General features: G+C 45.8%; 53 protein-coding genes and 1 other RNA gene (2 of these 54 cut by a window edge). 46 read left to right on the top strand and 8 right to left on the bottom strand.

What is annotated here, in order from left to right; all coding sequences use genetic code 11:
• Positions 1–469, top strand: partial view of a protein translocase subunit SecD gene (gene secD, locus OH460_RS17550; protein ID WP_004740346.1) — the 3' end only. The gene continues 1,388 nt to the left of window position 1, outside the view; 469 of the gene's 1,857 nt are visible here — the last part of the coding sequence; its start codon lies off the left edge, out of view; its stop codon occupies positions 467–469.
• 14 nt (positions 470–483) lie between these two features.
• Positions 484–1,431, top strand: a complete 948-nt coding sequence (secF, locus tag OH460_RS17545) for a protein translocase subunit SecF (RefSeq protein WP_008222741.1) — start codon at positions 484–486, stop codon at positions 1,429–1,431.
• A gap of 296 nt (positions 1,432–1,727) precedes the next feature.
• Here the strand turns inward: secF and suhB are convergent, their stop codons facing one another.
• Complete coding sequence (suhB, locus tag OH460_RS17540) at positions 1,728–2,531, bottom strand: inositol-1-monophosphatase (protein WP_008222742.1); 804 nt, start codon at positions 2,529–2,531, stop codon at positions 1,728–1,730.
• A gap of 181 nt (positions 2,532–2,712) precedes the next feature.
• Between suhB and trmJ the strand changes: the two genes are divergently transcribed.
• From trmJ to ureG, 34 genes are all read left to right on the top strand, one after another.
• Positions 2,713–3,441, top strand: coding sequence for a tRNA (cytosine(32)/uridine(32)-2'-O)-methyltransferase TrmJ (trmJ, locus tag OH460_RS17535; protein ID WP_061033301.1), 729 nt, complete (start codon positions 2,713–2,715; stop codon positions 3,439–3,441).
• A 117-nt stretch (positions 3,442–3,558) separates the two neighbouring features.
• Positions 3,559–4,080: a Fe-S cluster assembly transcriptional regulator IscR gene (gene iscR, locus OH460_RS17530; protein ID WP_032498688.1), complete on the top strand. Its 522-nt coding sequence runs from the start codon at positions 3,559–3,561 to the stop codon at positions 4,078–4,080.
• A 27-nt stretch (positions 4,081–4,107) separates the two neighbouring features.
• Entirely contained in the window at positions 4,108–5,322 is a 1,215-nt protein-coding gene (locus tag OH460_RS17525) for an IscS subfamily cysteine desulfurase (protein WP_008222744.1), read from the top strand.
• Between the two features lie 33 nt (positions 5,323–5,355).
• Entirely contained in the window at positions 5,356–5,733 is a 378-nt protein-coding gene (gene iscU / locus OH460_RS17520; protein ID WP_004740340.1) for a Fe-S cluster assembly scaffold IscU, read from the top strand.
• A gap of 98 nt (positions 5,734–5,831) precedes the next feature.
• A complete protein-coding gene (iscA, locus tag OH460_RS17515; RefSeq protein ID WP_061033300.1) occupies positions 5,832–6,155 on the top strand; it encodes an iron-sulfur cluster assembly protein IscA in 324 nt (107 codons plus the stop codon).
• Positions 6,156–6,238: 83 nt separating this feature from the next.
• Entirely contained in the window at positions 6,239–6,754 is a 516-nt protein-coding gene (gene hscB / locus OH460_RS17510) for a co-chaperone HscB (RefSeq protein ID WP_008222752.1), read from the top strand.
• Between the two features lie 22 nt (positions 6,755–6,776).
• Positions 6,777–8,627 (top strand): Fe-S protein assembly chaperone HscA, encoded by a 1,851-nt coding sequence (gene hscA, locus OH460_RS17505; protein ID WP_269998996.1) that lies wholly within the window; start codon positions 6,777–6,779, stop codon positions 8,625–8,627.
• A 20-nt stretch (positions 8,628–8,647) separates the two neighbouring features.
• On the top strand, positions 8,648–8,986 hold the full coding sequence (fdx, locus tag OH460_RS17500; protein ID WP_004740336.1) for an ISC system 2Fe-2S type ferredoxin: 339 nt from the start codon (positions 8,648–8,650) through the stop codon (positions 8,984–8,986).
• Between the two features lie 118 nt (positions 8,987–9,104).
• Entirely contained in the window at positions 9,105–9,305 is a 201-nt protein-coding gene (gene iscX, locus OH460_RS17495; protein ID WP_004740335.1) for a Fe-S cluster assembly protein IscX, read from the top strand.
• A gap of 206 nt (positions 9,306–9,511) precedes the next feature.
• A complete protein-coding gene (gene pepB, locus OH460_RS17490; protein WP_269998995.1) occupies positions 9,512–10,807 on the top strand; it encodes an aminopeptidase PepB in 1,296 nt (431 codons plus the stop codon).
• 102 nt (positions 10,808–10,909) lie between these two features.
• The gene (gene ndk / locus OH460_RS17485) at positions 10,910–11,344 is read left to right on the top strand and encodes a nucleoside-diphosphate kinase (RefSeq protein ID WP_008222758.1); all 435 of its coding nucleotides are present in this window, start codon (positions 10,910–10,912) and stop codon (positions 11,342–11,344) included.
• A 441-nt stretch (positions 11,345–11,785) separates the two neighbouring features.
• Complete coding sequence (locus tag OH460_RS17480) at positions 11,786–12,928, top strand: bifunctional tRNA (adenosine(37)-C2)-methyltransferase TrmG/ribosomal RNA large subunit methyltransferase RlmN (protein ID WP_008222760.1); 1,143 nt, start codon at positions 11,786–11,788, stop codon at positions 12,926–12,928.
• A 439-nt stretch (positions 12,929–13,367) separates the two neighbouring features.
• Positions 13,368–14,321, top strand: coding sequence for a cytoskeleton protein RodZ (rodZ, locus tag OH460_RS17475; RefSeq protein WP_269998994.1), 954 nt, complete (start codon positions 13,368–13,370; stop codon positions 14,319–14,321).
• A 7-nt stretch (positions 14,322–14,328) separates the two neighbouring features.
• The gene (gene ispG, locus OH460_RS17470; RefSeq protein ID WP_004740329.1) at positions 14,329–15,450 is read left to right on the top strand and encodes a flavodoxin-dependent (E)-4-hydroxy-3-methylbut-2-enyl-diphosphate synthase; all 1,122 of its coding nucleotides are present in this window, start codon (positions 14,329–14,331) and stop codon (positions 15,448–15,450) included.
• 69 nt (positions 15,451–15,519) lie between these two features.
• Positions 15,520–16,788, top strand: coding sequence for a histidine--tRNA ligase (gene hisS, locus OH460_RS17465; protein ID WP_061033297.1), 1,269 nt, complete (start codon positions 15,520–15,522; stop codon positions 16,786–16,788).
• A gap of 79 nt (positions 16,789–16,867) precedes the next feature.
• Positions 16,868–17,482 carry a YfgM family protein gene (locus OH460_RS17460; protein WP_008222763.1) on the top strand — a complete coding sequence of 205 codons (615 nt, stop codon included), beginning with the start codon at positions 16,868–16,870 and terminating at the stop codon, positions 17,480–17,482.
• A gap of 10 nt (positions 17,483–17,492) precedes the next feature.
• The gene (bamB, locus tag OH460_RS17455; protein ID WP_061033296.1) at positions 17,493–18,653 is read left to right on the top strand and encodes an outer membrane protein assembly factor BamB; all 1,161 of its coding nucleotides are present in this window, start codon (positions 17,493–17,495) and stop codon (positions 18,651–18,653) included.
• 158 nt (positions 18,654–18,811) lie between these two features.
• Positions 18,812–20,293, top strand: a complete 1,482-nt coding sequence (gene der / locus OH460_RS17450) for a ribosome biogenesis GTPase Der (RefSeq protein WP_004740325.1) — start codon at positions 18,812–18,814, stop codon at positions 20,291–20,293.
• Positions 20,294–20,424: 131 nt separating this feature from the next.
• The gene (locus OH460_RS17445; RefSeq protein ID WP_269998993.1) at positions 20,425–21,324 is read left to right on the top strand and encodes an alanyl-tRNA editing protein; all 900 of its coding nucleotides are present in this window, start codon (positions 20,425–20,427) and stop codon (positions 21,322–21,324) included.
• 289 nt (positions 21,325–21,613) lie between these two features.
• Entirely contained in the window at positions 21,614–22,615 is a 1,002-nt protein-coding gene (locus OH460_RS17440; RefSeq protein WP_061033294.1) for a sensor domain-containing diguanylate cyclase, read from the top strand.
• 36 nt (positions 22,616–22,651) lie between these two features.
• Positions 22,652–22,879, top strand: a complete 228-nt coding sequence (locus OH460_RS17435; protein WP_116870062.1) for a zinc ribbon domain-containing protein — start codon at positions 22,652–22,654, stop codon at positions 22,877–22,879.
• Between the two features lie 295 nt (positions 22,880–23,174).
• A complete protein-coding gene (gene urtA / locus OH460_RS17430) occupies positions 23,175–24,461 on the top strand; it encodes an urea ABC transporter substrate-binding protein (RefSeq protein ID WP_105059082.1) in 1,287 nt (428 codons plus the stop codon).
• Between the two features lie 160 nt (positions 24,462–24,621).
• Positions 24,622–26,250 (top strand): urea ABC transporter permease subunit UrtB, encoded by a 1,629-nt coding sequence (gene urtB, locus OH460_RS17425; protein ID WP_269998992.1) that lies wholly within the window; start codon positions 24,622–24,624, stop codon positions 26,248–26,250.
• A 10-nt stretch (positions 26,251–26,260) separates the two neighbouring features.
• Positions 26,261–27,433 carry an urea ABC transporter permease subunit UrtC gene (urtC, locus tag OH460_RS17420; protein WP_269998991.1) on the top strand — a complete coding sequence of 391 codons (1,173 nt, stop codon included), beginning with the start codon at positions 26,261–26,263 and terminating at the stop codon, positions 27,431–27,433.
• Entirely contained in the window at positions 27,430–28,272 is an 843-nt protein-coding gene (urtD, locus tag OH460_RS17415; RefSeq protein ID WP_105059085.1) for an urea ABC transporter ATP-binding protein UrtD, read from the top strand. The genes urtC and urtD overlap by 4 nt, the downstream gene beginning before the upstream one ends.
• Before the next feature lies 1 nt (position 28,273).
• Positions 28,274–28,969, top strand: coding sequence for an urea ABC transporter ATP-binding subunit UrtE (gene urtE / locus OH460_RS17410; RefSeq protein ID WP_008222775.1), 696 nt, complete (start codon positions 28,274–28,276; stop codon positions 28,967–28,969).
• Positions 28,966–29,913 carry an urease accessory protein UreD gene (locus OH460_RS17405; RefSeq protein ID WP_269998990.1) on the top strand — a complete coding sequence of 316 codons (948 nt, stop codon included), beginning with the start codon at positions 28,966–28,968 and terminating at the stop codon, positions 29,911–29,913. Before urtE ends, OH460_RS17405 begins: the two co-directional genes overlap by 4 nt.
• A 133-nt stretch (positions 29,914–30,046) precedes the next feature.
• Entirely contained in the window at positions 30,047–30,349 is a 303-nt protein-coding gene (ureA, locus tag OH460_RS17400) for an urease subunit gamma (RefSeq protein ID WP_004735119.1), read from the top strand.
• An 11-nt stretch (positions 30,350–30,360) separates the two neighbouring features.
• The gene (locus OH460_RS17395; protein WP_116870064.1) at positions 30,361–30,696 is read left to right on the top strand and encodes an urease subunit beta; all 336 of its coding nucleotides are present in this window, start codon (positions 30,361–30,363) and stop codon (positions 30,694–30,696) included.
• A gap of 40 nt (positions 30,697–30,736) precedes the next feature.
• Positions 30,737–32,440, top strand: coding sequence for an urease subunit alpha (ureC, locus tag OH460_RS17390; RefSeq protein WP_269998989.1), 1,704 nt, complete (start codon positions 30,737–30,739; stop codon positions 32,438–32,440).
• A 77-nt stretch (positions 32,441–32,517) separates the two neighbouring features.
• The gene (gene ureE / locus OH460_RS17385; protein WP_061033284.1) at positions 32,518–32,970 is read left to right on the top strand and encodes an urease accessory protein UreE; all 453 of its coding nucleotides are present in this window, start codon (positions 32,518–32,520) and stop codon (positions 32,968–32,970) included.
• A 66-nt stretch (positions 32,971–33,036) separates the two neighbouring features.
• On the top strand, positions 33,037–33,621 hold the full coding sequence (locus OH460_RS17380; protein ID WP_269998988.1) for a HupE/UreJ family protein: 585 nt from the start codon (positions 33,037–33,039) through the stop codon (positions 33,619–33,621).
• 21 nt (positions 33,622–33,642) lie between these two features.
• A complete protein-coding gene (locus OH460_RS17375) occupies positions 33,643–34,323 on the top strand; it encodes an urease accessory protein UreF (protein ID WP_269998987.1) in 681 nt (226 codons plus the stop codon).
• 38 nt (positions 34,324–34,361) lie between these two features.
• Positions 34,362–35,000, top strand: coding sequence for an urease accessory protein UreG (gene ureG / locus OH460_RS17370; protein ID WP_008222792.1), 639 nt, complete (start codon positions 34,362–34,364; stop codon positions 34,998–35,000).
• A 102-nt stretch (positions 35,001–35,102) separates the two neighbouring features.
• Here the strand turns inward: ureG and xseA are convergent, their stop codons facing one another.
• Positions 35,103–36,443, bottom strand: coding sequence for an exodeoxyribonuclease VII large subunit (gene xseA, locus OH460_RS17365; RefSeq protein WP_105059091.1), 1,341 nt, complete (start codon positions 36,441–36,443; stop codon positions 35,103–35,105).
• Positions 36,444–36,685: 242 nt separating this feature from the next.
• Between xseA and guaB the strand changes: the two genes are divergently transcribed.
• From guaB to OH460_RS17340, 5 genes are all read left to right on the top strand, one after another.
• A complete protein-coding gene (gene guaB / locus OH460_RS17360) occupies positions 36,686–38,149 on the top strand; it encodes an IMP dehydrogenase (protein ID WP_061033280.1) in 1,464 nt (487 codons plus the stop codon).
• 202 nt (positions 38,150–38,351) lie between these two features.
• Positions 38,352–39,905 (top strand): glutamine-hydrolyzing GMP synthase, encoded by a 1,554-nt coding sequence (gene guaA, locus OH460_RS17355; protein WP_269998986.1) that lies wholly within the window; start codon positions 38,352–38,354, stop codon positions 39,903–39,905.
• A gap of 325 nt (positions 39,906–40,230) precedes the next feature.
• Positions 40,231–41,943: a chitinase gene (locus OH460_RS17350; protein ID WP_269998985.1), complete on the top strand. Its 1,713-nt coding sequence runs from the start codon at positions 40,231–40,233 to the stop codon at positions 41,941–41,943.
• Positions 41,944–42,165: 222 nt separating this feature from the next.
• The gene (locus tag OH460_RS17345) at positions 42,166–43,716 is read left to right on the top strand and encodes a Na+/H+ antiporter NhaC family protein (protein WP_269998984.1); all 1,551 of its coding nucleotides are present in this window, start codon (positions 42,166–42,168) and stop codon (positions 43,714–43,716) included.
• Positions 43,717–44,446: 730 nt separating this feature from the next.
• The gene (locus OH460_RS17340; RefSeq protein ID WP_004737553.1) at positions 44,447–45,040 is read left to right on the top strand and encodes an acetate uptake transporter; all 594 of its coding nucleotides are present in this window, start codon (positions 44,447–44,449) and stop codon (positions 45,038–45,040) included.
• Between the two features lie 118 nt (positions 45,041–45,158).
• Here OH460_RS17340 and OH460_RS17335 read toward each other — a convergent pair whose 3' ends face one another.
• From OH460_RS17335 to OH460_RS17320, 4 genes are all read right to left on the bottom strand, one after another.
• Positions 45,159–46,706 carry an alanine/glycine:cation symporter family protein gene (locus OH460_RS17335; RefSeq protein ID WP_008223346.1) on the bottom strand — a complete coding sequence of 516 codons (1,548 nt, stop codon included), beginning with the start codon at positions 46,704–46,706 and terminating at the stop codon, positions 45,159–45,161.
• Between the two features lie 455 nt (positions 46,707–47,161).
• A complete protein-coding gene (locus tag OH460_RS17330; protein ID WP_269998983.1) occupies positions 47,162–48,502 on the bottom strand; it encodes an MBL fold metallo-hydrolase in 1,341 nt (446 codons plus the stop codon).
• Positions 48,503–48,644: 142 nt separating this feature from the next.
• Complete coding sequence (locus tag OH460_RS17325) at positions 48,645–49,412, bottom strand: 1-acylglycerol-3-phosphate O-acyltransferase (protein WP_061033276.1); 768 nt, start codon at positions 49,410–49,412, stop codon at positions 48,645–48,647.
• Between the two features lie 191 nt (positions 49,413–49,603).
• Positions 49,604–50,548, bottom strand: a complete 945-nt coding sequence (locus tag OH460_RS17320) for a hypothetical protein (protein ID WP_269998982.1) — start codon at positions 50,546–50,548, stop codon at positions 49,604–49,606.
• Positions 50,549–50,817: 269 nt separating this feature from the next.
• On the opposite strand from OH460_RS17320, the gene OH460_RS17315 reads away from it, so the two are divergent.
• The 4 genes from OH460_RS17315 (at position 50,818) to OH460_RS17300 (ending at position 56,392) form a co-directional block, all read left to right on the top strand.
• Complete coding sequence (locus OH460_RS17315) at positions 50,818–52,530, top strand: class I SAM-dependent methyltransferase (protein ID WP_269998981.1); 1,713 nt, start codon at positions 50,818–50,820, stop codon at positions 52,528–52,530.
• Positions 52,531–52,580: 50 nt separating this feature from the next.
• Positions 52,581–53,318 (top strand): DUF429 domain-containing protein, encoded by a 738-nt coding sequence (locus OH460_RS17310; RefSeq protein WP_269998980.1) that lies wholly within the window; start codon positions 52,581–52,583, stop codon positions 53,316–53,318.
• Between the two features lie 79 nt (positions 53,319–53,397).
• Entirely contained in the window at positions 53,398–54,207 is an 810-nt protein-coding gene (locus tag OH460_RS17305) for a M15 family metallopeptidase (RefSeq protein WP_269998979.1), read from the top strand.
• 304 nt (positions 54,208–54,511) lie between these two features.
• Positions 54,512–56,392: an ATP-dependent zinc protease family protein gene (locus OH460_RS17300; protein ID WP_269998978.1), complete on the top strand. Its 1,881-nt coding sequence runs from the start codon at positions 54,512–54,514 to the stop codon at positions 56,390–56,392.
• Between the two features lie 195 nt (positions 56,393–56,587).
• Here OH460_RS17300 and ssrA read toward each other — a convergent pair.
• Positions 56,588–56,954, bottom strand: a transfer-messenger RNA (tmRNA) gene (ssrA, locus tag OH460_RS17295).
• Between the two features lie 65 nt (positions 56,955–57,019).
• Positions 57,020–57,505 carry an SsrA-binding protein SmpB gene (gene smpB, locus OH460_RS17290; RefSeq protein WP_061033262.1) on the bottom strand — a complete coding sequence of 162 codons (486 nt, stop codon included), beginning with the start codon at positions 57,503–57,505 and terminating at the stop codon, positions 57,020–57,022.
• A gap of 119 nt (positions 57,506–57,624) precedes the next feature.
• On the opposite strand from smpB, the gene OH460_RS17285 reads away from it, so the two are divergent.
• On the top strand, positions 57,625–57,671 hold the start of the coding sequence (locus OH460_RS17285) for an SRPBCC family protein (RefSeq protein WP_008223363.1). It continues 382 nt past the right edge of the window; only the first 47 of its 429 coding nucleotides appear in the window; the start codon lies at positions 57,625–57,627; the stop codon falls past the right edge of the window.

Genomic DNA, 57,671 nt, shown 5'->3' with positions numbered 1-57,671 from the left:
TATGGCTGCAGTAATGCTATTTACGCTGCTTTACTACCGTAGCTTTGGTCTTATCGCGAACGTTGCGCTAATGGCGAACTTGGTACTGATTATTGGTGTGATGTCGATGATCCCAGGTGCAACCATGACGCTACCAGGTATTGCCGGTATCGTATTAACGGTCGGTATGGCGGTCGATGCGAACGTACTGATCTTTGAGCGTATACGTGAAGAACTTCGAGAGGGACGCAGTCCACAGCAAGCAATTCACCAAGGTTACGCGAACGCATTCAGCACAATCGCCGATGCGAACATCACAACTCTATTAACTGCAATCATTCTATTTGCGGTTGGTACTGGTGCGATTAAAGGCTTCGCGGTAACGCTGTCTATCGGTATCCTGACTTCTATGTTTACAGCTATTGTCGGCACACGTTGTATCGTGAACCTGATGTATGGCGGCAAACGCGTTAAGAAACTGTCGATCTAAGGCTAGGAATTAATATGTTTCAGATTCTAAAAGCAGACAAAATGATCGACTTTATGCGTTGGTCAAAGGTTGCCTTTGTTCTTTCTATCTTGATGATTGGTACGGCTATCTTCACCCTAACAACGAAATCGTTGAACTGGGGTCTAGACTTTACAGGCGGTACTCTGATTGAAGTTGGCTTTGAACAACCAGCACACCTTCCTGATATCCGTAGTGCACTTGAAGCTGAAGGCTTTGGTGATGCAACGGTACAGAACTTCGGTTCAGCTCGTGATGTAATGGTTCGTCTACGTCCTCGTGACGGCGTTGCAGGCGAGACGCTTGGTAACCAAATCCTTTCAGCTATCGAGAAAGGCACAGGTGAACAAGTTGAAATGCGTCGTATCGAGTTCGTTGGTCCTAACGTAGGTGATGAGCTAACAGAAGCGGGTGGCCTTGCTATCTTGGTTTCTCTTATCTGTATTTTGATCTACGTATCAGTGCGATTCGAGTGGCGCTTGGCGGCAGGTGCGGTACTTGCACTGGCGCACGACGTTATCATCACGCTGGGTGTATTCTCTCTGATGCAAATTGAGGTTGACCTTACCATCGTAGCAGCCTTGCTAACGGTAGTCGGTTACTCCCTCAACGATACCATTGTTGTATTCGACCGTATTCGTGAGAACTTCCGTAAGATGCGTAAAGGCGAAGCACCTGAAGTGCTGAACAGCTCAATCACACAAACATTGAGCCGTACATTGATCACTTCTGGTACAACCTTGTTCGTAGTTATCGCACTGTTTGTTCAGGGCGGCGCAATGATTCACGGTTTCGCAACCGCACTTCTACTGGGTATTACGGTTGGTACTTACTCTTCTATCTACGTTGCATCTGCACTAGCGATGAAGTTGGGTATTACGCGTGAACACCTAATGCCACCACAAGTGGAAAAAGAAGGTGAAGAGTTTGACGAAATGCCTTAGGCCTTGGCCTAACAAGTTTCGCTAAACCAAAAAACCGCTAGGCAACTAGCGGTTTTTTTACGCCTGTATTCTATGGGGACGCTCAATACAATTTAACGTTGATGTATGTTGAACTTCATTTCATTAAGATACATTCTGATCTCCTATCTCCTATCTCCTATCTCCTATCTCCTATCTCCTATCTCCTATCTCCTATCTCGCATCCCTGAACCACAGATACAAAAAAGCCCCGCGTGTGCGAGGCTTTGAATTTTTTAGCGCTCTATTAAATAGAGACTATAAGCATAAGGCCTGAATTACTTCAGCATACCTTCGTTTGCGTTCTCACGAACGTGCTTAAGAATAGACTTAACACCACGTGCGCTTGAAGCTACAACGTTACCAGACTTCATGTAGTCAGTACCGCCAGCGAAGTCAGTAAGGATTGCACCAGCTTCACGTGCGATTAGATCGCCAGCTGCTAGGTCCCAAGGTTTTAGGTCTAGTTCTAGGTAACCGTCAACACGGCCAGCCGCTAGGTAACATAGGTCAAGTGCTGGAGAACCAGTACGACGGAAATCAGAACAGTCGATGAATAGACCAGAGATGATCTTCATGAAAGACTCAGAGTGTTGCTTAGCTTTGAATGGGAAACCAGTTGCTAGAACAGTACCTTGAAGGTCTTTAAGCTGAGTAACACGCATACGAGCGTTGTTTAGTTGAGCACCAGCGCCACGTTGAGCTGTGAATAGCTCGTTTAGCATTGGGTCGTAAACACAAGCAACTTCTGTACGACCGTTCATGCGAACAGCGATAGATACAGAGAAGTGAGGGAAACCTTTTACAAAGTTGTTGGTGCCATCTAGTGGGTCAACGATCCATTGTACGTCAGAGTCTTTACCTTCGATTAGGCCTTTCTCTTCAGAAATAATGCTGTGCTCTGGGTAAGATGCTTTGATTGTCTCAATGATCATGTACTCAGCTTCTTGAGCAATGTTAGTAACGTAATCGTTGTTACCTTTTAGAGACGTTTCGATCTTATCAGTTGTTTCTAGAGATTTAGCAATATGGTTGCCAGCTTTACGCGCAGCGCGTATCGCAATGTTTAGCATTGGATGCATATGGTTTTTCCCACAAGATGTTAAAGAACAATTTAAAGCGGCGGCGAGTATACCAAAGTTTTACCAAAAGGGAAGTGGTTATTTTTTGAACTCTTAGATTCACATTACGCGAAGGGTCTGACCATTTTACTTTGCTATGTGTTAATATCTCGCGATTATTTTTAAAGTGGTGTCATATAGCATGTTAGACAATGTAAAAGTCGTTCTGGTTGGTACGTCTCATTCGGGAAATATCGGATCAGCAGCTCGCGCAATGAAAGTGATGGGTTTAAGTCAGTTAGTTCTTGTAGACCCTCAGTGCGAAGTTGACGAGCAGACCTTAGCACTGGCTGCTGGTGCTGGTGACATCGCTGAAAATGCGGTTATTGTTTCTACATTAGATGAAGCCGTAAAAGACTGCGGTTTGGTTGTCGGTTCAAGTGCTCGTTCACGTACCCTTGAATGGCCAATGCTTGAGCCTCGTGAGTGTGGTGAAAAGTTTGCCGTTGAAGGTCAAAAGCACCCTGTAGCATTAGTCTTCGGTCGCGAGCGCACAGGCCTAACGAATGAAGAACTACAAAAGTGTCATTACCACGTATGTATTCCTGCAAACCCTGAATACAGCTCGCTAAACCTAGCGATGGCTGTACAGACGCTGAGCTACGAAGTTCGTGTTGCTCATCTAGATATGGTGGCTAGCCAATACAAGCCTCAGCCACAAGATGAGTACCCTCGTCACGAAGAACTAGAAATGTTCTACGAACACCTTGAAAAAGTCATCATCGATACCCAATTTATCTCTAAGGATAAGCCTGGTCAGGTGATGAATAAGTTACGTCGCCTGTTTAGTCGTGCGCGTCCAGAACTTCAAGAGATCAACACGCTTCGTGGTATTTTGACCTCTATCGAGAAGAGCAAAAATAGCCAGTAAAAGCCATACTCACTGTAGGGATGAATACCTGACTAAAATAGTCAGGTAAAATACTTGACCAATTTAGTCAGGTATGGGAAGATTCCAACCACATAAACAATGTGGATACGGTGTGATATGAAACTTACATCTAAAGGAAGATATGCGGTAACGGCTATGCTAGATGTAGCACTGCATTCGCAAAAAAGCCCAGTTCCTCTGGCTGACATCTCAGAGCGACAAGGCATCTCGTTATCTTACTTAGAGCAACTTTTTTCTAAGTTACGTAAAGCTGGCTTAGTTGCTAGTGTTCGTGGCCCAGGTGGTGGTTACCGTCTTGGCGCTGAAGCGGGCGACATCGCTGTCGGAACTGTGATTGCAGCAGTTGACGAATCAGTAGATGCAACTAAGTGTCACGGTCGAGCAGATTGCCAAGGTGGTAGTCGTTGTTTAACTCACACCCTTTGGCGTGATTTAAGCTCCCGAATCAGCAGCTTCTTAAACGACATTACGCTCGGTGAGCTGATGAAAGATAACGAAGTTTTAGAGATTTCTGATCGCCAAGATATTGATCTTGCGGTTAACAATAGTTTTGCACATAAAAATACGAGCACTACAACGATTAGTGCAGCACCTCACGGTGTTAATGCCCGCTCATAGCGGTCAGTTTTTACATTGGAGTAGAAAATGAAACTGCCTATTTACTTTGACTATTCAGCTACATGCCCAGTCGATCCACGAGTTGCTGAGAAAATGGTTCAGTGCATGACGATGGACGGTAACTTCGGTAACCCTGCATCTCGTTCACACCGTTACGGCTGGCAGGCAGAAGAAGCAGTAGATAATGCTCGTGAGCAAATTGCTGACCTACTAAATGCAGACCCACGTGAAATTGTTTTCACTTCTGGTGCTACAGAGTCAGATAACCTTGCTATTAAAGGTGCAGCGCACTTTTACGAGAAGAAAGGTAAGCACGTAATCACGTGCAAAACAGAACACAAAGCGGTTCTTGATCCATGTCGTCAACTAGAGCGTGAAGGCTTCGAGGTAACTTACCTAGAGCCAGAAGCAAACGGCATCATCGATCTAGACAAGCTACAAGCTGCAATGCGTGAAGACACAGTTCTTGTTTCTATCATGCACGTAAACAACGAAATCGGCGTTATCCAAGATATCAATGCAATCGGCGAACTATGTCGTTCTCGCAAGATCATCTTCCACGTTGATGCAGCTCAGTCTGCGGGTAAAATCCCACTAGACGTAAAAGAGACTAAAGTTGACCTAATCTCACTTTCAGCTCACAAGATGTATGGTCCTAAAGGTATCGGTGCACTTTACGTTCGTCGTAAGCCTCGTATTCGTCTTGAAGCGCAAATGCACGGTGGCGGTCATGAGCGTGGTTTCCGCTCTGGTACGCTTGCTACTCACCAAATCGTGGGTATGGGCGAAGCGTGTGCTGTTGCTAAGCAAGACATGCAGAAAGATTACGATCACGCACTAGCACTTCGTGAGCGTCTACTGAAAGGTGTTCAGGATCTAGAAGCGGTAACAGTAAACGGTGACTTAGACCAACGTGTACCACACAACCTAAACGTGAGCTTTGCTTTCGTTGAAGGTGAGTCTCTGCTTATGTCTCTAAAAGACCTAGCAGTATCATCGGGTTCTGCATGTACATCAGCAAGCTTAGAGCCATCGTACGTTCTACGTGCTCTTGGTCTAAACGATGAACTGGCACACAGCTCAGTACGTTTCTCGTTCGGCCGTTTCACAACGGAAGAAGAAATCGACTACGCGATTGCACAAATCCGTGTAGCGGTAAACAAATTACGCGACATGTCTCCTCTATGGGATATGTATAAAGAAGGGATTGATTTGAACACTGTTGAGTGGGCACATCACTAATCTCACGGAAATAGAGGATTCGAGGTAACTATCATGGCATATAGCGAAAAAGTAATTGATCACTACGAAAACCCACGTAACGTAGGTTCGTTTGATAAAGAAGACCCAAGTGTAGGTAGCGGCATGGTTGGCGCACCAGCTTGTGGTGACGTAATGAAACTGCAAATCAAGGTAACACCAGAAGGTATTATCGAAGACGCGAAATTCAAGACTTACGGTTGCGGTAGCGCAATCGCTTCTAGCTCACTAGTCACTGAGTGGGTTAAAGGTAAAAGCATTGATGAAGCGGCTGCTATCAAAAACTCTGAAATCGCAGAAGAGCTTGAGTTGCCACCAGTGAAAGTTCACTGTTCAATTCTTGCTGAAGATGCAATCAAAGCAGCAGTTGCGGATTACAAAAAGAAGCGTTAATCGTTTCTATAAGTAATCACCAATAATAAGCAATATTTGGGAGCATCCTTTGTGCTCCCCCTGAGTTCTCAATTTTATATAAAACACAAGGTTGTAGTATGGCCATCACCATGACAGAGACGGCGGCAAGCCGAGTTCAAGCTTTCCTAGATAACCGAGGTAAAGGTATCGGGTTGCGCTTAGCGGTTAAAACCACTGGCTGTTCGGGTATGGCGTATGTACTAGAATTCGTTGACGAGCTTAACGAAGAAGACCAAGTGTTCGAGCATTCAGGTGTGAAGGTCATCATTGATCCAAAGAGCTTAGTTTACCTAGACGGTACGGAGCTTGATTACGTAAAAGAAGGCCTAAACGAAGGTTTTGAATTCAACAACCCTAACGCGAAAGGCGAATGTGGTTGTGGTGAGAGCTTCAACGTATAAACGCTTCAATCGTAGAACGTTTATAGTGAGCGAAGAATAAAATTAGGCTCTGACTCAGAGCCTAAACTTAGGACCACCGTTACATGAATCATTTCGAATTATTTGGGCTACCACTTCAGTTCCAGCTGGATGGTAGCCTTCTTTCTTCTCAGTTTAGAGATCTGCAACGTCAATTCCACCCTGATAAATTTGCTACAGCTTCTGAGCGAGATCGCTTGCTAGCCGTGCAAAAAGCAGCGCAAATTAACGATGCGTATCAGGTGCTGAAGAATCCAATCAGCCGCGCTGAATACCTGTTAGTACAACATGGTGAGGATATTCGCGGCGAGCAGCAAACCATGCAAGACCCAATGTTCCTTATGGAGCAAATGGAACTGCGTGAAGAGCTTGAAGACATCGCCGACAGTTCTGACCCGGAAGATGCATTGTTTGCATTTGAAGGAAAGGTTAGCAAAATGTATAAACAACAATTAAGCGCTATCCAACAAGAACTCGACAGCCAGGCTTGGTTAGAAGCAGCAGACCGAGTAAGAAAGCTTAAGTTTATTGCAAAATTAAAGAATGAAATCGAGCTAGTTGAAGATCGTTTGATCGGCTAGTTGGTACAACAAGGACACATCCATGGCACTACTTCAGATTGCAGAACCAGGGCAAAGCGCCGCTCCTCACCAGCATAAGCTTGCTGTGGGTATTGATTTAGGTACAACAAATTCATTGGTTGCGTCAGTGCGCAGTGGTGAAGCGAGCACGCTCGTTGATCAAGATGGTCGTAGCATTCTGCCTTCCGTTGTTCACTATCAGTCAGACTCACATACGACTGGTGATGAAGCTCGTGCAAATGCACAGACTGATCCTAAAAATACCATTATCTCAGTTAAGCGATTGATTGGTCGCTCACTGGCTGATATTCAGCAACGATACCCATCTCTGCCATATCAGTTTGAAGAAAGTGATAATGGTCTGCCTGTGATCCGTACAGAGCAAGGCAACAAGAACCCGATTCAAGTATCTGCAGATATTCTGAAAGCGCTAGGTCAACGAGCTGAGTCTACATTAGGCGGTGAGCTATCTGGTGCGGTTATTACCGTTCCTGCGTATTTCGATGATGCACAACGTGCTGGTACTAAAGACGCGGCGCAGCTGGCTGGTCTTCATGTATTACGTCTTCTAAATGAACCAACGGCGGCAGCGATTGCTTACGGTCTGGATTCAGGCAAAGAAGGGGTGATCGCGGTTTACGACTTAGGCGGCGGTACGTTTGATATCTCTATTTTACGCTTGTCTAAAGGTGTCTTTGAAGTTCTAGCTACTGGCGGTGACTCTGCACTAGGCGGTGATGATTTTGACCACCTTGTTGCTGATCATTTCAAAGAGCAAATGGGATTATCAGAGCTAACTGCTGAACAAAACCGTGCGCTTCTCGATGCAGCAACGGAAGCTAAAATTGGTTTGTCTGAATCAGAAAGTGTAGATGTGGAAGTTCTAGGTTGGTCTGGTTCATTAACTCGTGAAGAGTTTGAAGAGATCATTAAGCCTCTAGTTAAGAAAACGCTACTTTCATGTCGTCGTGCTTTAAAAGATGCAGAAGTTGATGCGGACGAAGTTCTAGAAGTAGTGATGGTTGGTGGTTCAACTCGTACATTACTTGTACGTGAAATGGTTGGCGACTTCTTTGGTCGTACGCCATTAACCAGCATTAACCCTGATGAAGTGGTTGCGATTGGTGCGTCAATTCAAGCGGATATTCTAGTAGGTAACAAACCTGATTCAGAAATGTTGCTACTGGACGTAATCCCACTTTCACTAGGTATCGAAACCATGGGTAGCCTAGTAGAAAAGATCATTCCGCGTAACACCACGATCCCAGTAGCTCGCGCACAAGAATTTACTACGTTCAAAGACGGTCAAACTGCAATGACAGTACACACCGTTCAAGGCGAACGTGAAATGGTTGACGATTGTCGCTCACTGGCTCGTTTTGCTCTGAAGGGCATTCCACCTATGGCTGCTGGTGCAGCGCATATTCGTGTGACTTACCAAGTGGATGCTGATGGCCTGTTGTCTGTAACAGCTATGGAAAAGAGCACGGGTGTTCAAGCTGAAATCCAAGTGAAGCCTTCTTACGGCCTGAGCGATGATGAAGTTGCTAACATGCTGAAAGACTCTATGACGTTTGCGAAAGAAGACATGCAAGCGCGTGCTCTTGCGGAACAACGCGTAGAAGCGGATCGCGTTATTGAAGGCCTGATCGCTGCAATGCAAGCTGACGGTGACGAGCTGCTTAACGATCAAGAGAAACAACAGCTGCTACAAGCCATTGAAACGCTGATTGAAGTGCGCAACGGCGACAGTGCTGATGCCATTGAACAAGAAATTAAGAATACCGACAAAGCGAGCCAAGACTTTGCTTCACGTCGTATGGATAAATCAATTCGTGCTGCACTGTCAGGTCAGTCAGTCGATAATATTTAATAGTTAGAGAATAGATAAACATGCCAAAGATTATTGTTTTACCTCACGAAGATCTATGTCCAGAAGGCGCTGTTTTAGAAGCAAAAACTGGTGAAACGGTTCTTGATGTAGCGTTGAAGGCCGGTATTGGTATTGAGCACGCATGTGAAAAATCGTGTGCATGTACAACATGTCACGTTGTGATCCGTGAAGGTTTCGATTCTTTAGAAGAGAGTGATGACCTAGAAGACGATATGCTTGATAAAGCATGGGGCTTAGAAATGGAATCTCGCCTAGGTTGCCAAGCGAAAGTCGCTGATGAAGACCTTGTTGTTGAGATTCCAAAGTACACCTTGAACCTAGCATCTGAAGATCACTAAGAATTACTCTACAGTCATGGTGGTTTTCGCCATGACTGAGATAACGATTTAGCAAAACTGGCCTAGAATATAGATCATAAAAGTGACTAAGTGTCTCTGATAAATATAAGGAAGTGTTATGAGCTTGAAGTGGATTGATTCTCGCGATATCGCAATTGAGCTATGTGATTTGTACCCTGATACTGATCCTAAAACGGTACGTTTTACCGACCTACATCAGTGGGTATTAGACCTTGAAGAGTTTGACGACGAGCCTAACCACTCGAACGAAAAGATCTTAGAGGCTATTATTTTGTGCTGGATGGATGAGATGGATTAATCATCACATCGATGATTTGGCTATGGAGTGAAATCAACCCCATATAAAACGCAGCCAAGTTAACAATTCTTACTAAAAAAAGCGGACCTTATGGTCCGTTTTTTTATCAAAATGACATTTTACTTCTACATAATGCTAACATCAGTGCGCTAATAAAAAATAATCAGGATCACTCAAGCAAGGTGGTTCTCAGACAAGGAGAAATCATGTCTACACAGATGTCAGTATTTTTAAGTCAAGAAGCTGCCCAGCCTCAGTGGGGAGCAAAAGCTATCTTATCGTTCTCGGAAGCAGGAGCGACAATTCACATTGGTGAAGGCCACGATCTTGGTGCCGTTCAACGAGCAGGTCGCACACTTGACGGACAAGGTATTTCATTCGTTTCACTAAGTGGTGAAGGTTGGGATCTAGAAAGCGTATGGGCTTTCAATCAAGGTTACCGTGGACCAAAGAAAAAGAATACATTGGAGTGGGACGCACTGCCAGAAGCAGACCAAGCTGAACTAGAGGCGCGTATTCGTGCTACAGATTGGACGCGTGACATTATCAATAAGACGGCTGAAGAAGTCGCACCTCGTCAACTGGCAACAATGGCAGCTGAATACATCAAGTCAGTTGCGCCAGAAGGCACAGTTAAAGCAAAAATCGTTAAAGACAAAGACCTACTAACTGAAGGTTGGGAAGGCATCTACGCGGTAGGCCGCGGCTCTGAGCGTACTTCAGCAATGCTTCAGCTGGACTTCAACCCAACAGGCGACGAAAACGCACCTGTATTTGCTTGTCTAGTTGGTAAAGGCATCACTTTCGACTCAGGCGGTTACAGCATTAAACCAGGTCAGTTCATGACTGCAATGAAAGCGGACATGGGTGGCGCAGCGACTATCACTGGTGGTTTAGGTCTTGCGATTGAGCGTGGCCTGAACAAGCGCATCAAGCTTATCCTATGTTGTGCAGAGAACATGATCTCTGGCCGTGCATTGAAGCTTGGCGATATCATCACGTACAAGAACGGTAAGACGGTTGAGATCATGAACACCGACGCAGAAGGTCGTTTAGTTCTAGCTGATGGCCTGATGTACGCAAGTGAGCAAAATCCAGAGCTTATCATCGACTGTGCAACGCTAACGGGCGCTGCTAAAAACGCACTGGGTAACGACTACCACGCACTAATGAGCTTCGATGACGAGCTGGCTCACCAAGCACTAACGGCGGCTAACCAAGAGAAAGAAGGCCTGTGGCCACTGCCTCTTGCGGACTTCCACCGTGGTATGCTGCCTTCAAACTTTGCTGACCTTTCGAACATCAGCACGGGTGATTACACTCCTGGTGCAAGCACTGCTGCTGCGTTCCTGTCTTACTTCGTAGATGGCTACAAAAAAGGCTGGATGCACATGGATTGCGCGGGTACTTACCGTAAATCTCCAAGTGATAAGTGGGCGGCAGGTGCAACAGGCATGGGTGTTCGCACACTGGCTCGCATTCTTATCGACCAAGCAAAATAATAATAACGATGAGCGGTTCGATACCGCTCATTGATTAACTTAGATCGAATGATCTTAGTAATTTCAGTATTTAATAACAAAAAATGAAGTGAAGGAATCCCTATGGCTCTAGAAAGAACGTTCTCAATTGTTAAGCCGGATGCAGTTAAGCGTAACCTTGTTGGTGAAATCTACCACCGCATCGAAAAAGCAGGCCTAGAAATCATCGCTGCTAAGATGGTTCGTCTGACTGAAGAGCAAGCGAGCGGCTTCTACGCGGAACACGAAGGTAAAGAATTCTTTGGTCCACTAAAAGAGTTCATGACTTCTGGTCCTATCATGGTTCAAGTACTTGAAGGCGAAAACGCAATTGCTCGTTACCGTGAACTTATGGGCAAAACAAACCCAGAAGAAGCGGCATGCGGCACGATCCGCGCTGATTACGCAATCAGCATGCGTTACAACTCAGTACACGGCAGCGACAGCCCAGAGTCTGCAGCTCGTGAAATCGAGTTCTTCTTCCCTGAATCTGAGATTTGCCCACGTCCAGCTCAATAAGCGACACAGCAAATGATTCTAAAGGCTTCACTTTGGTGAGGCCTTTTTTGTATGTGGATTTTACGTTAGAGATAGTTTACCTAGTCGTCATTCCCGATAGTGACGCAGGAGTGCAGTCGGGAATCTCAGTTGTGGTTGGAGATTCCAGATACTTTGTTCCTCAGTTCTGGAATGACGAGGTTTGAGGAATTGGTGACCAGACGACTATGAATGGAAAGTTACTGAGCAAGTTTTTACGTCATTTCCGAAAGCGACGAAGGAGCGTAGTCGGGAATCTAGTTCTTATTTCCAGAATTGTAAGTAATGAAAGGTGGCTGTGTAAATTTTAATCACTTAAGTTTGAATGTCTTAGTAAACACAGGGTTTTACAGCCCTTGTTGAACATGCGTAAAGGCTGTACAATTCGCGCCCTTAATTATTGTTCCGTCATTGAGAGGCATCATGACCACAGCTAAAGTCAATCTACTCGATTTTGATCGTAAAGGTCTTCGTAAATTTTTCACAGAAGAATTGAATGAGAAAGCTTTTCGCGCAGATCAAGTGATGAAGTGGATGTATCACTTCGGTGTCGATGACTTCGAAAACATGAACAACATCAACAAAAAGTTGCGTGAAAAACTTCAACGCCGCTGTGAAATTGTTGCACCTGTTGTTTCTGAAGCTCAACACTCTTCAGACGGCACAATTAAATGGGCGATGAGCGTTGGCGACCAAGACGTTGAGACGGTATACATCCCAGACGGTGACCGTGCAACGCTGTGTGTATCTTCACAGGTTGGTTGTGCACTAGAGTGTAAATTCTGCTCGACAGCTCAACAAGGCTTTAACCGCAACCTAAAAGTTTCTGAGATCGTGGGGCAAATCTGGCGTGCTGCTCGTGAAATCGGTCTAGAGAAAGAGACAGGTCGTCGTCCAATTACTAACGTTGTGATGATGGGTATGGGTGAGCCGCTACTAAACATGAAAAACCTAATGCCATCATTAGAGATCATGCTTGATGACCTAGGTTTTGCATTGTCTAAGCGTCGCGTAACAGTATCTACTTCAGGTGTTGTATCTGGCCTTGACCAAATGACAGATAACATCGACGTAGCACTAGCTATTTCTCTACATGCGCCAAACGATGAACTTCGTAGCCAAATCATGCCGATCAACGACCGTTGGGATATCCAAGATTTCCTAGCATCTGTTCGTCGCTACATTGCTTCTTCAAACGCTAACCGCGGTAAAGTAACGGTAGAGTACGTTCTATTGGATCATGTGAATGACGATATGGACCACGCACGTGAACTTGCTGAGCTGATGAAAGACACGCCATGTAAGATTAACCTGATTCCATTTAACCCTTACCCAGGTTCACCATACAAGAAGCCAAGCAACTCTCGTATTGACCGCTTCCAAAAAACGCTAATGGAATACGACTACACAGTAACGGTTCGTAAAACGCGTGGTGATGATATTGATGCAGCATGTGGCCAGTTGGTTGGTGATGTTATCGATAGAACTAAGCGTACTAAAATGCTTAAAGCGGCATCAGAAGCTAACTTGGTTGCCGGTGGTGTGATTGAAGTAAAAGCGGTATAAAACGCGATTTGAATCTAAACAAGCCAGAAGTATTACTTCTGGCTTGTTGCGTTTTTGGGACTTCGTTTTTTATTTTTTGGACTTCTTGCCCACGCTTTCTTACATTTTTCGTCAATTTTTGGACAAAACCATGAGCTGACGGTAAATTTTGTTGAAAGTATTTTTGCCTTGTAATGGCATTAGCTTATGATTAACTAATCTTAAATTAATTTAAGTGCTCGCTTGTTACTGATCATCAATATGTCTATTTAGGTTGGCTACTTGATAAACTAGCTTCCTGAGAACGTCACTAATAATAAAATGTATGTCGTTCGTCTTTAAGGGTTGATGAGTTGGGTAACAGGACAAATTCCACATAAGTGGGTTGCTAGAATGAGCTTAAACGACAATAAAAAACGCTCTCGTCGACCTGCGATAATATTTTAGAAGTTCACTCTCTATGAACACAGAACACGACACACAAACGCAAGAACCAATCGCTCCAGCTCTAGAAGCGGGGACGCTACTGAAAAATCAACGAGAAGCTCTTGGTTTAACACAAAAGCAGATCTCGGATCGCCTAAAACTACGCATCTCTTTAATTCAACAGATTGAAGAAAACCAATTTGAGTCAGACCAAGTCGCAACCTTTATGCGTGGTTACATCCGTTCATACGCTAAATACGTCAATCTTGATGAAAAAGTGGTACTGAACGCGCTTCGCCACTCTGGTGATGCTCAACATGAAGATCAAGAAATGCTGAGTTTTTCTCGTAAGACAAAAACAGAAAAGCACAACAGCCGTATTATGCTGCTGACTTGGGGTATCTTTGCCGTTATCGTCGGTATTTCTTCACTGTGGTGGTGGCAGAATCAACAACAAGACACCTTATCTCAATCTTTGGCTAACACTGAAAGTTCAGAAGAGCTTGCGGTGGAGGAGTCACTGGACCCTGAGTTCGCTTCTTTAGAAGTGATTGAAGCTGAACAAAACGACGCTGCTGCTTCTGTGATTGAAGATACTGAAGGCCTTGCTGCAATCAGTGATGCGGCAGATACTTCAGCTGCACTTGACGCGACTGATGAACAACCAGTAGTCGACGCAAAACCAGCTGTTGAATTAGAAACCGTTGAAGCCACAACTGCTCCTGAAACAACGCCAACACCTGAAGTGGCAACCAAAGCGCTAACGATGCAGTTTACTGCAGACTGTTGGATTCAAGTTAAAGATGCGACCGGCAAAACTTTGTCAACTGGCATCAAAAAAGCGGGTCAGTCACTAAATCTATCAGGAACTGCGCCATATAAAGTGATTCTAGGTGCGCCAGAAGGCGTATCAATGACATTTGCAAGTGAACCTGTCGACCTTTCTGGGTATACTTCAGGCAAAGTAGCCAGAATAACCTTACCTTAGAGTTAATATGCAACACGAATCTCCTATTATTCGTCGCAAATCAACCCGTATTTATGTGGGTGATGTGCCGATCGGTGATGGTGCACCTATTGCTGTGCAATCCATGACCAACACAAGAACAACAGACGTAGCCGCAACCGTTGCTCAGATCCGAGCTTTGGAAAATGTAGGCGCTGATATCGTTCGCGTATCTGTACCGACTATGGATGCCGCTGAAGCATTTAAGCAAATCAAGCAGCAGGTTTCTGTTCCTTTGGTCGCTGACATTCACTTTGACTACCGTATCGCGCTGAAAGTGGCTGAGTACGGTGTAGACTGTTTGCGTATCAACCCAGGTAACATCGGTAACGAGAGCCGTATCCGCTCAGTTGTTGATTGTGCTCGTGATATGAATATTCCGATTCGTATTGGTGTTAACGGCGGTTCTCTTGAAAAAGAGATCCAAGAGAAATACACAGAGCCAACAGCAGAAGCGCTTGTTGAATCAGCAATGCGTCACGTAGATATCTTAGACCGTCTCAACTTTGATCAATTTAAAGTGAGCGTTAAAGCATCTGACGTATTCCTAGCTGTAGGTTCATACCGTTTGCTGGCGAAACAGATTGATCAACCGCTTCACCTTGGTATTACTGAAGCTGGTGGTGCACGAGCTGGTGCGGTTAAGTCTTCTGTAGGCTTAGGTATGCTTCTTTCTGAAGGTATTGGCGATACGCTACGTATCTCGCTAGCGGCAGACCCTGTTGAAGAGATCAAAGTTGGCTTCGATATTCTTAAATCTTTGCGTATTCGCTCGCGTGGTATCAACTTCATCGCGTGTCCAAGCTGTTCTCGTCAAGAGTTCGATGTTATTAACACCGTAAACGCGCTTGAAGAGCGTCTAGAAGACGTGATTACCCCAATGGATGTTTCTATCATCGGTTGTGTGGTGAACGGCCCAGGTGAAGCAGAAGTCTCTCATTTAGGTCTAGCGGGTAGTGCACGTAAGAGTGCCTTCTACGAAGATGGTAAGCGTCAGAAAGAGCGCTTTGACAACAACGACCTTGTTGATCAGCTTGAAGCTAAGATTCGAGCAAAAGCATCAGTGCTTGATAAAGCAAATCGCATTGATGTAGAAAACCTAGAAGATTAATAAACGCGATGAGGTGTGGTTGTCTATTCGCATCAACACCTGGTCGTGAAAAATTACGGAATAAATATTGTGGCTAAAAATATCCAAGCAATCCGAGGCATGAACGACTGCCTACCGACTCAATCACCACTGTGGCAGAAAGTAGAAAACGCAGTGAAGAACGTGGTGAGTGCACACGGTTACAACGAAGTGCGTATGCCTATCGTTGAAGAAACAAACCTATTTAGCCGCGCAGTGGGTGAAGAGACAGACGTTGTTTCAAAAGAGATGTACACCTTTGATGACCGTAACGGCGATAGCCTAACGCTACGTCCAGAAGGCACAGCGGGTTGTGTACGTTCATGCATCCAAAACAGCCTTATCAACCGTGATGAACAGCGCCTATGGTACATGGGTCCAATGTTCCGTCACGAGCGTCCTCAAAAAGGTCGCTACCGTCAATTCCACCAATGTGGTGTGGAAGTGTTTGGCCTAGACGGTCCAGACGTTGACGCAGAACTTATCATGATGACTGCGCGTCTATGGCGTGAGCTAGGCATCGACAAGCACGTTCGTCTAGAGCTGAACTCAATCGGTTCTACTGAAGATCGTGCAAACTACCGTACAGCACTTGTTGCTTTCCTTGAACAGCACATCGATGTGCTAGACGAAGATTGCAAACGTCGCATGCACACCAACCCACTTCGTGTACTAGATACTAAGAACCCAGACGTTCAAGCTATCTTAGGTGACGCACCTCGACTTTCTGAGTACTTAGGTGAAGAGTCGAAGCAACATTTTGCTGGTTTGTGTGAACTTCTTGATGCTGTTGGTATCGAATACCAAGTTAACGAGCGTCTAGTACGTGGTTTGGACTACTACAACCGCACAGTATTTGAGTGGATCACCGAAAGCCTAGGTGCTCAAGGTACCGTATGTGGCGGTGGTCGTTACGACGGCCTTGTTGAGCAACTTGGCGGTAAAGCAACACCAGCTGTTGGTTTCGCAATGGGCCTAGAGCGTCTAGTCCTAATGATGGAAACGCTAGAGCTAACAGAAGTTCGTCGCAGTGTTGATGTTTACATGGTTGCGGCTGGCGAAGGCACAATGATCGCGGGCATGCAATTAGCGAATCAATTACGTGATACCGTTGAAGGTGTACGTGTAATGAGCCACTTCGGTGGTGGTAGCTTCAAGAAGCAATTCAAACGTGCAGACAAAGTAGGTGCGGTTGTTGCACTGGTACTTGGCGAAAACGAAGTTGCTGATAATACAGTTGTGCTAAAAGATTTGGTTGGCGGCGAGCAAGAAACCGTGTCTCAAACGGAAGTTGCAGCAAAAGTAGCTGCGCTAATCTAATTAGCCTTAGAGCAAACGCTCATAACGAATACTAACGTCAGCACTATGCTGGCGTTTAAAGAATTAAAGAGGACAGGAAGTGGAACTTTACGATAGCGAAGAGCAGCAGGTTGAAGCCATTAAAGATTGGTGGAAAGAGAACGGTAAAGCCGTAATCTTCGGTGCGGTTATTGGTTTAGGTGGTCTATTCGGTTGGCGCTACTACCAAGACTCAGTAGTTGAGGCGCGTGAAGCTGCTTCAGAAAGCTACACGACAGTGATCTCTGCTTTAGATGCAAAAGGCGTTGATGCTCAATCTGATATTCAAGCTTTTATCGACGCAAACAAAGATGCTGAATACTCAGTACTTGCAGCGATGCAGCTAGCGAAAGTACAAGTACAAGCGGGTGAATTATCTGCAGCACTTGAACAGCTGGAGTGGGCAAAAGCGGCAACTAAGGATGCGGCACTTTCGCCACTACTGACTTACCGTGTTGCTCGTATTAAAGCTGAGCAAGGTGAATTCGATGCTGCTTTGTCAGATCTTGCTGCAGTAACGGACGAATCTTGGAAAGGCCGTGTGGCTGAACTACGTGGTGATATCTCACTTCGTAAAGGCGACACAGACGCAGCATACAGTGCTTACACAGAAGCACAGCAAGCTGTTGATGCGAGCCAAACGCTTCAAATCAAACTTGACGACCTAGCTAAATAAGGCGCTTTGAATGAAGAAGATGTTTCCAAAAGCGGCGTTGTGTGCGATTGCTCTTGGCCTATTAGCTGGCTGTGCGGGTGAAGAAGACACCGTAATCATGGCGCCAGTACCAACGGTAAACAGCGAGTTCACTCCTAAACAGGAATGGTCGACTTCGGTTGGTGATGGTGTTGGTCACTACTTTTCAAAACTGACGCCTGAGCTGGCTTACGACAAAGTGTTTGTTGCAAGCCGTGAAGGTCTGGTTAAAGCGCTGGATCCTGAAACGGGTAAAGAGCTGTGGAAAACAGACCTTGAGAAAGATGTACTGGCTCGTCTGTCTGGTGGCTTAACGGCAGCTTACGGCAAAGTGTTTGTTGGTTCTGAAAATGGCGAAGTAATCGCATTGGATGAATCGACAGGTGAAGAGCTGTGGCGTGTATCAGTAAACGGTGAGGTGCTTGCATCTCCTGCTACTGACAGCAATATGGTATTGGTTCACACTAGCCGTGGCATGATGCTCGCGTTAGACCAAGAGACTGGTGAACAGAAGTGGACAATTAGCACTGAAGTTCCAAGCCTAACACTACGCGGTGACAGTGCACCTGTTGCGGTTTCTGGTGGTGTATTCTGGGGTACGGCAAATGGTCGTCTAGCCGCTGCTATCGTTGACCGTGGTCAGCTGATTTGGCAACAGCCAGTTGGTACACCAAAGGGTGCAACGGAAATCGATCGCTTGGTTGACGTTGATGCCTCTCCAATCGTTCTTGGTGGTACTTTGTACACTGTTGGTATCAATGGTCAGTTGATTGCCATCGACCTGCGCTCTGGTAAGCCTGTTTGGAAGCGTAACTACTCGTCAGCGATTGATTTAGCAAGCGACGGTAGCCGTTTGTTCCTAGTAACCGATAAGGATCACGTGGCTGCAGTTGATGCACGTAGTGGTACAGAGCTGTGGAGCACACCATTGCTAGAAAACCGCTTACTGACAGCACCTGCTATCATTAACGGATACGTTGTGGTGGGTGATACAGAAGGTTATCTACACTGGTTAGATCGCTCAACAGGTGAGTTTGTTGCTCAGCAGTTGGTTGATGACAGCGGCTTTGCTGTAGCGCCAATTGAACTGCCTGAAGGCTACTTAGTGACGACTCGCAACGGCGATGTAAAGAAACTGACGATTAGCCAATAAAAGCGTGATATAATTCACAGTCGGCTCCTGGTTGGTAACAGCCAGGAGCCGTTTTGTTGTTAAAAATTAATAAACCATGTGGTTATAGGTAAGAGTTTAAACTTGCGAACAAGTGCTTACCTATAACTACATTAAGAGAAGAAATTGTAGAGGTTGTTATGGTACCTGTTGTTGCTCTAGTAGGGCGTCCGAACGTAGGTAAATCTACGTTGTTTAACCGATTGACTCGAACTCGTGATGCATTGGTTGCGGATTTCCCTGGCTTAACGCGTGACCGTAAATATGGCCATGCTCAACTTGGTGAGCATGAGTTTATTGTTATCGACACTGGTGGTATCGACGGTACCGAAGAAGGTGTTGAAACTAAAATGGCAGAGCAGTCATTAGCAGCGATCGACGAAGCTGATGTTGTGCTGTTCATGGTAGATGGCCGTGCTGGTCTAACACCATCTGACGTTGCTATCGCGAAGCACCTTCGTCAACTAGAAAAGCCTTCAATGCTTGTAGTAAACAAGGTTGATGGTATTGACCCTGATGCAGCAAGTGCTGACTTCTGGCAGCTAGGTGTAGAAGACATGTACCAAATCGCTGCAGCGCACGGTCGTGGCGTTACTGCACTGATTGATCTTGCTCTAAACCCATTTGCTGAAGCACTGAAAGCTGAGCAGGGTGAAATTAGCGATCTAACAGAATTTGAAGACGAAGAAGCAGAGCAGGTTGATTTCACTGAAGAAGAAGCGGAACAAGAGTTCAAGCGTCTGCAAGATCAACCAATCAAGCTTGCTATTATTGGTCGTCCAAACGTAGGTAAGTCAACGCTAACTAACCGTATCCTAGGTGAAGAGCGTGTGGTTGTTTACGATATGCCTGGTACTACTCGTGATTCTATCTACATCCCAATGAGCCGTGATGAGCGTGAATACGTTCTGATCGATACTGCGGGTGTACGTCGTCGTAAAAACATCAACGAAACCGTAGAAAAGTTCTCGGTTGTTAAAACGTTGAAAGCGGTTGAAGATGCGAACGTAGTTTTACTTGTGATTGATGCTCGTGAGAACATCTCAGATCAAGACTTGAGCTTACTAGGTTTTGCATTGAACGCTGGTCGTTCAATCGTGATCGCAGTAAACAAGTGGGATGGCCTAGATAACGACGTGAAAGAGCGCGTTAAGAAAGAACTAGACCGTCGTTTAGGTTTCGTTGATTTCGCACGTATTCACTTCATCTCGGCACTTCACGGTACTGGTGTTGGTCACTTGTTTGAATCGGTTCAAGAGGCTTACAAGTCAGCGACAACCCGTGTTGGTACGTCTGTCCTAACTCGTATCATGAAGATGGCGACTGATGATCACCAACCACCTATGGTTCGTGGCCGTCGTGTGAAATTGAAATACGCGCACGCGGGTGGTTATAACCCACCAATTATCGTTATCCACGGTAACCAAGTTCGTGACTTGCCAGATTCATACAAGCGATTCCTGATGAACTACTACCGTCGTTCACTAGAAATCATGGGTACGCCAATTCGTATTCAATTCCAGAACAGCGAAAACCCATTTGAAGCTAAGACGAACAAGCTAACTATCTCTCAAGAGCGCAAACGTAAGCGCATGATGAGCATGGTTAAAGGACGTAAATAGTCCTTTTGAATAGATTTGATACCCGAGCCTGTCTCGGGTATTTTTTTAGGCAAAATTTACGTTATCTGATAACCGACCTTGCGAGGAATTATCAGTAAGCGACCTAGACTAGATTCCAAAAGAAGAACGACATGACAACGAGCGACTTGATTACACCAGCAGCAATCACACCGACCATCACCCAATTCTGCCACCAGACTTGGCAGCTTGAGGCAAAAGTTCTGTATGTTGAAAGTGATGAGAGCAAAACCTACTTGATCACTGATGTGACTCCTTTTCATCCTGTTAGCCATATTTGGCCAGATCACCCAGCAGATAAAGGCATCGTTAACCTTGGTGGCGTGCAATATACCGTTGATGATTGCTTAGTTGGCGCGATAGAACAATCTACTGGCAAACTTTATCTAGCAGCAGATATTCCTGTTAAGCGTGATACAGAGGGTTGGGTGTTCGTGGTAGTCCACCAGCTACCTGTATCTGCTTCTACGATAAGTATTAACGAGCAGGTATCGTTGTCGGTTGATAAAGATTATCAAGCAAGCCTTAGCCGTGGCCATAGCGCTGGACATGTCGCTTTCTTAGCGTTGAATAAGGTCTTAGCTGACAATTATTGGCGTAAAGATGCAGACCGCAAAGATCCACTGGGTAGCTATGACTTTAACAGCTACGCTCAAGTAACCAGTTTTGTAACGCCAGAGCTGTGTAAAGACACTTATCGCTTGGGTAAAACCTTGAAGAAGCGCGGTCTTAATGTGGCAGACATGCTGGCGAACCTTGGGGTCATTGAAGCTGATGTTAACGAACTGGTATCTGTTTGGTTAGCACAACCAACAGCAGTGACGATGAGGTTAGAGGGCGAGGCGTTAACAGACTCTCGTTACTGGGAGTGGCAGCTTGATGAATATACTCAGGTCACTATTCCTTGTGGTGGCACACACATTGGAAATACCTCAGAGCTTGGTGCACTGTCCGTTAAGCTGACCCAGCTAGATGACCAAAACATTGAAATGCTGACGCATGTAATTCGATGATTTGAGTAATAGATCGAAATGACTTGTGCTGTTTATTCTGTTTTAAGTTGTTACTTTTAATATAATTAACTGTTTAAAATTGAAATGCAGCACATGTAACTTATGCTTTCGGTGTGTGGTGATATAAATATTCTTTTTGGGGTAGATCGCTGATCAAAATAGATAAAGCGAAAGATCAACCTATGATCTTCGATTGTGTGTCGTGGTAATTAAGTGTGTTATTATTAATCAATAACAAGCTTGCATAAGAACAGGCTGTACCCGATTAAATAATTGAAAGCTTTAGTGAATGGAACAACAATTTTTATTAGAAGGCCACCGAGCAGTCAATAGGTTGCTTCGGAAGCTTGCCCTTGGGATGGATCGCAAGGACTTAAACCGCAAGATCATAGAGCTCACAGAGCAGCTTTTTGGTCAGCGTATGGCTTCAATTTTACTGCTCAACGCTGAGTCTCAGACTTTGCACCTCGAATATGCTCCGAATTTGCCTGATTTCTATAATCAACAGATAGAGGGCGTTGGTATAGGTGTTGGAATTGGTTCGTGTGGTGAGGCTGCTGCGCTTAAAAAAGCAGTGATGGTCTCAGACATCAATACCCACCCTAACTGGGCACCTTTCTTGGCGTTAACAAACCAGGCTAACCTTCATGCCTGCTGGTCTGTGCCAATTCTTTCTTCAAACGGGAATGTACTTGGTACTTTCGCTATATACAGCCAATATGTTTCCGAACCACATGCATTCGAACTTGAGATTTTGGAGCTGCTCGCTTCTCTATATTCGGTAGCATTAGAAAAGTACGAGCTGGAAAACCAGCTTAACTTTTTCGCGAATCGTGATTCTCTTACCCACTGCTTGAATCGTCGTGCTTTGTTCAATGAAGCTGAAAAGGTCTTGGCCAAGCGCTGTTTTGCACAGAAGGTGATGGCGTGTCTGTTTGTCGATGTCGATAAATTCAAATCAATCAATGACACCTACGGTCATAGCTTTGGCGATGATGTGCTATTGGCGGTTGCTAGAGTGCTTGATGATGCTACGACAGCGTGTGCCAAGATAGGCCGTTATGGTGGTGATGAATTTGTGGTGTTCTCTTGTTTTGATGATAAAGATAGCGTTGTTAGCTTCTACCACGGTTTAGAGAAAACACTACAACAAGCGCTTTATATTAATGATGTGCAGTTCTCAGTGAGTGTTGGTCTTGCTTGTGAAAAAGATCCACAGGGGTTAGATCAGTTGATCGCACAAGCTGATAAGAACATGTACCAAATCAAACAAGCTAAATCCAAGCAGTAGTAGATTGTAAAAAGAGTCGTGAATTAGGAAATACTAATGAGTGAAAATATCTGCCCTAAGTGTCAGTCAGAGCTTGGTTGGGACGGACAATACCACTGTGAAAGTTGTCAGGCACATTTTACCAAAGTAGGGTTCTGCCCAGAGTGCAGCAGCCAGTTAGAAAAACTTCAAGCTTGTGGTGCCGCGAGCTATTTTTGCAACGGTGACTGTAACGAGCTTAAATCTAAGTCGAGAGTAAAATTCGAGTTTCAAGCTGCGGACTAGCTTGAAAGCGAGAAGGTTAAGTACCGCAATCCATACTATTTAATAGAGGCCCAATACCTATGTATTGGGCCTTTTTTGTGCCCACTCTGGGGTTATGTATCATCTTGGGTCATTCTTATTGTCACTGCACCAGTATGAAACATAGTTACATGGTTGCTATGCACGCTATTGGTGTGGTTTGTTTTAAAATTCATTTAATACAATCACTTATGTTTTTAATGGTTACTTATTGAGTTTGGCACTCTTCTTGTAACTCTGTAATTGAATAACAAAAATACAATTATGGAGTACTATCATGAACAAGGTGTTCAATTTATCGCTAGCTGCACTGTGTACAACACTTTCATTTTCTTCTGCATCAGTGTTTGCGGCTGACGAGACCATAAAGGTCGGCGTTCTACATTCACTATCTGGCACCATGGCGATCAGTGAAACCACACTGAAAGATACCGTGTTAATGCTCATCGAAGAGCAGAACAAAAAGGGCGGCTTGCTAGGTAAAAAGCTTGAGCCTGTAGTCGTTGACCCTGCATCAAACTGGCCGCTATTTGCAGAGAAGGCCCGCGAGCTGATCGAAAAAGAGAAAGTCGATGTGGTGTTCGGTGGTTGGACATCGGTATCACGTAAATCCATGCTGCCTGTCTTTGAAGAGCTCAATAGCATCCTTTTCTACCCAGTACAGTATGAAGGTGAAGAGTCGTCGAAAAACGTTTTCTACACTGGCGCAGCGCCAAACCAACAAGCAATTCCTGCTGTGGATTACTTGATGGAAGAGCTGGAAGTTGAGCGTTGGGTTCTAGCAGGCACGGATTACGTTTACCCACGCACCACCAACAAGATCCTTGAAGCCTACCTAAAAGATAAAGGTGTCGCAGAAGAAGACATCATGATCAACTACACGCCATTTGGTCACTCTGATTGGCAGTCTATTGTTTCAGATATCAAGAAGTTCGGTGAAGCGGGCAAGAAAACCGCTGTCGTTTCTACTGTGAACGGCGATGCGAACGTTCCATTCTATAAAGAACTGGGCGCACAAGGCATTTCATCTGAAGACATCCCAGTTATTGCATTCTCTGTTGGTGAAGAAGAACTGTCAGGTATGGATACCGAACCACTGGTTGGTCACCTTGCGGCTTGGAACTACTTCATGAGTGTTGATACTGAAGCCAATGAAGAGTTCGTTGAAACGTGGCAGTCATTCATCAAGAGTGAAAAGCGTGTCACCAACGACCCAATGGAAGCGCACTATGTTGGCTTCAATATGTGGGCGCAAGCGGTAACCAACGCGGGCACAACCGATCCTGAATCTGTGCAAGATGCCTTGATTGGCGTGTCTGTTCCTAACCTTTCGGGCGGCTACTCAACCATGCTGCCAAACCACCACATCACTAAACCAGTCCTGATCGGTGAAATCCAAGACGATGGTCAATTCGATATCGTTTGGGAAACCACAGGTCTCGTTGCGGGTGACGCTTGGTCGAGTTACCTACCTGAATCAGCGAAGCTGTTCTCTAGCTGGTCTAAGCCATTCTCATGTGGTGCGTTTAACGTCGAAACCAAGAAGTGTTCTGGCGGTAACTAGAGCGTTAATTTAGGAACATTGAGCCTCCTTGTTTGCGAAGAAAGCATCTGTGTAAGAGGTGTAGCAAACGGAAGGCTCATCGTTTCAACTAACAATAATTCTCCACATGTCCACTGAGCAAAAATAACAATATCTAGCTAGGTGGATTAAGGAAGCAGGGATGAAAAACGTATTGAACGTACTTAAGGCGCTATTGCTTATGGCAGTCAGTGCTCAGTTGGCTTTTGCTGGAATAACGGATGAAGCTAGCTTTACCAAGGCGCTAGTTGGTAAGAAAACATCGGATAAAGAATTAGCTATTGATTGGGTGATTGAGACGCAAACGGAAGATGTGTCGAAACCTATTCTGGATGGTTGGTTAAACGGAAACCTTTACTATTTTAGTGACAAACAGAGCGAGCAATACAAACAGCTCTACCTCATTCAAAGCATCAAAACAGCGACGTCAGCTCAGTCGGTATGGGATGATTCGACGCTGAATATCGAGAATGCGAGACAGTTTAAAAAGGTTCGCGTGAATAACAAACTTCGTGGGATCTTACGTGGTGAAATTGCCTCGATTGGCTTAAACAGTAGCAATCCAGATGTGCGTTATCAGGCGGTCTCTGATCTATTGGGAACCAAAGATGCCGATATCATTAACCGCCTGTCCGAGCTGAGAGCAAATGAGCCCGAGACTAAGGTCGCTGATCTCATGGACCTCTCACTCGCGATTTATACTTCTCTGGATAGCAGTGCTGCTACACAAGCTCGTGTGGCTTCAATTGAACGAGTTGGCGAGTTCAAACAATCCGTCGTGCTAAAGACGCTAAACCAACTGCTCAACAGCGAGCAAGATCCAAAAGTATTGGCCGCGGCAGAGCGTGCTCTTGATAGCTATCAACAGAGCCAAGCACTGTACTCGGGCGTTGAGACCGTATTCTTCGGCTTGAGTTTAGGTTCGGTATTAGTGCTGGCGGGTATTGGTTTGGCGATCACCTTTGGCGTAATGGGCGTGATTAACATGGCCCATGGCGAGCTGATCATGATTGGCGCGTACACCACCTATGTATTGCAGTTGTTGATGCCGAATCACATCGGTTTAGCGCTGATTCTCTCTATTCCGGCTGCATTTATTGTGTCTGGTCTGGTCGGCATTGCGATTGAGCGCAGTGTGATTCGTCACCTCTACGGTCGCCCATTGGAAACCTTGCTCGCGACCTTCGGTATCAGCTTAATCTTACAACAAGCTGTTCGCTCTATTTTCTCTCCATTGAATCGTTCAGTGAGCACACCTGAATGGATGTCTGGCGCACTGCAATTGAACCCAATGTTGTCTCTGACCTACAACCGTTTATATATCATCTTGTTCTGTGGTTTGGTGTTTATGGGCTTGTTGATGGTTCTTAAGAAAACGCCGCTAGGTTTACAGGTTCGTGCGGTTTCTCAAAACCGTGGTATGGCGCGTGCGATGGGGATTCGTTCTGAACGAGTTGATGCGATGACCTTCGGTTTAGGTTCTGGCGTTGCCGGTGTTGCGGGTGTGGCACTGTCTCAACTGACGAACGTTGGCCCGAATATGGGGCAGGCGTACATCATCGATTCTTTCATGGTGGTGGTGTTCGGCGGAGTCGGCAACTTGTGGGGAACACTCGTCGCAGGTCTGAGTCTTGGTTTGTTCAATAAGATCTTAGAGCCATGGGCTGGCGCAGTACTCGCCAAGATTTTAGTACTGGTTTTCATCATTCTATTTATTCAAAAACGCCCACGCGGATTGTTCCCGCAACGTGGTCGTGCGGCTGAAGGTTAAGGACAACATCATGCAGTCTAAATCATTTGTACTTTCGGCGATGCGTGGTGACAAAGGTGGGCAACTGACCATCCTTGCCATTCTTGCAGCCGTGATTCTTATCCCACTGGCTAACACCATGTTGCCAAGTGGGCATCCACTTCATGTTGAGACTTTTACTATCTCACTGATGGGCAAATACCTGAGCTACGCAATGTTGGCGTTGGCACTCGATCTTGTATGGGGCTATCTCGGAATACTGAGCCTAGGCCATGGCGCTTTCTTTGCACTTGGTGGTTATGCGATGGGCATGTACCTGATGCGTCAGATTGGTGACCGTGGGGTTTATGGTGATCCTATCCTGCCTGATTTCATGGTGTTCCTTGATTGGTCTGCGTTGCCGTGGTTTTGGCAGGGCTTTGATCAGTTCTGGTTCGCTTGTCTTATGGTGGTGTTGGTGCCGGGCGCATTGGCTTATTTGTTCGGTTATTTGGCTTTCCGCTCTCGCGTGTCTGGTGTTTATCTTTCGATCATGACTCAAGCATTAACTTACGCCTTGATGTTGGCGTTCTTCCGCAACGAGATGGGCTTTGGTGGCAATAACGGGCTTACGGACTTTAAAGACATCATCGGCCTGAGTTTACAGAGTGATGCGGTCAAGATTGGTCTGTTTGTCGCGACGGGTATCTCGCTCATTCTCAGTTACATCGTCTGTCGCATGGTAGTGACCAGTCGATTGGGGCGTGTGGCACTGGCGATTCGTGATACCGAGTCTCGCACTCGCTTTATGGGTTACGACGTCGATGGCATCAAGCTATGGGTATTTGTACTGTCTGCGGTTATCGCAGGTATTGCGGGTGCTTTATACGTTCCTCAAGTCGGCATCATCAACCCTGGAGAGTTTGCACCGCTTAACTCGATTGAGATTGTGGTTTGGGTTGCCTTGGGCGGTCGCGCCACTCTGTTTGGTGCCATCGTTGGTGCGCTGATCATCAACTACGCCAAGAGCTGGTTTACGGTCGAGTTCCCTGAGGTGTGGCTTTTCGCTCTCGGTGGTCTATTCGTTCTCTCGACCATGTACTTCCCACAGGGTGTGATTGGTTTTGTCAGTGAAAAGTGGCAACAGCTACGCAAAGCATCGAATTCACAAGACGCAGGACAAGAGCAGGATGATCAGCATGAATCTAAGGAGGTGATCGCATGACTAAATTCAACAGCGTGAAGGAATCGGTTCAGGCGTTCACTCGTCGAGATGAAGTCTTCGATTACCTCAAGCCCGATATTCATCCCGCGATCGATACCCGTCATAACGTGCTGCTGTATGTAGAAGGGGTGAATAAGAACTTCGATGGCTTCCAAGCGATTAACGACCTCAATCTCTACATCAAAGAGGGCGAACTGCGCTGCATCATCGGCCCTAATGGCGCAGGTAAAACCACCATGATGGACATCATCACCGGGAAAACTAAGCCAGATACCGGAGAGGTGTGGTTAGGTTCGAACATCAATCTACTCAAGATGAACGAAGCTGAAATTGCTAATGCAGGTGTTGGGCGTAAGTTCCAAAAGCCGACCGTGATTGAATGTTTAACCGTGTGGCAGAACCTTGAGTTGGCGATGGCGGGCGATCGCTCTGTGTGGGCAACTTTCACCGCCGTGATGTCTGGTGAGCAGAAAGACAAACTCACCTCGGTACTAGAGCTTATTCACCTCAAAGACGAAGCGGCAAACTTAGCGGGCAATCTGTCTCACGGACAAAAGCAGTGGTTAGAGATCGGTATGTTGCTGATGCAAAACCCTAAGCTGTTGCTGGTGGATGAACCCGTTGCAGGTATGACTCACCAAGAGATGGACCGCACCTCTGAACTTCTTAACTCGCTGGCAGGTAAGCACTCGGTGGTTGTAGTTGAACACGATATGGATTTCGTTCGTTCGATTGCTAGTCACGTCACCGTGCTTCATCAAGGTCACGTGTTGGCAGAAGGCACAATGGATCAAGTGCAGGCTCACCCTGAAGTTAAACAAGTTTATCTCGGAGAATAGGATGTTAGAGGTTAAATCAGTTAATCAATATTACGGTGAGAGCCACACGTTATGGGATTTGGATATGCAGATCCCAGAAGGAAAATGCACGGTGTTAATGGGGCGCAACGGTGTCGGTAAAACCACCTTGCTGCAATGCATTATGGGGTTGGTGAAGGTTGAAAGCGGTGACATTTCTTTATCGGGTGAGTCACTTTTGAAAACCGATGCCGAGGACCGCCCACGCCAAGGGATCGGCTATGTACCACAAGGTCGCCAGATCTTCCCAATGCTCACTGTTCAAGAAAATCTAGAGGTCGGTTTACCGATTCGTAAAAAGGGTGACCGCAAGATCCCTGAATTCATCTTCGATATTTTCCCAGTGTTAAAAGAGATGCTGCATCGTCGCGGTGGTGATTTATCGGGTGGCCAGCAACAACAGCTAGCGATTGGGCGTGCGCTGGTGGTTAATCCAAAGCTATTGATCTTGGATGAGCCGACGGAGGGTATTCAACCCAATATTGTGCAAGAGATTGGCGACATCATTCGCATGCTTAACGAGAAAATGGGGCTCACGGTTCTGTTGGTTGAACAGAAGCTGCCGTTTGCAAGAAAGGTCGGTGACCGTTTTTGTATTCTCGACCGTGGACGCCAAGTGGCAGAAGGTGAAATGACAGGGCTCGATGAGTCCTTGATAAAGGAGTACCTAACCGTATGAATTCTGTCTTTTCTCCGAATGAAGTAAGCAAGGCTTCTTTAGTAGAAGCACTGTCTCTGAATGAGACCATCGAACAAGATATTCGTGATGGTTGGCAAGCGAGTTTAAACCTCACTTTTGTCGATCGCGGTGATAAAACCGTATTAAAGAATCGTCAGCAGTCTGGTCCGCTTGCGGTGCAACGCCCCCTGTATCCTGATGGGGAAACGTGTCACACCTACTTACTCCATCCCCCCGGCGGAGTGGTAGGTGGTGACACTCTCAATATTAACGTGAATCTTGAGCACGGTGCTCACGCGTTGATTACTACACCTGGTGCGACCAAGTTCTATCGTTCCAACAACAAGTACGCCAAGCAGAAGCAAACCTTACGTGTGGAGAAAGGGGCTCGCTTGGAGTGGATGCCGCAAGAGAACATTTTTTTTCCGAATGCACATGTTCGACTCGATACTGAAATACGCCTAGAAAAGGGTGCACAGTTTTGGGGTTGGGAGATGCACTGTTTTGGACGGCCTGCACAGAATGAGGGATTCGAGCATGGTCACCTTGTCGGGAAAACGGAAATCTATCTTGATAATCAACGGCTTCTTACGGAAGGATTTAATTTTCACGGTGGTGATAAGTTGATGATAAATATGGGGTTACTTGACTATTCTATGATGGGAACCTTTTATCTCACCTCAAATGAGAAGCAAGATTTAGAGTTGGTACAGAGCTTGCTCTTATCTATTACACAGCAAGCTTCACAGCAATCAGACTCATCGAAAATGTCGAGTGACCCCACATTAATATTGGGCGCGACACAAATAGAAGGATTGATTGTGGTGCGAGCCTTGGGTAATTGGAGTGAAGATATTCTCCAGGCCTTTGGTCAGATATGGCAAGCAACTCGCTCTCATTTGTATGGTACGACTCCTGATTTACCAAGGATTTGGGCGACTTAGCGATTAGCCCTATTTGTACCGAGGGTGACTTCCGGCCCTCGGTACATTTTTTCAAGCTTGCTGTGACTGAATCCCACTTACTGCTCATGCGTTTCTGAGCAATAAGAAAACAACACTAACAGCGGGCGGCTAAATGGAATTAACACCAAGAGAAAAAGATAAGCTACTTATCTTCTGCGCAGGAATGCTGGCACAGCAGCGCAAACAAAAAGGCTTAAAACTCAACTACCCCGAATCTATTGCACTGATCAGCAGTGCCATTCTAGAAGGTGCCCGTGAGGGAAAAACCGTTTCGGAACTGATGGATTTTGGACGCACACTGCTTACCGTCGATGACGTTATGGAGGGGATCCCTTCCATGATCCCAGATGTACAAGTCGAAGCGACTTTCCCCGATGGCACCAAATTGGTGACCGTTCATGAACCTATCGTTTAGGGAGAAGTAGTATGGCTGGTTCAACCAAACAATATTCAGGCTTAGTTCCCGGGCAAGTCGAAACCGCTCCGGGCAACATTACTTTAAATGAAGGTCGAGACACGACGTCGGTTAAGGTGCAAAACATTGGCGACCGTCCTGTGCAAATTGGCTCTCATTACCATTTCTATGAAGCAAACCCTTCTTTGATATTTGACCGAGAAGCCACTAAAGGGTTTCGACTCAATATCCCGGCAGGTACTGCCACCCGTTTTGAACCGGGTCAGTCACGTAGCGTCGAGTTAGTGCGTTACGCAGGTAAGTTAGAGATTTATGGCTTCCAAGGAAAGGTGATGGGCAAGCTCTAAGCGCTCTTATAGAAAGAATTAAAACAACAAAGGATTGATCATGGCGACGATATCCAAACAGGCTTATGCCGAAATGTTTGGGCCTACAGTTGGTGACCGAGTGCGTCTTGCAGATACCGATTTATGGCTAGAAGTTGAAAAGGATTACACCGTATACGGTGATGAAGTGAAGTTTGGCGGCGGTAAAGTGATTCGCGATGGGCAAGGGCAAAGCCAGCGTCCAAGTGCCGAAACGCCAGACTTGGTGATCACCAACGCGATTGTATTGGACTACTGGGGCATTGTAAAAGCCGATGTCGCCATCAAAGATGGCCGAGTTCAAGCATTAGGCAAAGCAGGCAACCCAGATGTTCAGCCGGGCGTCGATATAGTCATTGGTCCGGGCACGGAAATTTTGGCAGGTGAAGGTTCGATCCTGACGGCTGGCGGTATCGATTCACACATTCACTTTATCTGCCCACAACAGATTGAAGAGGCGCTGGCGTCGGGTGTGACTACCATGATAGGTGGTGGTACTGGGCCAAACACAGGCACCAATGCGACGACCTGTACACCGGGTCCGTGGAACATGCACCGTATGTTGGAGTCACTCGACCAATTCCCCATGAACTTTGGTTTACTCGGCAAGGGCAATGCGAGCCAACCTGAAGCATTGCGTGAACAAGTCGCAGCAGGTGCTGTGGGTTTGAAGTTGCACGAAGACTGGGGAACAACACCCGCATCAATCGATACTTGCTTAAGTGTTGCCGATGAGATGGACGTACAAGTGGCGATTCACACAGACACCTTGAACGAGTCTGGCTTTGTTGAATCGACCCTTGGTGCCATCGGTGATCGCGTAATTCATACCTATCACACCGAAGGGGCGGGTGGTGGTCATGCTCCCGATATTATCCGCGCTGCAGGTGAGCCGAACGTTCTGCCTTCTTCTACCAACCCGACACGACCTTACACGGTCAATACAGTTGATGAGCACTTGGATATGTTGATGGTGTGTCACCACCTTTCTCCATCGATTGCTGAAGATGTCGCGTTTGCTGAATCGCGTATCCGCCGTGAAACCATTGCTGCCGAAGACATTCTTCATGATCTTGGCGCGTTTTCGATGATCGCCTCTGACTCGCAAGCAATGGGGCGCGTAGGCGAGGTGGTGACTCGAACTTGGCAAACCGCACACAAGATGAAAGTGCAGCGTGGCAGCCTAAAAGAAGATTCCGACTACAGCGATAACTTCCGCCTAAGACGTTATGTCGCTAAGTACACCATCAACCCAGCGATTACGCACGGTATGGCGCATGAAATCGGTTCGATTGAAGAAGGAAAACTGGCAGATTTAGTGCTTTGGAAACCAGCTTTTTTTGGGGTGAAACCAAGTGTGATTCTGAAAGGCGGCATGATCGCGATGGCACCGATGGGCGACCCTAATGCCTCTATTCCAACACCTCAGCCCGTTCACTACCGTTCTATGTTTGGTAGCTATGGCAAGGCGTGTCAGAACACATCGATGCTATTTGTTTCCAAAGAAGCCAAGGCACAGAACATCGATAAGCAGTTGGGACTAAAGAGCCTGATTGGTGTTGTGAGCAACTGCCGAAACATCAGCAAGGCTGACATGAAGCTGAACGACTGGATGCCGAAGATTGAGGTTGATTCTCAGACGTATCAAGTACGCGCTGATGGTGAACTGCTGACGTGTGAGCCGGCTGAAGAACTGCCAATGGCACAGCGGTATTTTCTATTCTAAGCCTTTGACTAAAGAATCTTATTTTAGTGACCCTATTTTGAACGTTATAAATCTCACAAGGAGATTGAGGTAATAGCATGATTGAACTTACTCAAATTCAAGCCGAGTTGAACACGGCTCCAGATGGCTTTCTAAGCCTACCGATCGATAGCCGCATCAAAAGCCGTCTTAAGGTGACATTGGATGATGGCCGTGATGCAGGGTTGTTTCTACCACGCGGTCATATTTTGCGTGGCGGGGAACAATTAACTAGTGAGTGTGGTTTAACGGTTGAAGTGAAAGCGGCGCCGGAAACCGTGTCGACTGTTTACTGTGAAGACTCGCATCTGTTAACTCGTGTTGCTTACCACCTTGGTAACCGACATGTGCCACTGCAAGTGGAAGCGGGCTGGGTGCGTTATCAACACGACCATGTTTTGGACGAAATGGTTGAAGGTTTGGGTGCAACAGTGACTACTGAAAAGCAACCCTTTGAACCTGAAGGTGGCGCTTATGGTGGTCGCTCTGGCGGTCATCACCACCATCACTAATCGAGTCATTTGAGACACATTAATTTATAAACACAACAACGATAAGAATAACGCAAGGATTACGCGATGAACTTTAAAACAGCAGCAGGCTTAACAACATTCACAATCGCTTCGCTAACAACACCAACATTGGCTTTCGCTCACCCAGGGCATGATCACGGTTCTCACTCATTTTTATCTGGCTTAACACACCCAGTAACTGGCGTTGACCATCTTATTATGCTGGTGGCATTTGGTATGTTGATTGGCGCGCTCTCTTATTCAAATAAGGTTAAATCCGCTTTAGTCGGTGGTGGTCTTGTCTCTCTTATGGTGGGTTTATTAGTCGGTAAAGCGTTGGGCTTCTCTGTGGTTGTCGAGCCAGCAATCATCGCTTCTTTGTTCGCGGTAAGCCTGTGCTTGTGGCATGTATTCTCTCCGTCAACAACCAAGGTTAACAGCGTACTGGCGGTTTCAATCGGCTTCCTATTCTTCCACGGTTATGCACACGGCGTTGAAGCAGCATCTGGCCTCGCACAGTTTACTGCGGGTATGGGTATCACGGCATTTAGTCTGATTGTTGCTGGCTACTTCGCGGGTAAAGCATTGTATTCAAAATGGGCTTCAGTGGGTGTTGCTTCATTGAGCGCGCTGTTTTTGATGGCGGCTTAAATTGCTCAAAAGGAGATAAGCATGCAAGCAACAGCGAATGTCGCGAGCTATCGCCTATTTCAATTGATCAGTCCGTCGCTGCCGATCGGTGGTTTCACCTACTCTCAAGGTTTAGAACTAGCGATCGAAGCTGGGTGGGTGACCGACCGTAGCAGCATGGAGCAGTGGCTAAATACCATCGTCAGCTCCAGTGTTGCGACTTTGGAACTGCCGATCTTAGAGCGCCTTTATCATGCTCTAGAAAAAGGTGAACTCGATGAGATTGAGCATTGGTGTAATTACTTGTACTCAAGTCGTGAAACCAGTGAATTACGAGCAGAAGAAAAGCAGCGTGGGCTGGCGCTAAACACCTTGCTAAAGCGATTAGATATCGATATTTCGGAAGTGGAGTCGATTGATAGCCACCCAAACCAGCTATTAGGAATGTGTATCGCAGCTCAACACTGGAACATTGATTTGGAAAGCCTCAAGCAGGGCTATCTATGGAGCTGGCTTGAAAATATCGTTACTGCAGGCGTCAAGTTGGTGCCTTTAGGGCAGACCGATGGGCAGTTAGCACTGATTAATATCACCAATACCTTTCCTGACGTGATTGAAAAAGCACGCGCGATGGAAGACTGGATGGTGGGCAGCTTCTCGCCATCAATGGCACTAGCGAGCTCGCTGCATGAAACACAATACACACGACTATTTCGTTCATAACGCAACGAGATAGTAAAAAGAATATAAGGAACAAGACTATGGAAAGTTATAAGCAACCGCTTCGAATTGGTATCGGTGGCCCGGTAGGCTCAGGCAAAACCGCACTGCTTGAGGTGCTGTGTAAAGCAATTCGCGACAAGCTCAATATTGCGGTCGTGACCAATGACATCTACACCCAAGAAGATGCAAAGATCCTCACCCGTGCTGAAGCTTTAGAACCTGATCGTATTATCGGTGTTGAAACGGGCGGTTGCCCACACACCGCGATTCGTGAAGATGCGTCGATGAACCTTGCAGCCGTTGAGGAACTGGCTAAGTTGCACAAAAATCTTGATGTGGTGTTTGTTGAGAGTGGCGGCGATAACCTGAGTGCGACGTTCAGCCCAGAGCTTGCCGACCTGACTATCTATGTTATCGATGTGGCGGAAGGGGAGAAGATCCCACGTAAAGGCGGCCCAGGTATTACACGTTCGGATCTGTTGGTGATTAACAAGATTGATTTGGCACCTTATGTTGGCGCGTCGCTAGAAGTGATGGAGCAAGACACGCAACGTATGCGTCCAACCAAGCCGTTTGTGTTTACCAACCTCAAAGAGAGCAAAGGGCTAGACACCATCATCGATTTTATCGTGACCGAAGGTATGCTCACTCTTAAAGAGCCAGAGAAGACAAGCTAGTCATTCGCAGCTCCTGATTATTTCCCCCATAAGTAAAAGCCCTATCAAATCTGATAGGGCTTTCTAATATAGTGCGGTTTTGCGGTTTTGCGGTTTTGCGGCTTACGCTTTTGCTGTTTTCTGGGTCACTTGCGATTCAATCACGCCATCTTCCACCTGAGTGGTGATCACTTCACCGACTTCGACATCGTTAATCGATGACACAGTCTTGCTCGAAGCTGAATGAGTAATGCTGTAACCACGCTTTAGGGTTGCCAGTGGACTAACGGTCTCTAACTTCTCGGCAGCCATCGCTAGCTGGTGGCGAGTGGTGAGCAGTGTCTTATCCATCGCATCTAATAGCTTTTGCTCTGAACGTTGCAGATGCAGTTTTTGTTCACCCAAGCGCTTAACAGGCGAGTTCAACTGAAGCTGATGCTGCTTACGTTCGACACGCTGTGCATGCTGTTTTAGGTATTGAGCCATACCGCGACGCAGACGCATATCTAGATCATCAAGTTGCTGGCTTTGCTTTTGCAGTTGGTAGCTTGGATGTTGTCTTTCTAAGCGGTGTTTCAATGCTTGAGTCGATTGCGCTTGCTTGATTAACACATGGCGAATCGCACTGACTAAGCGAGCTCGTTTAGAGGCAAAAGCTTGCTCTTTATGACTGTTGTCACGGCTAACCAATTCAGCCGCAGCTGATGGAGTAGGGGCGCGCATATCGGCAACGAAATCAGCGATAGTAACATCCACTTCGTGACCAACGGCGCTGATGATCGGGATTTGGCTTGCGGCAATAGTGCGAGCAACGATCTCGTTGTTGAAGCACCATAGGTCTTCCAGTGAGCCGCCACCACGGCCGACGATTAACACATCACACTCATTACGCTCATTGGCACGTCCAATCGCCTGAGCAATCTGAATCGCCGCCTCTTCGCCTTGAACCATGGTTGGGTACACCACCACAGGTAACGAAGGATCACGGCGCTTAAGTACGTCCAAGATATCGTAGAGAGCTGCACCGGTTTTAGAGGTGACAACACCAACGCGCTTTGGATGCTCAGGAAGAGCTTGCTTACTCGATTGAGCGAACAGCCCTTCAGCGGCAAGGTTCATCTTCAGCTTTTCAAATTCTTGCTGAAGTTTACCGTCACCTTCTGGCTGCATACTTTCGATGATAAGTTGATAGTCACCGCGTGGCTCATAGAGAGACAGGCGAGCTTTGACTAATACTTGATTGCCGTTCTGAGGCTTAAAGGTGACTCGGCGGTTATTGCCACGAAACATGGCGCACTTAACTTGAGCGCGAGAATCTTTAAGGGTGAGGTACCAGTGACCAGAGACAGGTGCAGAGAAGTTTGAGATTTCACCAACGAGCCACACTATTCCCATTTCGTTTTCTAATAGGAGACGAACCTCTGAGTTGAGGCGAGAAACAGTAAAGATGTTTGGATTAGTCATAGAAGCACTATCTTTCCTTGCAGGAAGGTCTTTCTTGTAATCTCACAGGGCGTGAGTATGGAAGATAGCGGCAATATAATACATATCAAGGGGGTAAATGCAAATTAAAAATACAAAAATGTGTAGCCAAGCGATTTCCCCGTGCGTATAATCCCTCCGCAATATCTAATCCAAAGCACTTCATTATGCGAAACGATGAAGTCGGATTTTTCTTTCTACTCCTCAATTGTGAGATATTGCAAATGCTAAGAATTGCCAAAGAAGCGCTGACATTCGATGACGTACTACTCGTGCCAGCTCACTCCACTGTTCTCCCAAACACAGCTGATCTTCGCACTCAGTTGACTAAAAACATTTCACTGAACATCCCTATGATTTCTGCGTCGATGGATACCGTGACGGAAGCTCGTCTGGCTATCGCACTCGCGCAAGAAGGTGGCATTGGCTTTATCCACAAGAACATGTCTATCGAGCAACAAGCTGAAATGGTTCGCCAGGTTAAAATTTACGAAGCAGGTGTGGTTTCTCATCCTGTAACTGTAAGCCCTGACGCAACGATTGCTGACGTTGTTGCCCTGACTGAGAAGCACGGTTTTGCTGGCTTCCCTGTAGTGACTGAAACAAACGAACTGGTTGGTATCATTACTGGCCGTGACGTTCGCTTTGTAACAGACCTTTCTAAGAAAGTTGACGTAGTAATGACGCCTAAGTCGCGTCTAGCTTCTGTTAAAGAAGGTGCAACTCGCGAAGAAGTTCAAGAGAAAATGCACGAAGCACGTGTTGAAAAAGTACTTGTTGTAAATGATGACTTCCAACTAACAGGAATGATCACTGCAAAAGATTTCCACAAAGCAGAACGTAAACCAAACGCTTGTAAAGATGAGCGCGGCAGCCTACGTGTAGGTGCAGCTGTTGGTGCTGGTGCTGGTAACGAAGAGCGTGTTGCTGCTCTTGTTGAAGCTGGCGTAGACGTTCTACTTATCGACTCTTCACACGGTCACTCTGAAGGCGTACTTAACCGTATCCGTGAAACTCGCGCTGCATACCCAGATCTACAAATCATTGGTGGTAACGTAGCAACTGGCGCTGGCGCTCGTGCTCTAATCGAAGCGGGTGTAAGTGCAGTTAAAGTTGGTATCGGCCCTGGTTCTATCTGTACAACTCGTATCGTTACTGGTGTTGGTGTTCCTCAAGTAACAGCAATCGCAGACGCAGCGGAAGTTGCAAACGAATACGGTATTCCAGTAATCGCAGATGGCGGTATCCGTTTCTCTGGTGATATCTGTAAAGCTATCGTTGCTGGGGCATCTTGTGTGATGGTTGGTTCAATGTTCGCGGGTACTGAAGAAGCACCAGGTGAGGTTATCCTTTACAACGGTCGTTCTTACAAGTCTTACCGTGGTATGGGTTCTCTTGGCGCTATGTCTCAAGGTTCTTCTGACCGTTATTTCCAATCTGACAACGCTGCAGACAAGCTTGTTCCAGAAGGTATTGAAGGTCGTATCGCATACAAAGGTCGTCTAAAAGAGATCGTTCACCAACAAATGGGTGGTCTACGCTCAAGCATGGGCCTAACAGGTTCTGCGACGATTGAAGACATGCGTACTAAAGCTGAATTTGTTCGTATCTCTGGTGCGGGCATGAAAGAATCTCACGTACACGATGTTCAAATCACTAAAGAAGCACCTAACTACCGTTTAGGTTAATAATACGTCCAAACGTTTGAATAATGTGCTGATTATGTCGGCACATTATTTTATCTAAAGCCTGTTTTGTTTAGAGAGTGATTCTCACAAAACATCGGCTTACAGATATCCAACGAAAACGTTTGCTTTATTTCTTGAAGAGTTAATCAGAGGTGAGTAAACTCGCCTCCGTTTGATCACATAGCCAATAAGACTGCTTAAAATGACTAAAAATATTCATGACCAACGTATTCTAATTCTAGACTTCGGTTCTCAATACACACAGCTAGTTGCTCGTCGTATTCGTGAGATCGGTGTTTACTGTGAACTTTGGAGCTGGGACGTAGACGAAGCGGATATTCGTGAATTCAATCCAGACGGTATCATCCTATCTGGTGGCCCTGAAAGTGTAACGGAAGAGAACTCTCCACGTGCACCTCAGTACGTGTTTGATTCAGGTGTTCCTGTATTTGGTATCTGCTACGGCATGCAAACTATGGCTGAGCAACTTGGCGGTAAAGTAGCAACGTCTACTGAGCGCGAGTTCGGCTACGCAGCGGTACAAGTAACTGGCGAATCAGCACTTTTCGCTGACCTTGAGTCTACTCAAGATGTTTGGATGAGCCACGGTGACAAAGTGGTTGAGATCCCAGCAGATTTCACAAAGATCGCTGAAACAGACACTTGCCCATACGCAGCAATGGCAAACGAAGAGAAGAAATACTTCGGTGTTCAATTCCACCCAGAAGTAACGCACACTAAGAACGGCCTAAAAATGCTTGAGAACTTCGTTCTTAATGTTTGTGGTTGTGAAGGTCTGTGGACTTCAGCTTCAATCATTGAAGATGCAGTTGCACGTATTAAAGAGCAAGTAGGTGACGACGAAGTTATCCTTGGTCTTTCTGGTGGTGTTGATTCATCAGTAGTTGCAATGCTTGCTCACCGTGCAATCGGTGACAAACTAACGTGTGTATTCGTAGATAACGGCTTACTTCGTCTGAACGAAGCTGAGCAAGTTATGGAGATGTTTGGTAACAAGTTTGGCCTAAACATCATCAAAGTAGACGCTGAAGATCGTTTCCTAGAAGCGCTTAAAGGTGAAGCTGAACCAGAAGCTAAGCGTAAGATCATCGGTCACGTATTCGTAGATATCTTCGATGAAGAGTCTAAGAAACTGACAAATGCTAAGTGGCTTGCTCAAGGTACTATCTACCCAGACGTAATCGAGTCTGCAGCATCTAAGACGGGTAAAGCACACGTAATCAAATCTCACCACAACGTTGGTGGTCTTCCTGATGATATGGAAATGGGTCTTGTTGAGCCTCTACGTGAGCTGTTTAAAGATGAAGTACGTAAGATCGGTCTAGAGTTAGGTCTTCCATACAACATGCTTTACCGCCACCCATTCCCGGGTCCAGGTCTAGGTGTTCGTGTTCTTGGCGAAATCAAGAAAGAGTACTGTGATCTACTGCGTCGTGCTGATGCTATCTTCATTGAAGAGCTTCACGCTGCTGACCTATACCACAAAGTATCTCAAGCATTCACGGTATTCCTACCAGTACGTTCAGTTGGTGTAATGGGTGATGGCCGTAAGTACGATTGGGTTGTCTCTCTACGTGCTGTAGAAACGATCGACTTCATGACTGCTCACTGGGCACACCTACCATACGACTTCCTAGGTAAGGTATCTAACCGTATTATCAACGAAGTTGATGGCATTTCACGTGTTGTTTACGACATCTCTGGTAAGCCACCAGCAACAATCGAGTGGGAATAATCTCCTAGAGATTTAGCTTACGTTGATTGAAATCTTAAAAGCCTCGAACTCAGTTCGGGGCTTTTTTCTTTTCGATTCATTATCTTGATTCATTGCATTAAAGGCTGATGAGCAATACCCAGAAAGCAAATGAACAATGCCTAGAAACCGAATCAGTTGGAAACTAGATATCAGCTCAAGAAAGTATGAGACGTGTTGTTACGTTTAACTATACATAAAACTATCACTCGCACTTTTTATAAATTCATACCGCAACAGCTAGGCTATTTCCCACGTGGCACATACTCTTTGATGGACTTATTAAGGACAGATAAGAGAATCCATCATGTTAAAAATCAAATATTTGGCGACAGTACTGGGCTGCACCTTAGCAGCACAAAGTCATGCGTCTTTGAACATTCAACCTGATCCGCAAAACCCGAATGGTTACCTTGTTGAAAAATCGGCATTACAAGCTGCTGAACAAGCAAAAACCTCGGACCCTATGTATGCGATCTGGTCACAGGCTCTACAAACTCGTTCGAACACCATCGTTGAAGCGATTGAACCCGGTTTATCTTCCAACCCTGAGAACGTAAAGCGAGTAGAGCGCGTATTCCCTCAATCTGAATGGGACTTCCTTACTCAGATGGCAGCCCCTGAATACACTTACACTCGCTTTCTACGTGCGATTGGTAAATTCCCTGCGTTCTGTGGAGAGTACACTGATGGCCGCGACTCTGATGCCATCTGTAAGAAATCCATCATCACAGCCTTTGCTCATTTCTCTCAAGAGACGGGCGGCCACATCGCGATAGATAATACTTCTGATAACCCGTTGGGTTTAGAAGAGTGGCAGCAAGCGTTAGTCCATGTTCGTGAAATGGGTTGGTCTGAAGGGCAAGAAGGTTACACCACAGGCTGTGGTCAGAATGATTGGCAAAATGCACGCTGGCCATGTGCGGCAGGGCAGGGTTATTTCGGTCGTGGTGCAAAACAGCTTTCTTACCACTTTAACTACGGCGCTTTCTCTGAAGTAATGTTCGATGGTGATGCAACGGTTCTGCTGAATAATCCGGGCCTAGTTGCAGATTCTTGGTTGAACTTGGCTTCGGCTATTTGGTTCTTCTTAACGCCACAAGCACCGAAGCCAGCGATGCTGCATGTTATCGATCGTACTTGGACACCATCTCAACGTGAACTGGATGCGGGCATTGGTTATGGCTTTGGTACCACCATCAACGTAATCAACGGTGGTATTGAGTGTGGTGAACAGAATAAAGACAAAGGCCAACCGGTTAACCGCATTCGTTACTGGGAAGGGCTAGCGGCGCACTATGAAATTCCTGTAGAGGCAGACGAAAAGAATACCTGTTGGCAGCAAACGCCATACGGAAGCTTGAACCTCAACGGCGCAACAGATGTGCTGTACACCAACTGGGATGGCAACTGGAAATACTACGCAGATCGTCCAGAAGGTTACTCATTTGAGTGTGAGTTAGTCGGCTTCCAAACTGCATACTCTGCATTAGTACCGGGCGATTACGAGAAGTGTGTGACTAACTTCTATGGATCTCATGCAAGTTGGCCTGAAGTGAAGGTGGTCGATAAGCTTGATCCGGTAGACCCAGGAACCGATCCAGGTGGCAACGGCTGGAGTGCGACTAAGGTTTACAACGCTGGTGATCAAGTGACTCACAATGGCGCAACTTATGAAGCGAAATGGTGGACACAAGGGGATGACCCTGCCAATGGTGGCCCTTGGAAACTAGTAGCAGGTGAGCCAACACCACCAGTTGTGACAGATCCAACGCCTGTTGATCCTGCTCCTGTCGATCCAGAACCAGTAGACCCAACACCCGTTGAACCGCCTGTGACAGAGCCACCAGTGGTTGTCGATCCATCTGAATTTATAACGTGGCAAGCAGGTGTTAGCCAAGTGAGTAATGGCGATAAAGTGACGCATAACGGTAAGTGCTTCGTGGCTAAAAACGGCCCTGGCGTCTGGGAAAGCCCAGTTCAATCGAATTGGTTCTGGGATGAAATCAGCTGTAATTAATCGTTCAGCCAATTGAGTACCTTAACTGATTAATCAAAGCCGAAAGTGATTGCTTTCGGCTTTTGCGTTTCTGCTCTGCGTTCCTCGATCATCTAACGCAAAACTCCCTAGCTGAATGCTAATTTTCCATTTAGAGAATAAAGTCCTGTACAAATGCTATTTGTGAATTTATATTCACTTTTAAATTATACTTATTCTTTATTTTAGGTTTAAGGTTTACCTATGGAACAGACAGATATCACGTCACTCATCCCCATTGTGATTACTTTGGTGTTGTCGTTGGCGACAAGGAATGTAGTGATTGGCCTTTTTGCTGGCGTACTCAGTGGCGTTGCTATGCTTACCGGAATGTTTAGTGAACTAAACCCTCTTGATACCTTTGGAACCATGGTCAAAGGCTACCTAGTGCCACAGCTTACTGATAGCTACAATGCTGGCGTCATTATGCTGTTGGTATTCATCGGGGGCTTTGTCGCTTTGATGGAAAAGTCGGGTGGTGGTGTTGCGTTTGCTAAGCGTGTGACAGAGTGGGTAAGTAACAAGTGCCAAGCTCAATTGTCTGCATGGTTTGGAGGAATCGTGATATTTTTCTCTGACTTAGGTACTCCGTTAATTGTTGGTCCTGTCTTTCGTCCCCTTTTCGATAAACTGAAACTTTCTAGACAGAAACTGGCATTCATCATTGACTCAACATCATCACCTGTCGCGATCCTTATCCCTTTTATCGGGTGGGGCATTTACATCATGAGTCTGATTCAAAAAGAGTTTATGGCTTTGAATGTCAACATGTCTGATTGGGATGCTTTTATCGGTGCGATTCCTTTTCAGTTCTACGCATTCTTAGCGATTTTCATTGTTCCTTTGGTTTCAGTTAAAGGTTTAGACTTCGGACCAATGGCAAAAGCGGAACGTGATTGCCAAGCCGGAATCAACTCTGGCGTGAACAGCGAGTCACTCAATCCTTTCTCGCATAAAAATGCAAAGGCATCTTTTGTTTGGGCACCATTGTTAGTGATGCTGGTGGTATTATGTGCCATGTTGGTTCCACAAGGTTTCCCATTTCAAAAGGTCGCGGGCTCATCGTTTAGAGCGGCGTTATCTTCGGCTTATTTCTTTGCCGCGATTACCTTGATCTCGCTGATGGCTTATTACGGAGTGAGAAAGCTGTCGGATGGCGTTTCTGTGTACCTCAAAGGTATGGGTAACATGATGCCGGTTGCGATTATTTTGGTATTGGCGTGGGCATTAAGCACGATAGGTAAAGAGCTAGGCGCGGCGGCTTATATTGCAGAACAAGCACAGAGCGGTTTCCCTTACTGGTTAGTGCCTGCTGTAGCCTTTTTACTGTCGGCTATTATCTCATTCGCTACGGGCTCTTCATGGGGAACTTTTGCCATCATGATGCCTTTGGTTATCCCAACCGCGATTGCCATTGATGCACCACTGTTGGTTGCGATTGGTGCGGTACTTTCTGGTGGTTTGTTTGGTGATCACTGCTCACCAATATCTGAAACCACCATCCTCTCTTCAACAGGTGCCGGATGTGACCAGTTTGAACACTTTAAGACGCAGTTACCTTACGCATTAATGAACGGTTGTATTGCTTTAGTGAGTTTTGTTGTCGCAGGCTTCACTGGTAGCTCGTTGGTTGTGTTAGGTGCGCTTGTCGCTCAATTGGTTGTGGTGACACTGCTAGCCAAGCGCGACGCGAGTAAAAACGCTTCTTCAGAAGTTCAAGCTCAAGTGTCTGAATCTAAACCACAGCAAGCGTAATTTAAGATTACGAATGAGAGACTAGATACGGGACGCGAGTAAACGAGTATCGAAGAGCTTGCCCTCTATTGTCTAAGTTTGATGCTAAGGATTCTCGCTTATTCAAATCTGGAGACTCTTTTCTCATCCCGCATCTCGTTACTCGTATCTTTTTCATATGTATATCTCGTCCCTCGATTCTGGAATGACGATGGGATGGGTAGATACGGATGCGAGTAATCGAGCAACGAAGAGCTCGCCTTCTGTTGCCTACGTTTGCTATTAAGGGGGAGTTTACTCGTATCTAAAAACTCTTTTCTCATCCTGCATCTCGTTACCCGCATCTAAGTTACACTCGTTTCTTCCTAACCATCTCAACATACACTTCATCCGTCATTCCCTATAGCGAGGCACGAGCGTAGTAGGGAATCTCTTTCGTTTATCGTTGGTGTGGATATCTAAAGGAGATTCCAGACATCTCGTCCCTCGATTCTGGAATGACGAATGAGAGACCAGCTCTTCGCATCCTGTATCCCGTTACTCGCATCTTTTCTATCGCGTGGTAGGGAATCTCCAACGCATAACTTCCGTGAATGTAAATTGCAGAAACCAAATTAAAATCCCAATAAGATCATTTCAACAACCTTAGTTTTCGATAACTGGATTATCCCAAAATAGATTTATCAATTAAAATTTTCTTACAATTTTTATTGGTTTTTTTTAACCCCTATTTGATAAAGGTAAATTCGCAATGTCGACCAAACTAGCTAACCCAGCGCCGTTAGGCTTAATGGGTTTCGGTATGACCACTATTCTTCTTAATATCCACAACGCAGGTTTCTTTCCACTAGATTCAATGATCCTTGCGATGGGTATTTTTTACGGTGGTTTAAGCCAAGTTATCGTTGGCACAATGTGTTTCAAGCGTGGTGACACGTTCGGTACAACTGCATTTACCTCTTACGGCCTATTCTGGTTGTCTCTAGTTGGTCTAATCGTAATGCCTTACATGGGCCTACCAGCAAGCCCAGCAGCATTCATGGGCTGGTACCTACTTCTATGGGGCATCTTCACAGGCTTCATGTTCATCGGTTCTCTATGCTACCCAGTAGCGAAGCAAGTAGTATTCGGTTCACTAACTATCTTGTTCTTCCTACTTGCAGCTCGTGATTTCACAGGTAGCCAACTGATCGGCACTATCGCTGGTTTCGAAGGTATCTTCTGTGGTGCTTCTGCTATCTACTTCGCAATGGCACAAGTAATCAACAACGAATACGGCCGCACAGTGCTGCCAATCGGTGAGAAGAAAGCACCTCAAATGGCAACACAAGAAATCGCTGCATAATCTCGCGTTTCTTAGAAATATAAAAAAGGGTTAGCCATGGCTAACCCTTTTTTGCATTTGCTCTAAAGAAAAACAGAATCTAGAGCAACTTATCGTTTAAAAGCTGTAATTGAAGGTCTTACGCTGAAGGCTGTTCTACTGGCTTGCTGTCTGCCACTTCAGCTTCTGGCGACTTACCCGTCTTACGCTTGTACTTCTCTTCCCAGTAAGTAGCACCTTTGATGCCTAGTTTTACAGGGTTGAATGTGTACTCGGTTACGCCTTTACTCTGCTGTTCTTCGTAGTCAGCCAAAGCTTTTAGCGCAGGCTTAGACATGAAGAAAATGATCAGAATACCAACGATGTTTAACCATGCCATCAAGCCAACACCAACGTCACCCATTGCCCATGCAAGGTTCGCTGTTTTAACTGTGCCATAGAAAACCGCAGTGATAAGGACAAGCTTAAGTACGAACATCATGCCAGGGATCTTGATGGTACGACGTAGGTAAGCAATGTTCGTTTCTGCAATGTAGTAGTAAGCAAGAATCGTTGTAAATGCGAAGAAGAACAGAGCAAATGCGATGAATGGCTTACCAACACCTGGTAGTGCGCTTTCAATCGCTAGCTGTGTAAATACAGGGCCGTTTGCACCAACGTTTGCTGCTAGGTTTTGTACAAGGAATACGCCTTCTGCGCCACCGTGTACGTTGTAAGCACCAGTGATGATGATCATGAACGCCGTAGCAGAACAAACTAGCAGTGTATCGATGTAGATAGAGAATGATTGAACCAAACCTTGCTGAGCTGGGTGATCAACACTTGCTGCCGCAGCTGCGTGAGGACCAGTACCTTGACCCGCTTCGTTTGAGTAAACACCACGTTTAACACCCCAACCAATCGCAGCACCGAAGCCAGCCATAGGCGTGAATGCATCACCAACAATCATAGAGAACACAACAGGAACTTGGCTGATGTTTAGTAGGATGATAACGAACGCGATGATGATGTAAGCCAATGCCATGAATGGAACAACGATTTGCGTGAAGTTAGCAATACGTTTAACACCACCGAAGATGATGAAACCAAGGATGATAGCGACAACAGTACCAGTGAAAATTTTAGCGAAACTGAATGTACCGACAGCTGTTTCGATCATTGCACCTGAACCAAATGCAGCTTCTACAGCGTTACCGATGCTGTTTGATTGAACACCTGGAAGTAAAATACCACAAGCAAAAATCGTCGCGATTGCAAAGATCCATGCGTACCACTTCTGACCCATCGCTTTTTCGATGTAGTAAGCCGGACCACCACGGAACTGGCCTTCGTCTTCTTCTTTGTAGATTTGCGCTAGCGTAGATTCTGCAAACGCAGTCGCTGCACCAAAGAAGGCAACAACCCACATCCAGAATACTGCACCAGGGCCACCGAAACCGATAGCAGCAGCAACACCTGCAATGTTACCTGTACCTACACGGCCAGATAGCGAAACAGCAAGAGCTTGGAAAGATGAGATACCTTTATTCGAACTTTTACCAGATAGTAACAAACGCCACATTTCAAAGAAGTGACGGATTTGTACAAATCGAGTCATGACCGAGTAGAACAAACCAGCACCTAAACATAGATAGATAAGTACTGGACTCCAGATTATTCCATTCAAAAAATCAACGAATGACTGCATGAGTATTTTCCCTGTTATTTTTACTTGTGATTGTTTTTCGAACAACACAATACTTCACTTGTAACCTGAGTGTTAAATTATTTAACTGCGCATTCGGATTACTGTGACATAAAGCATGTTGTGGGAGCGAATTGTTAACGCTTAGTGCTATTTCGATAATTGTTCTATTTAAAATTAAATGCAACTAGTTGCTCTGGTTGGGTTTTGCAAAGTGCATAAATAGTGATTAATACAAAAGTGTGAGTTGCTTGAAGGATTGAGAATGGGGTGAGAGCGAAAACTGCTCTTTTAGCCGATTGGCAGTAACGGCTATAACCGGCGGAATGTTACCGATAAGTTAGAATATATCACCTCTATTTAGAGCACTGACAGCTTTAAGGGGAGGTGTTCTTTTGAAGGAAGGGATGGCAAGAGGGCACGCTATATCCGCAGCCGTGCCCAGTTAAAAGCCTGTTTTAAACAACATTGAATCCCTGTTTTATCAACTTTTGAGTGAATTCAGACTGGGTATCTGGTTCGCCATGAATCAAATGTACTTCTTTGGGGGCCACAGGAATGCCAGCAATAAAGCGCTTGAGATCTTCTTGGTCGGCGTGAGCAGAGTAGCCAGACATGCCATGAATTTGAGCATTCACCTCCACTTGCTTGTCGTCGATCGATACTTGCATTTCACCTTGTTGAAGCTCCCTCCCTAGCGTGCCGTGCGCTTGGTAGCCCGCTAGAATCACATCGGTTCGTTTATCTGGCAGTAAGGCGGATAAGTAGTTCATGATTCTGCCTCCCTGACACATACCGGAAGCCGCGACCACAATCGCAGGCTCACCAGTTGAACGCAGTCTATTGACGATTTTCTTATGCATTCTATGCCCATCGACAGTAATGCACTGCTCAAATGCCAGTGGGTGACGTTGTAGTTCAAGTCGTTGTTTTGCCTCTTGGCCCCAGAGTTCTTTAAAGCGTCGGTAAGAACGGGTGACTTTCAGAGCCATCGGTGAATCAAGAATGATAGGAATGTCCGCACTGAGTTGATGCTCAAAGATCAGTTGCTCAATATCAAACAGGAGTTCTTGTGTACGACCAATACTGAATGCCGGGATCAAGATGACACCACCATCCAGTAGCGAACGATCAATGATGGCTTTAAGGCGTTCGGCTCGTGTCGCAATATCATCGTGTGTGCTAGTGCCATAGGTTGATTCGATAAACAGGTAGTCGGCCTGCTGAGGAGGCGTAGGGTCGGGCAGTAAAGGTGTGTTGCTTGGCCCTAAGTCTCCGGAAAATACTACCACTTGTTGATTAGGTAACTTTATCTCGATATAGGCAGAACCCAAGATATGCCCAGCAGGTTGAAAACGAGCATACAGAGTATTTGGCCTACTATGATCCTTTCCGTTTGTTTGCTGTTTGGCAGCGATAGGAAACCACTCTCCATAAGGCTTGGGAACAATCAATGAGTGGAGCTTTTTCAGTATTAGTTTTGCTTGTTTATGGCTTAGCCCTTGCAGCTTTAAGCCATCTTCAATCATTAAAGGGGCAAGTTCAGCGGTGGCTTGAGTGCAATAAATCGGTTGGTTGAACCCAGTGGCGAGCAACCAAGGCAGTCGCCCGATATGGTCAATGTGAGTATGAGTTAACAGTAGGGCATTGAGGTGGGATGTTTCGAAATCGATATCAAGAGGGCGACTGTCTCTACCTTGAAACAAGCCACAATCGATAAGCACGGCTTGGCCGGAATCTCTTAACTCGTGACAAGATCCTGTGACCGTATGTTTACCGCCATGGTGAATCACTTCCATCGTTTACTCCCATTGCTCTATGCCGTTTCCCGCGTTTTATTTTGCGGATAACCGTCGGCAAGTAAAACAAGAACAATGAGAGTTGCGATCGTAAGGTCTCTTTTTCGGTAATTGAGCGATAACTCAATGTTTTCGCTGCGAGTTAGCTCGTAGAAGAACGGTCGGAATCAAGCCCAGGGTTTTGTTGTGATTCCAATCTAGCGACTTCAGCATCAAGCTCAGCAATCTTCTCAGCCATTAACGCATGGCAGTGGTTCGCCAGTTCTCTTGCGTCACTCAGTTTGTATCCAGATACATCAATAGGTTCAAGCATCTCGGTAATCACAATGCCGTTGTTTAGTCGGTTAAAGTCGATTTTATTGTGAGTGGTGCTCGTGCACATCGGGGTGATAGGCACACCTGCCTCAATCGCCATTCGGAAAGCGCCTGTTTTGAAAGGCAATAGCCCGCGGCCTTTACTACGTGTCCCCTCAGGGTAAACCCACACAGAAAGGTCTCGCTGATGAATTGCTTCTGCCACTTGTTTGATGGTATCGCGCGCTTTCGACTTGTCTTCACGGTTGATCAGAATGTTCCCCGTGATCCAATACAGTAGACCAAAGAAAGGCACTATCAATAAATCACGCTTTCCTAAAGAAACGGTACGCGGCCTTAGCATTCCTGGATCGGTGACAAAATCCAACACACTTTGGTGGTTAGAGATATACACGCTCTTTTCTGGTGTGGGTGCATTCTCTAGGCCACGCTGCACCAGTTTTACACCAAGGATCTTCTGTAATTGGTTGAACCAACGACAAAAAAAGTACACATGCTTAGGGTTCTTGGGGCTAAACAAGCAGTAAACAAAAGCAAATAACGTGGTGAAAATAATAAACACCGTAGCCAAGATAATACGAAGAACAGCAAGCACAATTGACTCCTTACTCACTACAAGGATGCAGTGATTAAATAGTTTTAGATAATTGAAGTTTTCACTCTATTTAACCGAAATGCAACAATTAACTGTGTGTGAGGCCTATTTTTAGATCTGTATATAAAACAATGACTAACAATCACTCACAGACAGGCTTACCGAGCTTACACGTGTTCACCAGTACAGGGTTATGAGGGCCAATATTGCTTATTTGGGTCTGATTGCTCTACCCATTCAGGATTTTGGCGAGCTTCGAAATAGAGCTGAAGGCCGTTATAAGACATGAAAGCCGCAGGGCCGCCAAGGTGTTCGAAATAGTCAAAATAATCATCTTCAAGCGCGCACAACTGAGCTAAATCTTCCACGTTGTTCGCCAGTGCCCATTGAATCGCAAACACCGGAGCCGTTGAGCCTGCAACCGACACTTCTTCAATATTGGGGTTAAACATCGCATTAGCCTGTTCTAGCAGAATCTCTTGCTGTTCAGACTCTTGCAGCAGCACCTCATCGATGATCGCTAAGCGCTTGGTATTCGAGACATTCTTGTTCAGCTTTGCAATTCTCAGTGCGTAGCTAAATCTTTCTGATGAAACAATATTGACCAGCTCAGACAGCAGTTCTTTGTCTACCCCTGCAGCCTTGGTGAAATAATCGATACAAGAGTGGATTGAAGCATAACGAGTGCCTTCAAACTCAAAGCCACTGGTTTCGTCGTAGGCCTCAATGGCGATGTTATCAAGCGACAAAGGCCAACCTTGATAATCGACTCGTTGCTTGGCTATTTGATACATCTTCCAAGCGCTGCGCCCAAAGCCGCCAAGTGTTGAGCCCGTAAACTCACTGTCTATCAGCTCTTGCTCTGTCCAGTTCTCACCAATACCTAAGTGTTTGGCATACTTATCAATGAGCGCATGTTTTATCTGGTCGCGCACCGCCCAAATCGAAGTCAGGTCTTTCGCATATTTGACACTCGAGCACTCTTTACACGCTGGCAGCGCTATCGGCGCATGACCAACCTTGGCAAAAAGCGAAGCGGTTTTAGGAAACTCAACCGTGTGATTAGAAGGCTCACCACAAAACCAACAGGTGTGGCGCAGGTTGAATGGGATGTCTATGTAGGAGTATTGAGTCATTGAACGTCTATCGCTGAGTGTTGAGGTTGGGAGCATTACGGTAAAACAATTATCTCTGTTCGGTTGTCGCCTTGCACCTGGTTTGTTTCACTTTTCCACCGAGTTTGATTTTAGGCGCTTGTTATCTGAATGGGTTGGTGAAGATATGTTTATATAAAACAGCGACTAATGGTCAATGTTGATGGGAGTGGCTGAACCGATATGTGCCGCTAGTAATCTTGTTAGGTCACTATTACTATGGAGCTAGACTCCTTACTCCAATAGCGCATATGTCTTCATCGATTCCTTTTTACGATAAAAATGCTCACCTACTTTGCCAGCAGTACCATTCTGTTGCTTTCGAAGCTGTTCATAAAAGCTGGCAAGCTTATTGGCCTTTAGAGGGCGATAAGGTGCTAGATGTAGGGGCGGGATGTGGCCGTGATGCGTTATGGATGCAAAAGGCTGGTGCGGAAGTCATCGCTATAGAACCCAGTGCGTCATTACGTGAGCAGGGCTCAGAATATACTGGGCCAGATGTTACATGGTTGGATGATTCACTCCCATCCTTGAGTCGAACTGAAAACCTTGGAATGCGTTTTGACCTGGTACTAGTAAGTGCTGTGTGGATGCACCTTGCACCGTCATATCGAGAGCGAGCATTCAGAAAGTTATCTAACTTACTCGCTCCAAATGGCAAATTGGTGATTACGCTACGTCACGGAGAGTTTTATGACGACCGAGAGGGCTATGAAGTCTCGGTTGAAGAGCTTGAGCGTTTATCGAAGAACAGTGCTTTGTTGGTACGTCATGTCGATGATAGCCAAGACACCTTGAAGCGCAGTGAGGTTTGGTGGCAAACCGTAGTGATGACCTTGCCAGATGACGGCTCGGGTGATTTAAACAAGGTGCGCCACATTATTGTGAATGACAATAAGTCGGCCACATACAAATTGGCTCTGTTAAGAACCTTGCTGCGAATCGCAGATGCCCATTCAGGTGCTGTGATTGATCGAACCGATGGCAAAATATCTCTACCAGCGGGTTTGGTTGCTTTGTATTGGGTTAGGCAATTTAAGCGTCTGATTGATATCGATATAAAAGGCGTTGGGATTCAGCAAAATAGCAACACGAGTAAAGGCCTAGGATTTGTAAAAGACGATGGCTGGAACAAACTCAAGCACCTCAGTGCTGATGATTTAGCTATTGGTGCCATGTTTTTAGGTGAGGAAGCCAAGGCTCTACAAAAGCTATTTTCACAGACGATCAGCACCATTAAATCGGGCCCAGTGACCTTTATTTATCAAGGCTCCAAAGAGAATAAGTTGTTTGAGATACTTCCACCTCAACAGCGACGAAAGAGTCGAGAATCACTAGTTATCGACAGTGAGTTCTTAGCAAGCTTTGGTTATTTCACTCTGGATGAAAGCTTGTGGGAATGTTTCAGAATCTACCACTCTTGGATTGAGCCGTTAGTCGTGAATCAATGGGTGATTGAGATGCAGCGTTTTGAGTTAAATCGACAGCGCAACATTTCACTACAGACCTATCATGACTGCTTAGTCTGGATTGACCGAAACCACGATACTCGTGACGTACGCAAAAGAGTTGAGCAACTTAGAGCCGAACATGCAGACATTGTCAGTGTTTGGAGTGGGAAATCGTTAAAAAATGAGTATCACGTTGATCACTGTTTGCCTTTTGCTTACTGGCCGAATAATGATAAGTGGAACCTCTTTCCAACCACAAGCAAAGAGAACTTAAGCAAAAGTGACAAAGTGCCTACCGCTGAAAAACTTCGCGCGTCTAAACCTCGTATTCTCGAATGGTGGCAATTGGCGTGGAGTGATTCGGCTCATTTTGAACAGCAATTCTTTTCTGAAGCGGCCCTTTCTTTACCTAATATTCCACCACAATGTCGAGACTTTGAAGAGGTGTTTGACGCAATGGGTCTGCAGGTACGTGGTGTGAAAAGTCGACTGCTAATCAACGAGTGGCATTGAGCGCCACGTTTACCCGAAAATTAGTCCTTTAAACTACGGTAGAGTAAACAATGAAATACATCGGAATTGATGGCTGTAAGGCGGGTTGGATTGCTTGGATTGTCTCTGATAATCAGGCGCCAGTTTTCAAAGTAGTAAAGGCACTCGATGAGCTAGCGAGTGATCTTATCGGTTCAACGGCGCTTATCGATATGCCGATTGGTTTTAGTGACGCACAAACCCCAGATCGCTTGTGCGACAAAGCAGCAAGACGTTTTCTAACCAGTAAACGCGGTTCTTCAGTATTTCCGGTTCCGTGTAGAGAGGCGGTTTATCAAGCCGATTATATTGCGGCGTGCAGTGCCAATGTGCAGCAGCTTGGTAAGAAGTTCTCTAAGCAAACTTGGGGTATTGTTCCTAAAATCCGAGAGTTGGATAAACTCATCGACGATCACCCAAACTTATCGATAAGAGAGTCCCACCCTGAGGTGGTGTTCGCTGCCTTGAAAGGAGAACCGCTGATGTTTTCTAAGCGAACTCAAGAGGGCAAAGAGGAAAGGCTTTCGATTATTCAGCAACTCGCCCCGCAATGGTGTGAGGGTGTGGCGTTAGCTATCTCGAACACCAAGCGTAAAGATGTTGCGATAGATGATATTTATGACGCATTTATATTGATGCTGATTGCTTATCACGCTCCAACATTGTCGTGCTTGCCTGAGCTTTCTGAGCTTTCTGAGCTTGGCGGAAAGGCGGATAAGGATCAGAATGGTCGAGTTCGCGAAATCGTTTATTGGAACAAAGTGCACTAGCGAAGTATGCGCTCTGTTAGGTTGAGTGTGTTATTTTCCACTTCCTGTCTTTTTACTCTTAATGTTTTTGAGCCTTGATATGAAACGTTTAATTGTTGGTTTGCTGGCAACGTTGCTCAGTGCGGTGAGTTACGGCCAAGTTGCGCCAGTCTCTCAGTGGCAATGCGATATGATGAAAAAGAACAAGGTATTGAATAGCGGAGCGCCTGTTGGCTGTGATCGCCTCTCTAAAGTGGACTTTGATTTCATTAACTTTAAGGGCGAAACGCAGCAGGGGAACATGATTGTGCTTGATGTTATCGCCCCTTCTGTTGAACAAATCTTTTTAGCGCTCAAACAGCGTAATTTCCCACTGCATTCTGCGCGCCTAATGCGTGAGTTTAACGGCGATGATAACGCCTCGATGGACGCCAACAACAGCAGCGCGTTTAATGCTCGGCCTATCACAGGCGGAGGAGGTTGGTCGAAGCATGCATACGGTGTGGCAATCGACATCAACCCAGTTCAAAACCCTTTCTTAGCGTTTGATAGCAACGGAACCATCACGGTAAAGCCTTCGCAGTCGGCAACCAGCTACGTGAATAGAACACGCTTTCGTGCGCGCAATGACATTGAACGCCGAGGCATGGCGGAAGATGTGGTCGAGCTGTTTGCACATCATGGTTTCATGATCTGGGGAGGGGACTGGAATTCTCCAATCGATACTCAGCATTTCGAGGTCGGGTCGAGAAAGTTCGTTAATCAACTGCTCTCTAAACCCAAACCAGAAGCCAAAGTGTTATTTGAGCGATACGTCGAATCTTATCGCCAATGTTTTAATAAAAACAGAGGCGAGGGCGCAGAAAAAGCTCGTGCTGTATGTGCAAAGAAAACAGTCGGGACTTTTTAGTGCTATGTTTATCTAGAACCGTTTGTGTTTTAGCAAGTTAAGCTCGCTTCAAGGGTATTTTGAATCGCTAAGGTCAACGCGCGTCGTTGGCCTTTTTTGTATTCGCTTCTCCAATAGAAGACCGAGCACTCAAAGGCTATTGGGTATGCGTTAGTCAATAATTGATGAAATAATGCGACGCAAAGTCATCGGTTTGTCATTGAAAAAGTCATAGCGTAAACGTTATGTGAGAACCATTGCTGGTGGGGGAACTTCTTGCCTATTCGCCAGTATTATTAGTGAACTGATCACAACGGACCAACTAATGAAAAAGATACCTTTGGCTCTAACTCTTTTAAGCACTTTACTTTTTTCACAATATTCTTTGGCTACAGATACTTCACACACTACGCAAAACCCGACTTATGAACTCGATGGTAAGGCGGTATTAGGCCGTACTGAGAATGTATTCCTCTCTAGCGTTCAAGGGCTTAAAGACGTTCCTTTCATTGGAAAAATCGACACTGGTGCAGAAACCACTTCGATGCATGCAGAAGACATCCATGTAAAAAGCACACATGCCGATTATAAGAACCTCAAAGACAAAGAGTTGATGTCTGCATTGACTGAAGATGTGCTGAACAATAGCGACGTTGATTACGACGATTGGGATGGCAGCACCTTTGCGAAATACCAAGCTGTGGTCTCTTTTAAGGTTCAAAATCCACGTACTGGTGAGATGGTATTGGTTGAGGCGCCGTTAGAACGTGTTAGCATGATTCGCAGCCGTACCAGCAGCACACCTTTGCTTCGCCCGACGATTAAAATGTCTCTGACTATTGCAGGCCAAGAGCTAAAAACCGATGTTAACCTGACAGACAGAAGCCACTTCTCTGCGCCTGTATTGATCGGTAAAACCTTCCTAGCGGACAACGCACTGGTATTTGCTGGCTACGACTATTTGCAAGAGCAAGAGAACGCAACCGTGGTTGGCCGTAAAGAGGTGGTGTCTATCTCGGGAATGGATATGAATGCGACTTTCTCGTTAAAGAACCGCTACAGCATTTTGCATGCAAAAGACATCGACATAGACAAAAAGAACAAACAAGTGACGTTTGATATGTTCGACAACAATGGCAAGCAAAAAGAGATGACATTGCCGTTGGTTCGTATGTTAAGCGTGAGCGGTAAGAAGAGGCCTTTAGTCTATGTTCCCGTTCAACTTGATGAGAACACCACCAAAGATGTTCTGGTGTACCTACGTGAGCGTTCAAGTAGTGAGTCGCAGTTGAGATTTGGAACCAGTACCGCTAGTGAACTCTTCATGATAGACACCAGTGCTGAGAATATTTTATCAGAAGGCTCAGAGAGCTTTAGTGATGTGGCGGAGTCTGGTGAACCTATGATTATCTCACCGGAAGAGGACATCACACTGGATGACTTCCCGCTAAAGGCTGTGGCTTCTTTCACGGTAAACACGCCTCTGTTGAAGGTGGACAGCTTTGAGATTGTCGGTAAAGGCAAAGATGAATCGGTTGAGTTTTACCTAACTGACGCGAATGGCGAACAGCAGAAGGTCACAAAGCCAATCATTAAAAAGCTTAAAGTCGGAGATGATAGTCGCCCAGTTGTAAGTGGTGAGTTCTCGGCCTCTGGCAAGGTTCGCACACAAGAGTTTGCTATAGATGTGCTAAACAGCAATGAAAAAGAAGCTTACTTCATTCTCGGTAAGAAGATGGCTAAAGAGGGTGTTTATGTAAACACGCGCTCTGACTACCTATTGAAAGCTGAGCCTCTGTTTAAAGTAGGGCACATTGAAGTGGTTGAAGTGAACGGCATGACATTCCCTGCCAAGCTAGATACCGGTGCTGATGTGAGCTCAATGAACGCGGTGAACATTAAGAGATTTAAGAAAGATGGCCAAGACATGGTGACCTTTACTTATCAGAACAACCAAGGCGATAAGCAAGAGTTCACCAAGCCAGTGATTGATGTGATGCGCATTAAGGCGAAGAAAGGCGAGAAGGTTAACATTCGCCCTGTCGTAGAAATGAAAGTGAAGTTAGGCGATTTAGAAAAAGAGGTGAGAGTGAACCTTCAAGATCGTTCTCGCTTCGAATACAGCATGATTTTAGGTAAGAACTTCCTGAAGTACGGCGCGGTAGTAAGTAGTGATGAAGATTACGTCCTAGGGAAAATGGAGTAACGACTCAACTTACTAAAGCTAAATTGAACAGTTCTAAACGGCCACACATTTCAGTAATGGGATGTGTGGCTTTTTAATAACTAACAGTTTTGATGAGTTATTAGCTCGTTGTTTTACCGTTGAACGCATCTCATTTTGTGCCCTTGAGACAAACAAAAAGGGCCAACTCTTTCGAGTTGGCCCTTTCCAAACGTTTGGTGGAGCTGGCGGGAGTTGAACCCGCGTCCAAAAACTATTCATCATTGGTACTACATGCTTAGTCGATCTTTAAATTCACCAGCAACCTGCGAACCGACACGCTAGTTAAAGGCTAACCTGAATTATAATTCGCGCTTTTCCTCTCAGGTGGGAGAAGCCACGCTAGCTTGTTTGGGTTTGATCTCTTGTTGGTCCCCGTCTTACGAGCGGAAGCTAGGGCAAGAGAGCTCTGAGCAGGTTATTAAGCTGCTAGTGCGTAGTTTTCGTCGTTTGCGACTATTTTTTTGCGGCTTTTTACGTGGCCAACCGCCCCACGGCATGCACCTCAGACTTCAAAATTCCTGTCGAATCCTAAATCAGCCCCAAGTGTTCTTGCATAGTACCAGAAAAGCTTACCCTGTCTAGCACTGTGCGTTTAAGTGCTTAAAATTAGCGCAAATTACTCTTCATAATTCGTGCTTTATCTCTCGCCCAATCTTTTTCTTTCATATCAGTACGTTTATCGTGCAGCTTTTTACCTTTCGCTACGCCGATCTTAATCTTCGCCCAAGAGCGAGACCAATAAAGTGCGGTTGCGACAAGTGTCATGCCTTCACGGTTTATACGACCGATAAGGTTATCGAGTTCTTTTCTCGACATTAGGAGTTTACGGATACGTGTTGGGTTCGCCACGATATGAGTACTCGCTTGAGTAAGCGGAGTGATTGTCATACCACTAATGAATGCTTCGCCATCACGGATGTATACGTAGCTTTCTGCGATATTCGTTTTGCCTTCACGTAGGGATTTTACTTCCCAGCCTTGTAGCTCAAGCCCCGCTTCTATCTCATCATCGATGAAATATTCGTGGCGAGCTTTCTTATTAAGCGCAATGGTATTGCTACCGGCTTTTGATTTTGATTTATTCTTTGCCATAATGGCCTCATTATACGGATTGCGCCCTAGTTGGGGAATCCTTTTTATTTGCGCTCTGGCCCAATACAATTAAAATTGCAGTTTGTGTTAATGTAACGCCGTCTTTAACAGGAGTCTATATGCCAAAGGTTACTCGTTCAGCATTAGTTTCATTTAGTGCCGACCA

Origin of the sequence: Vibrio sp. Makdt, from assembly GCF_027587015.1 — a bacterium.
GTDB lineage: Bacteria > Pseudomonadota > Gammaproteobacteria > Enterobacterales > Vibrionaceae > Vibrio > Vibrio chagasii_B.
This window is presented reverse-complemented; position numbering and strand designations above follow the sequence as displayed.

Coding starts and splice junctions, on each gene's coding strand:
- secF (WP_008222741.1), top strand. CDS start 484: ATGTTTCAGATTCTAAAAGCAGACAAAATGATCGACTTTATGCGTTGG.
- suhB (WP_008222742.1), bottom strand. CDS start 2,531: ATGCATCCAATGCTAAACATTGCGATACGCGCTGCGCGTAAAGCTGGC.
- trmJ (WP_061033301.1), top strand. CDS start 2,713: ATGTTAGACAATGTAAAAGTCGTTCTGGTTGGTACGTCTCATTCGGGA.
- iscR (WP_032498688.1), top strand. CDS start 3,559: ATGAAACTTACATCTAAAGGAAGATATGCGGTAACGGCTATGCTAGAT.
- OH460_RS17525 (WP_008222744.1), top strand. CDS start 4,108: ATGAAACTGCCTATTTACTTTGACTATTCAGCTACATGCCCAGTCGAT.
- iscU (WP_004740340.1), top strand. CDS start 5,356: ATGGCATATAGCGAAAAAGTAATTGATCACTACGAAAACCCACGTAAC.
- iscA (WP_061033300.1), top strand. CDS start 5,832: ATGGCCATCACCATGACAGAGACGGCGGCAAGCCGAGTTCAAGCTTTC.
- hscB (WP_008222752.1), top strand. CDS start 6,239: ATGAATCATTTCGAATTATTTGGGCTACCACTTCAGTTCCAGCTGGAT.
- hscA (WP_269998996.1), top strand. CDS start 6,777: ATGGCACTACTTCAGATTGCAGAACCAGGGCAAAGCGCCGCTCCTCAC.
- fdx (WP_004740336.1), top strand. CDS start 8,648: ATGCCAAAGATTATTGTTTTACCTCACGAAGATCTATGTCCAGAAGGC.
- iscX (WP_004740335.1), top strand. CDS start 9,105: ATGAGCTTGAAGTGGATTGATTCTCGCGATATCGCAATTGAGCTATGT.
- pepB (WP_269998995.1), top strand. CDS start 9,512: ATGTCTACACAGATGTCAGTATTTTTAAGTCAAGAAGCTGCCCAGCCT.
- ndk (WP_008222758.1), top strand. CDS start 10,910: ATGGCTCTAGAAAGAACGTTCTCAATTGTTAAGCCGGATGCAGTTAAG.
- OH460_RS17480 (WP_008222760.1), top strand. CDS start 11,786: ATGACCACAGCTAAAGTCAATCTACTCGATTTTGATCGTAAAGGTCTT.
- rodZ (WP_269998994.1), top strand. CDS start 13,368: ATGAACACAGAACACGACACACAAACGCAAGAACCAATCGCTCCAGCT.
- ispG (WP_004740329.1), top strand. CDS start 14,329: ATGCAACACGAATCTCCTATTATTCGTCGCAAATCAACCCGTATTTAT.
- bamB (WP_061033296.1), top strand. CDS start 17,493: ATGAAGAAGATGTTTCCAAAAGCGGCGTTGTGTGCGATTGCTCTTGGC.
- der (WP_004740325.1), top strand. CDS start 18,812: ATGGTACCTGTTGTTGCTCTAGTAGGGCGTCCGAACGTAGGTAAATCT.
- OH460_RS17445 (WP_269998993.1), top strand. CDS start 20,425: ATGACAACGAGCGACTTGATTACACCAGCAGCAATCACACCGACCATC.
- OH460_RS17440 (WP_061033294.1), top strand. CDS start 21,614: ATGGAACAACAATTTTTATTAGAAGGCCACCGAGCAGTCAATAGGTTG.
- OH460_RS17435 (WP_116870062.1), top strand. CDS start 22,652: ATGAGTGAAAATATCTGCCCTAAGTGTCAGTCAGAGCTTGGTTGGGAC.
- urtA (WP_105059082.1), top strand. CDS start 23,175: ATGAACAAGGTGTTCAATTTATCGCTAGCTGCACTGTGTACAACACTT.
- urtB (WP_269998992.1), top strand. CDS start 24,622: ATGAAAAACGTATTGAACGTACTTAAGGCGCTATTGCTTATGGCAGTC.
- urtC (WP_269998991.1), top strand. CDS start 26,261: ATGCAGTCTAAATCATTTGTACTTTCGGCGATGCGTGGTGACAAAGGT.
- urtD (WP_105059085.1), top strand. CDS start 27,430: ATGACTAAATTCAACAGCGTGAAGGAATCGGTTCAGGCGTTCACTCGT.
- urtE (WP_008222775.1), top strand. CDS start 28,274: ATGTTAGAGGTTAAATCAGTTAATCAATATTACGGTGAGAGCCACACG.
- OH460_RS17405 (WP_269998990.1), top strand. CDS start 28,966: ATGAATTCTGTCTTTTCTCCGAATGAAGTAAGCAAGGCTTCTTTAGTA.
- ureA (WP_004735119.1), top strand. CDS start 30,047: ATGGAATTAACACCAAGAGAAAAAGATAAGCTACTTATCTTCTGCGCA.
- OH460_RS17395 (WP_116870064.1), top strand. CDS start 30,361: ATGGCTGGTTCAACCAAACAATATTCAGGCTTAGTTCCCGGGCAAGTC.
- ureC (WP_269998989.1), top strand. CDS start 30,737: ATGGCGACGATATCCAAACAGGCTTATGCCGAAATGTTTGGGCCTACA.
- ureE (WP_061033284.1), top strand. CDS start 32,518: ATGATTGAACTTACTCAAATTCAAGCCGAGTTGAACACGGCTCCAGAT.
- OH460_RS17380 (WP_269998988.1), top strand. CDS start 33,037: ATGAACTTTAAAACAGCAGCAGGCTTAACAACATTCACAATCGCTTCG.
- OH460_RS17375 (WP_269998987.1), top strand. CDS start 33,643: ATGCAAGCAACAGCGAATGTCGCGAGCTATCGCCTATTTCAATTGATC.
- ureG (WP_008222792.1), top strand. CDS start 34,362: ATGGAAAGTTATAAGCAACCGCTTCGAATTGGTATCGGTGGCCCGGTA.
- xseA (WP_105059091.1), bottom strand. CDS start 36,443: ATGACTAATCCAAACATCTTTACTGTTTCTCGCCTCAACTCAGAGGTT.
- guaB (WP_061033280.1), top strand. CDS start 36,686: ATGCTAAGAATTGCCAAAGAAGCGCTGACATTCGATGACGTACTACTC.
- guaA (WP_269998986.1), top strand. CDS start 38,352: ATGACTAAAAATATTCATGACCAACGTATTCTAATTCTAGACTTCGGT.
- OH460_RS17350 (WP_269998985.1), top strand. CDS start 40,231: ATGTTAAAAATCAAATATTTGGCGACAGTACTGGGCTGCACCTTAGCA.
- OH460_RS17345 (WP_269998984.1), top strand. CDS start 42,166: ATGGAACAGACAGATATCACGTCACTCATCCCCATTGTGATTACTTTG.
- OH460_RS17340 (WP_004737553.1), top strand. CDS start 44,447: ATGTCGACCAAACTAGCTAACCCAGCGCCGTTAGGCTTAATGGGTTTC.
- OH460_RS17335 (WP_008223346.1), bottom strand. CDS start 46,706: ATGCAGTCATTCGTTGATTTTTTGAATGGAATAATCTGGAGTCCAGTA.
- OH460_RS17330 (WP_269998983.1), bottom strand. CDS start 48,502: ATGGAAGTGATTCACCATGGCGGTAAACATACGGTCACAGGATCTTGT.
- OH460_RS17320 (WP_269998982.1), bottom strand. CDS start 50,548: ATGACTCAATACTCCTACATAGACATCCCATTCAACCTGCGCCACACC.
- OH460_RS17315 (WP_269998981.1), top strand. CDS start 50,818: ATGTCTTCATCGATTCCTTTTTACGATAAAAATGCTCACCTACTTTGC.
- OH460_RS17310 (WP_269998980.1), top strand. CDS start 52,581: ATGAAATACATCGGAATTGATGGCTGTAAGGCGGGTTGGATTGCTTGG.
- OH460_RS17305 (WP_269998979.1), top strand. CDS start 53,398: ATGAAACGTTTAATTGTTGGTTTGCTGGCAACGTTGCTCAGTGCGGTG.
- OH460_RS17300 (WP_269998978.1), top strand. CDS start 54,512: ATGAAAAAGATACCTTTGGCTCTAACTCTTTTAAGCACTTTACTTTTT.
- smpB (WP_061033262.1), bottom strand. CDS start 57,505: ATGGCAAAGAATAAATCAAAATCAAAAGCCGGTAGCAATACCATTGCG.